The 57,671-nt window shown below is 43.2% G+C and carries 57 protein-coding genes (2 of these 57 running past the window's edge); 10 read left to right on the top strand and 47 right to left on the bottom strand.

The features are described 5' to 3' along the window. The 3 genes from AC503W_RS19475 to AC503W_RS19485 form a co-directional block, all read left to right on the top strand. Positions 1-2,183, top strand: partial view of a YhgE/Pip family protein gene (locus AC503W_RS19475; protein WP_427685890.1) — the 3' portion only. Its footprint begins 1,327 nt before the window's first position; 2,183 of the gene's 3,510 nt are visible here — the last part of the coding sequence; its start codon lies off the left edge, out of view; the stop codon is at positions 2,181-2,183. Between the two features lie 92 nt (positions 2,184-2,275). Continuing rightward, on the top strand, positions 2,276-3,694 hold the full coding sequence (locus AC503W_RS19480; RefSeq protein WP_427685891.1) for an alkaline phosphatase: 1,419 nt from the start codon (positions 2,276-2,278) through the stop codon (positions 3,692-3,694). A 115-nt stretch (positions 3,695-3,809) separates the two neighbouring features. Next, positions 3,810-4,385, top strand: a complete 576-nt coding sequence (locus AC503W_RS19485) for an undecaprenyl-diphosphatase (RefSeq protein ID WP_427685893.1) — start codon at positions 3,810-3,812, stop codon at positions 4,383-4,385. 49 nt (positions 4,386-4,434) lie between these two features. Here the strand turns inward: AC503W_RS19485 and AC503W_RS19490 are convergent, their stop codons facing one another. Together AC503W_RS19490 and AC503W_RS19495 are read right to left on the bottom strand one after the other, a co-directional pair. Next, positions 4,435-5,649 (bottom strand): right-handed parallel beta-helix repeat-containing protein, encoded by a 1,215-nt coding sequence (locus AC503W_RS19490; RefSeq protein ID WP_427685895.1) that lies wholly within the window; start codon positions 5,647-5,649, stop codon positions 4,435-4,437. Positions 5,650-5,836: 187 nt separating this feature from the next. Next, positions 5,837-5,989 (bottom strand): SH3 domain-containing protein, encoded by a 153-nt coding sequence (locus tag AC503W_RS19495; protein WP_427686048.1) that lies wholly within the window; start codon positions 5,987-5,989, stop codon positions 5,837-5,839. On the opposite strand from AC503W_RS19495, the gene AC503W_RS19500 reads away from it, so the two are divergent. Further along, entirely contained in the window at positions 5,922-6,119 is a 198-nt protein-coding gene (locus tag AC503W_RS19500; RefSeq protein ID WP_427686059.1) for a hypothetical protein, read from the top strand. The two genes, AC503W_RS19495 and AC503W_RS19500, sit on opposite strands and share 68 nt — an antisense overlap. Before the next feature lie 95 nt (positions 6,120-6,214). On the opposite strand, the gene AC503W_RS19505 is transcribed toward AC503W_RS19500, so the two are convergent. Together AC503W_RS19505 and AC503W_RS19510 are read right to left on the bottom strand one after the other, a co-directional pair. After that, the gene (locus tag AC503W_RS19505; RefSeq protein WP_427685897.1) at positions 6,215-8,227 is read right to left on the bottom strand and encodes a penicillin-binding transpeptidase domain-containing protein; all 2,013 of its coding nucleotides are present in this window, start codon (positions 8,225-8,227) and stop codon (positions 6,215-6,217) included. Between the two features lie 152 nt (positions 8,228-8,379). Continuing rightward, the gene (locus tag AC503W_RS19510) at positions 8,380-9,819 is read right to left on the bottom strand and encodes a magnesium transporter CorA family protein (protein WP_427685899.1); all 1,440 of its coding nucleotides are present in this window, start codon (positions 9,817-9,819) and stop codon (positions 8,380-8,382) included. 223 nt (positions 9,820-10,042) lie between these two features. Between AC503W_RS19510 and AC503W_RS19515 the strand changes: the two genes are divergently transcribed. Next, complete coding sequence (locus AC503W_RS19515; protein WP_402954797.1) at positions 10,043-10,189, top strand: hypothetical protein; 147 nt, start codon at positions 10,043-10,045, stop codon at positions 10,187-10,189. Between the two features lie 31 nt (positions 10,190-10,220). On the opposite strand, the gene AC503W_RS19520 is transcribed toward AC503W_RS19515, so the two are convergent. Together AC503W_RS19520 and AC503W_RS19525 are read right to left on the bottom strand one after the other, a co-directional pair. Then, a complete protein-coding gene (locus tag AC503W_RS19520; protein WP_494915507.1) occupies positions 10,221-10,556 on the bottom strand; it encodes a hypothetical protein in 336 nt (111 codons plus the stop codon). Positions 10,557-10,771: 215 nt separating this feature from the next. Next, entirely contained in the window at positions 10,772-10,900 is a 129-nt protein-coding gene (locus AC503W_RS19525; RefSeq protein ID WP_427685901.1) for a hypothetical protein, read from the bottom strand. 196 nt (positions 10,901-11,096) lie between these two features. Between AC503W_RS19525 and AC503W_RS19530 the strand changes: the two genes are divergently transcribed. Further along, a complete protein-coding gene (locus AC503W_RS19530) occupies positions 11,097-11,990 on the top strand; it encodes a helix-turn-helix domain-containing protein (protein WP_427685903.1) in 894 nt (297 codons plus the stop codon). Positions 11,991-12,190: 200 nt separating this feature from the next. Here the strand turns inward: AC503W_RS19530 and AC503W_RS19535 are convergent, their stop codons facing one another. Further along, positions 12,191-12,739 (bottom strand): REP-associated tyrosine transposase, encoded by a 549-nt coding sequence (locus AC503W_RS19535; RefSeq protein ID WP_427685905.1) that lies wholly within the window; start codon positions 12,737-12,739, stop codon positions 12,191-12,193. Between the two features lie 145 nt (positions 12,740-12,884). Here AC503W_RS19535 and AC503W_RS19540 point away from each other — a divergent pair, with 145 nt between their 5' ends. Beyond that, the gene (locus AC503W_RS19540) at positions 12,885-14,507 is read left to right on the top strand and encodes a hypothetical protein (RefSeq protein ID WP_427685906.1); all 1,623 of its coding nucleotides are present in this window, start codon (positions 12,885-12,887) and stop codon (positions 14,505-14,507) included. Then, on the top strand, positions 14,500-17,472 hold the full coding sequence (locus AC503W_RS19545; RefSeq protein ID WP_427685908.1) for a DEAD/DEAH box helicase: 2,973 nt from the start codon (positions 14,500-14,502) through the stop codon (positions 17,470-17,472). Before AC503W_RS19540 ends, AC503W_RS19545 begins: the two co-directional genes overlap by 8 nt. Before the next feature lie 35 nt (positions 17,473-17,507). Here AC503W_RS19545 and AC503W_RS19550 read toward each other — a convergent pair whose 3' ends face one another. The 9 genes from AC503W_RS19550 to ssb all read right to left on the bottom strand — a co-directional run bounded on the left by AC503W_RS19550 (position 17,508) and on the right by ssb (position 28,721). Beyond that, positions 17,508-17,930 carry a hypothetical protein gene (locus AC503W_RS19550; RefSeq protein WP_402954813.1) on the bottom strand — a complete coding sequence of 141 codons (423 nt, stop codon included), beginning with the start codon at positions 17,928-17,930 and terminating at the stop codon, positions 17,508-17,510. A 199-nt stretch (positions 17,931-18,129) separates the two neighbouring features. Continuing rightward, positions 18,130-21,870, bottom strand: a complete 3,741-nt coding sequence (locus tag AC503W_RS19555; protein ID WP_427685910.1) for a S8 family serine peptidase — start codon at positions 21,868-21,870, stop codon at positions 18,130-18,132. A 221-nt stretch (positions 21,871-22,091) separates the two neighbouring features. Further along, the gene (locus AC503W_RS19560) at positions 22,092-22,994 is read right to left on the bottom strand and encodes an ABC transporter permease (protein ID WP_402870427.1); all 903 of its coding nucleotides are present in this window, start codon (positions 22,992-22,994) and stop codon (positions 22,092-22,094) included. A 12-nt stretch (positions 22,995-23,006) separates the two neighbouring features. Continuing rightward, positions 23,007-24,011, bottom strand: coding sequence for an ABC transporter permease (locus tag AC503W_RS19565; protein ID WP_427686050.1), 1,005 nt, complete (start codon positions 24,009-24,011; stop codon positions 23,007-23,009). Between the two features lie 116 nt (positions 24,012-24,127). Beyond that, positions 24,128-25,747: an ABC transporter substrate-binding protein gene (locus AC503W_RS19570; RefSeq protein ID WP_427685912.1), complete on the bottom strand. Its 1,620-nt coding sequence runs from the start codon at positions 25,745-25,747 to the stop codon at positions 24,128-24,130. Between the two features lie 41 nt (positions 25,748-25,788). Next, the gene (locus AC503W_RS19575) at positions 25,789-26,757 is read right to left on the bottom strand and encodes an ABC transporter ATP-binding protein (protein WP_402954822.1); all 969 of its coding nucleotides are present in this window, start codon (positions 26,755-26,757) and stop codon (positions 25,789-25,791) included. Then, the gene (locus AC503W_RS19580) at positions 26,738-27,742 is read right to left on the bottom strand and encodes an ABC transporter ATP-binding protein (protein ID WP_427685914.1); all 1,005 of its coding nucleotides are present in this window, start codon (positions 27,740-27,742) and stop codon (positions 26,738-26,740) included. The genes AC503W_RS19575 and AC503W_RS19580 overlap by 20 nt, the downstream gene beginning before the upstream one ends. A gap of 322 nt (positions 27,743-28,064) precedes the next feature. After that, a complete protein-coding gene (locus AC503W_RS19585) occupies positions 28,065-28,337 on the bottom strand; it encodes a hypothetical protein (RefSeq protein ID WP_402954828.1) in 273 nt (90 codons plus the stop codon). A gap of 18 nt (positions 28,338-28,355) precedes the next feature. Further along, positions 28,356-28,721: a single-stranded DNA-binding protein gene (ssb, locus tag AC503W_RS19590; protein WP_427685916.1), complete on the bottom strand. Its 366-nt coding sequence runs from the start codon at positions 28,719-28,721 to the stop codon at positions 28,356-28,358. A gap of 320 nt (positions 28,722-29,041) precedes the next feature. On the opposite strand from ssb, the gene AC503W_RS19595 reads away from it, so the two are divergent. After that, entirely contained in the window at positions 29,042-29,488 is a 447-nt protein-coding gene (locus AC503W_RS19595; protein ID WP_402870411.1) for a YwpF family protein, read from the top strand. 64 nt (positions 29,489-29,552) lie between these two features. Here AC503W_RS19595 and AC503W_RS19600 read toward each other — a convergent pair whose 3' ends face one another. The 8 genes from AC503W_RS19600 to spoIIQ form a co-directional block, all read right to left on the bottom strand. Then, the gene (locus tag AC503W_RS19600; RefSeq protein WP_402954837.1) at positions 29,553-29,867 is read right to left on the bottom strand and encodes a hypothetical protein; all 315 of its coding nucleotides are present in this window, start codon (positions 29,865-29,867) and stop codon (positions 29,553-29,555) included. Positions 29,868-30,141: 274 nt separating this feature from the next. Next, the gene (gene fabZ, locus AC503W_RS19605; RefSeq protein ID WP_402870407.1) at positions 30,142-30,570 is read right to left on the bottom strand and encodes a 3-hydroxyacyl-ACP dehydratase FabZ; all 429 of its coding nucleotides are present in this window, start codon (positions 30,568-30,570) and stop codon (positions 30,142-30,144) included. A gap of 129 nt (positions 30,571-30,699) precedes the next feature. Further along, positions 30,700-30,963, bottom strand: coding sequence for a DNA-directed RNA polymerase subunit beta (locus AC503W_RS19610; protein WP_402870404.1), 264 nt, complete (start codon positions 30,961-30,963; stop codon positions 30,700-30,702). A 180-nt stretch (positions 30,964-31,143) separates the two neighbouring features. Further along, positions 31,144-31,992 (bottom strand): flagellar hook-basal body protein, encoded by an 849-nt coding sequence (locus AC503W_RS19615; protein ID WP_427591717.1) that lies wholly within the window; start codon positions 31,990-31,992, stop codon positions 31,144-31,146. A gap of 54 nt (positions 31,993-32,046) precedes the next feature. Beyond that, positions 32,047-32,883, bottom strand: coding sequence for a flagellar hook-basal body protein (locus AC503W_RS19620; RefSeq protein ID WP_427650258.1), 837 nt, complete (start codon positions 32,881-32,883; stop codon positions 32,047-32,049). A 285-nt stretch (positions 32,884-33,168) separates the two neighbouring features. Further along, a complete protein-coding gene (locus AC503W_RS19625; protein WP_402870397.1) occupies positions 33,169-34,170 on the bottom strand; it encodes a rod shape-determining protein in 1,002 nt (333 codons plus the stop codon). 298 nt (positions 34,171-34,468) lie between these two features. Next, positions 34,469-34,741: a sporulation transcriptional regulator SpoIIID gene (spoIIID, locus tag AC503W_RS19630; protein ID WP_402870395.1), complete on the bottom strand. Its 273-nt coding sequence runs from the start codon at positions 34,739-34,741 to the stop codon at positions 34,469-34,471. Positions 34,742-35,179: 438 nt separating this feature from the next. Beyond that, positions 35,180-36,079 (bottom strand): stage II sporulation protein SpoIIQ, encoded by a 900-nt coding sequence (gene spoIIQ / locus AC503W_RS19635; RefSeq protein WP_402954846.1) that lies wholly within the window; start codon positions 36,077-36,079, stop codon positions 35,180-35,182. Between the two features lie 152 nt (positions 36,080-36,231). Between spoIIQ and AC503W_RS19640 the strand changes: the two genes are divergently transcribed. After that, a complete protein-coding gene (locus AC503W_RS19640; protein ID WP_407408704.1) occupies positions 36,232-36,657 on the top strand; it encodes a VanZ family protein in 426 nt (141 codons plus the stop codon). Positions 36,658-36,678: 21 nt separating this feature from the next. Here AC503W_RS19640 and spoIID read toward each other — a convergent pair whose 3' ends face one another. From spoIID to atpB, 23 genes are all read right to left on the bottom strand, one after another. Next, on the bottom strand, positions 36,679-37,713 hold the full coding sequence (gene spoIID, locus AC503W_RS19645) for a stage II sporulation protein D (protein WP_402954852.1): 1,035 nt from the start codon (positions 37,711-37,713) through the stop codon (positions 36,679-36,681). Between the two features lie 207 nt (positions 37,714-37,920). Further along, positions 37,921-39,219, bottom strand: a complete 1,299-nt coding sequence (gene murA, locus AC503W_RS19650) for a UDP-N-acetylglucosamine 1-carboxyvinyltransferase (protein ID WP_407408705.1) — start codon at positions 39,217-39,219, stop codon at positions 37,921-37,923. A 32-nt stretch (positions 39,220-39,251) separates the two neighbouring features. Continuing rightward, a complete protein-coding gene (locus AC503W_RS19655; RefSeq protein WP_402954858.1) occupies positions 39,252-40,001 on the bottom strand; it encodes a YwmB family TATA-box binding protein in 750 nt (249 codons plus the stop codon). 164 nt (positions 40,002-40,165) lie between these two features. Beyond that, entirely contained in the window at positions 40,166-40,408 is a 243-nt protein-coding gene (locus AC503W_RS19660; RefSeq protein ID WP_403079706.1) for a DUF1146 family protein, read from the bottom strand. A gap of 149 nt (positions 40,409-40,557) precedes the next feature. Next, positions 40,558-42,084, bottom strand: coding sequence for an NADH-quinone oxidoreductase subunit NuoN (nuoN, locus tag AC503W_RS19665; protein WP_407408706.1), 1,527 nt, complete (start codon positions 42,082-42,084; stop codon positions 40,558-40,560). A gap of 2 nt (positions 42,085-42,086) precedes the next feature. Then, entirely contained in the window at positions 42,087-43,610 is a 1,524-nt protein-coding gene (locus AC503W_RS19670; protein ID WP_427685920.1) for an NADH-quinone oxidoreductase subunit M, read from the bottom strand. Beyond that, positions 43,607-45,478, bottom strand: coding sequence for an NADH-quinone oxidoreductase subunit L (nuoL, locus tag AC503W_RS19675; protein WP_427685922.1), 1,872 nt, complete (start codon positions 45,476-45,478; stop codon positions 43,607-43,609). The genes AC503W_RS19670 and nuoL overlap by 4 nt, the downstream gene beginning before the upstream one ends. 42 nt (positions 45,479-45,520) lie before the next feature. Beyond that, the gene (nuoK, locus tag AC503W_RS19680; RefSeq protein ID WP_402870369.1) at positions 45,521-45,835 is read right to left on the bottom strand and encodes an NADH-quinone oxidoreductase subunit NuoK; all 315 of its coding nucleotides are present in this window, start codon (positions 45,833-45,835) and stop codon (positions 45,521-45,523) included. Further along, positions 45,832-46,356 (bottom strand): NADH-quinone oxidoreductase subunit J, encoded by a 525-nt coding sequence (locus AC503W_RS19685; RefSeq protein WP_402870366.1) that lies wholly within the window; start codon positions 46,354-46,356, stop codon positions 45,832-45,834. Before AC503W_RS19685 ends, nuoK begins: the two co-directional genes overlap by 4 nt. Further along, entirely contained in the window at positions 46,353-46,772 is a 420-nt protein-coding gene (gene nuoI, locus AC503W_RS19690) for an NADH-quinone oxidoreductase subunit NuoI (RefSeq protein ID WP_402870364.1), read from the bottom strand. Before nuoI ends, AC503W_RS19685 begins: the two co-directional genes overlap by 4 nt. A gap of 33 nt (positions 46,773-46,805) precedes the next feature. After that, complete coding sequence (nuoH, locus tag AC503W_RS19695; protein WP_427685924.1) at positions 46,806-47,813, bottom strand: NADH-quinone oxidoreductase subunit NuoH; 1,008 nt, start codon at positions 47,811-47,813, stop codon at positions 46,806-46,808. Next, on the bottom strand, positions 47,814-48,914 hold the full coding sequence (locus AC503W_RS19700; RefSeq protein ID WP_427685926.1) for an NADH-quinone oxidoreductase subunit D: 1,101 nt from the start codon (positions 48,912-48,914) through the stop codon (positions 47,814-47,816). Between the two features lie 4 nt (positions 48,915-48,918). Further along, positions 48,919-49,932: an NADH-quinone oxidoreductase subunit C gene (locus AC503W_RS19705; protein WP_427591711.1), complete on the bottom strand. Its 1,014-nt coding sequence runs from the start codon at positions 49,930-49,932 to the stop codon at positions 48,919-48,921. Then, positions 49,933-50,409, bottom strand: a complete 477-nt coding sequence (locus AC503W_RS19710; protein ID WP_402871312.1) for a NuoB/complex I 20 kDa subunit family protein — start codon at positions 50,407-50,409, stop codon at positions 49,933-49,935. A gap of 26 nt (positions 50,410-50,435) precedes the next feature. Next, the gene (locus tag AC503W_RS19715) at positions 50,436-50,810 is read right to left on the bottom strand and encodes an NADH-quinone oxidoreductase subunit A (RefSeq protein ID WP_402870349.1); all 375 of its coding nucleotides are present in this window, start codon (positions 50,808-50,810) and stop codon (positions 50,436-50,438) included. A 355-nt stretch (positions 50,811-51,165) separates the two neighbouring features. Further along, the gene (locus tag AC503W_RS19720) at positions 51,166-51,567 is read right to left on the bottom strand and encodes a F0F1 ATP synthase subunit epsilon (RefSeq protein WP_402870346.1); all 402 of its coding nucleotides are present in this window, start codon (positions 51,565-51,567) and stop codon (positions 51,166-51,168) included. A gap of 24 nt (positions 51,568-51,591) precedes the next feature. Further along, positions 51,592-52,989: a F0F1 ATP synthase subunit beta gene (gene atpD, locus AC503W_RS19725; protein WP_402870343.1), complete on the bottom strand. Its 1,398-nt coding sequence runs from the start codon at positions 52,987-52,989 to the stop codon at positions 51,592-51,594. A gap of 87 nt (positions 52,990-53,076) precedes the next feature. Further along, the gene (locus AC503W_RS19730; protein WP_427685929.1) at positions 53,077-53,937 is read right to left on the bottom strand and encodes a F0F1 ATP synthase subunit gamma; all 861 of its coding nucleotides are present in this window, start codon (positions 53,935-53,937) and stop codon (positions 53,077-53,079) included. Between the two features lie 37 nt (positions 53,938-53,974). Beyond that, positions 53,975-55,483: a F0F1 ATP synthase subunit alpha gene (atpA, locus tag AC503W_RS19735; protein WP_402870337.1), complete on the bottom strand. Its 1,509-nt coding sequence runs from the start codon at positions 55,481-55,483 to the stop codon at positions 53,975-53,977. A gap of 24 nt (positions 55,484-55,507) precedes the next feature. Next, positions 55,508-56,044: a F0F1 ATP synthase subunit delta gene (locus AC503W_RS19740; protein WP_402954879.1), complete on the bottom strand. Its 537-nt coding sequence runs from the start codon at positions 56,042-56,044 to the stop codon at positions 55,508-55,510. Continuing rightward, positions 56,041-56,562, bottom strand: coding sequence for a F0F1 ATP synthase subunit B (gene atpF, locus AC503W_RS19745; protein ID WP_402870335.1), 522 nt, complete (start codon positions 56,560-56,562; stop codon positions 56,041-56,043). Before atpF ends, AC503W_RS19740 begins: the two co-directional genes overlap by 4 nt. A gap of 168 nt (positions 56,563-56,730) precedes the next feature. Further along, a complete protein-coding gene (gene atpE, locus AC503W_RS19750; protein ID WP_402870332.1) occupies positions 56,731-56,955 on the bottom strand; it encodes a F0F1 ATP synthase subunit C in 225 nt (74 codons plus the stop codon). Positions 56,956-57,018: 63 nt separating this feature from the next. Beyond that, positions 57,019-57,671, bottom strand: partial view of a F0F1 ATP synthase subunit A gene (gene atpB / locus AC503W_RS19755; RefSeq protein WP_402870331.1) — the 3' portion only. 43 nt of this gene lie beyond the right edge of the window; the window shows 653 of its 696 coding nt (coding positions 44-696); its start codon lies beyond the right edge, outside the window; the stop codon is at positions 57,019-57,021.

Consider the following 57,671-nt stretch of genomic DNA (forward strand, 5'->3'; position numbering starts at 1 on the left):
ATGGAGCCCAAAAATTAAATGAAGGAGCCAGTTCGGTATACGCTGGTGCTACTTCATTGCAGGGCGGGGTAAGCCAAGTGAACGATGGAGCCCAAAAATTGAATAGTGGTACAAAAGAATTAGCCACGGGTGCCACTACTTTACAAGATGGTGCCAAGCAAGTATTAGATGGTTTAACAAGTGCCGAGACAGGAAGTAATACGTTGAAAGCCGGCATTGCCACACTTGCTGAAGGCAGCAAAGGGCTTTCCACAGGTGCTGAAGGCGTGAACTCTGCGGTGAAACAATTATCTCCAGCCGCTAGTAGTGTAGCAACAGGCTTGGCCCAACTTGCTGAGCAAGTACCTGAACTTAAGGCAAGTCCGGACTTCCAAAAGCTATTAGCAGGAAGTCAACAGGTCGCCGGCGGATTGGGGCAATTAGCCGACCAAACGCCTGGTTTAGTATCGGGAGCTTCTCAAATCAAAGGAGGTCTAGCCGATGCTTCAACAGGTGCCAACACTTTAGAAGCTGGGTTAAATACCTTAGTAGCAGGACAAAAACAAGTGTACGCAGGAACACAGAACTTAGCTAAAGGTGCAGGTGACCTTTCCGCCGGAGCTAGTCAACTCGTAACAGGAACTGGTTCATTGGCAGAAGGTACGAATACACTTGCCGCCGGTACTGCAGCTCTGGCAACCGGCAGTAAAGATTTGGTTGCCGGGACTGGATCACTCGCTTCTGGAAGCAAAGATCTTGTGGCGGGAACGACTACGCTTGCCAATGGAAGTAAAGATCTTGTAACGGGAACAGGTACCCTCGCTCAAGGTAGTAAGGACCTTGTCGTCGGTACAGATTCACTTGCCAAAGGCAGTCAAGACCTTGCTACTGGCGCAGGTACGCTTGCTAATGGCACGAAGACCCTTGCAGCCGGAACAAGTACACTTGCTAGTGGCAGTAAAGACCTTGCGGCTGGCGCAGGTACGCTTGCTAATGGCACGAAGACCCTCGCTGCCGGAACAAGTACGCTTGCCAAAGGTAGTAAAGACCTTGCAGCCGGAACAGGTTCACTTGCCAAAGGTAGTAAAGACCTTGCAGCCGGTGCAGGCACGCTTGCTAATGGTACGAAGACTCTTGCTGCTGGAACAAGTACACTTGCCAAAGGCAGTAAAGATCTTGCAGCCGGAACGGGAACACTTGCTAATGGCGCGAAGACTCTCGCCGCTGGAACGGGTACGCTCGCTAACGGCACGAAGACTCTCTCTGCTGGTGCTGGTACGCTTGCCGCTGGAACGGGCACGCTTGCTGCAGGTAACCAAACCGTGAAAGCGGGATGGAACGACCTTACAATTGGTGCAAACAAACTGGATAACGGAATGACGCAAGTGAGTGACGGCACGAAAACCGTGAAAACAGGTTGGGGCACTTTATCCGATGGTGTCCAACAAGTAGACGGTGGTGTCGGACAAATCAAAGATGGCAGTAAGACATTGACAACCGGCTTATCTGGCGGTGCTGATAAATTAAGTGCCATTAACAAGGATGAAAAGAACATTGCCATGTTTGCGGCACCAGTGGAATTGAGTGGAAAGTCCATCAATACATTCCCTGGATACCGTTATGCGAATGCTCCATATATCCTTTCGTTAGCATTATTCGTAGGTGTTTTGGTCATGGCTTGTCTCTTCAACTTACAATTGCCAGCGGTGACAGAGGGCTCCGCATTTAGATGGTACGCGATCCAATTCAGGAACATGGCAGTGCTTGCGATAGCCCAGGCGCTTATAGCATCTGTTTTCGCTTCCTTCTATTTAAAATCAACCTTTACAAATGGGATCATGTTAATCTTATTCTCGGTATTCATCAGCTTAACTTTCTTGGCCATCGTGTTCTTCCTAGTGGCTTTAGCTGGAAATATCGGGCGCTTCATCGCTTTTGCATTCTTGGTTTTACAGCTATCCACAACAGGTTCAAGCTTACCAGTTCATATGCTTCCAGAAGGATTGCAAACACTAAGTCAATTCCTACCACTTACGTATTCGATTAACGGCTTTAAATCAATCATCACTCTTAATAATTATGATTTATTCTGGTCAAGCGTCAGCGTTCTTGCCATATTCCTTGTCTTGTTCGCTGCCCTTTCCCTGGCTGTTATTTGGTTCAAGTCCGGTAGAAATTCAGAACGTGCAGATGTTGCCGCATAAAAGTTTTTACCTTCCTGATATTCAGGAAGGTTTTTTTTATGGATCTCTACTAATAATAGAAAGAAAGACATACATCTAATGGAGGATTCCACATGACTAAAAAAACAAGAAGCATTCCACTATTCATACGCCCGTATGATCTAGCATTCCTATCCCTCCTCATTTTCCTGGCCTACCCGATTCATGGACAAGCTCAAAAGCCTCCCAAAAATGTAATTCTGCTCATTGGCGATGGCATGGGTGTAGGAGCCATCGAAATTGCCCGCCAATTCGAATATGGTAAATCCGGGGTGCTTCATATGGAAAAGTTAGAACATGTCGCCCTGATGCGTACCTACTCCACTAATCATTATGTGACCGATTCAGCAGCCGGAGGGTCAGCCATCGCCACTGGCGTCAAGACCAATAACGAATCAATCGGGGTTGACCCGACCGGAGTGGAGGTCGACAGCATTCTTGATGCCTTTCAAGCACATGGAAAAAAAGTCGGGCTCATTTCCACTAATATGGTCGTCGATGCCACCCCTGCCGCTTTCGGTGCCAGCGTAAAGAACCGCTGGACAGGTGGTTCCCAGATTGCCCGGCAGCTCTTTGATCACCGGATAGATGTCATTCTTGGCGGAGGCGCTTCCTATTTCGAAGAGGAAAGGCAAAATGGCGTCAATCTGATTTCCAAATTCAAAGAAGCCGGTTATTCGTTTACTGCAAATAAGGAAGAACTTGCTTCCGTTCAACACCCTAAAAAACTGCTGGGGCTCTTCCACCCTACCTATATGAACTTCAAGCTGGATCGAGAAGTGGTCCACTCGCAGGAGCCCACACTCTCGGAAATGACGGCTAAAGCCCTTGATGTCTTATCTCAAAGTGATAACGGATTCTTTTTAATGGCGGAAGGGGCACGTATCGATTCAATGGAACATGCCGCAGACTTTACGGGAATTTGGAGGGAAACGATTGAATTGGACCAGACGGTAAAGAAGGCTGTGGAATGGGCTAAACAAAGGGAGGATACCTTGATTATCGTGTTGGCTGACCATGAAACGATGGGAATCTCCGCATCGGAAACGATGGACGTTGACGCATTGAAAAAGATCAAAGTATCTACTCAGTATATGGCCAAACAGCTTACCTTTGATAAAGACAATAAAATCGAGCCAAACAGCGTCATTGCTGTATTCAAGAACCATGCCCATATCTCCCTTACACCTGAAGAAGCTCAACAGTTCATTGATCATGTAAAAAGCAATAGAACGCTTGTCTACCCGCAGCATAGCATCGATTGGGAAATTGGCAGTACTATCGCCAAACATTATAAAGCTGGAGTAGCAGACAGAAGTATACGTGCAGCTAGTTCAACGGGAGGGCACACCGCCAATATGGTACCTGTCTTTGCAACCGGACCTGGAAGCGAGGCATTCGACGGCGTACTCGACAATACGGACATCTCACAAATCATTGCGAAAGTGGCCCGAGTACCCTTTACCCCAGGCCAACAAGTATCCCAAAACTAGGGCTGACACATAGTCATCCCTAGTTTTTTTATATTTCATGCTTTTAGCCAAAAAGGAATGGACATGTATTATAATGATTCATATATCAAGTTTACATAGAAAGGAAAAGACCATTTTGGAATTGAATATCACGTTATTTAGGATGATTAATGATTTAGGCAAAGAGCATGATTTCCTGAATCCTCTGTTCATATTTTTCGCAGAATACTCACTATACTTCTTAGCCATGGCCATTTTGATTTTCTTTTTTTCAAGAAACGGAAGAAATCGGGTCATGGTCGTTTGTGCAGGGCTTACTTTCATTCTTGCCGAGATAGTCGGCAAGTTAGTGAGCAAGCTTCATACGAATTACCAACCATTTGCCGTATTGGATGATGTAAATAAATTGATAGAGAAAGATATCAATAACTCTTTCCCTAGTGATCACACCATCCTCTTCTTTTCCTTTTGTATGACCTTCTGGTTATTCAGTAAGAGCCGATACCGTTTTCTATGGTTGGTCGTAGCCGTACTAGTCGCTCTTTCCCGGGTAGGAGTAGGTGTCCATTATCCTGCTGATATCACGGTCGGCGCATTGATTAGCATGGTCGTATCATTTATCGTTTACAAGACCGTGCCTCCCTTGGCGATAACAAAACGCCTGTTTCATTCACAAGCAAGCATAGAACGAACCAAATCAGGAGGATTGTAATCACCAAAAAAACCGCCAGTTCCCTTCACTGGCGATTTTTTTATAAGGTCTATTTGGTTACAAGGAAAATCCTTTCGGTGCGTAAAAGGAATTCATTATACTGGTAATTGATCCGGATAAATATTTCTGCTGTGTCTTTCGCTCTATTGTTCGTAAGGTCTAGTTTATTTTGAGTACTTAACTCATTATACGTCACCCCATACTTCGAACCGGGCCCCGAATTCTTCCAGGCCATCAACTGGACGGTCCTCCCTACCTTTTGAAACGTATTATTCTTAATGGTTGGATTGATCGCCCCACTGACTAAAATACCTCGGGTGTCCTCCTTGCCATTTTCCACATTCTTGATGGTATTATCCCTAATCTGGGCATTCGACCAATTCATCACGCGAATCGCATCGCTACGCGTTTTCTCAATTTTATTGTTTTGAATCACTACTTTATCATGGTATTTGGATTCGGAATATTTATGGGTTCCCACCGCACGATCCAGGTTCTTGAATGTATTGTGTTCAATGGTCACGTTCTTATTGGCCGTTTTATCAAACTTACTCCAAGTTTGGCTCCAGCCTTGTGTGCTTTTGTCAGGTGTATCAAGGTTGATGGCTTCTTTATTTACATTCTCGGAAGCCTTTGAATCCATGAACGTATTTTTACGGACGATGACATGATCCGAGGCATCCATCTCAATAAAGTGGCCGGAATACATATTCTTGAATTGGATATTCTCGACTTTGACGTTTTTGTTATGCCCCATGATGATGGCGATTCCATCTTTTATATACTTCATGTCGACCGTTACATGACCCTCCCCAATAAATGATATATTCTTCTCACCATCATGTTTACCATATACCCCCTTCTTGGGGGATTTTGATGGCCTTATCAACTGGAACATGGATTTGGCCGCAACGAACTGGCTCGTACCCGTTTTGCTTCCTTTAACCAGCTTCACACCATCCTTCATCTTGATCGTCACATTCGAAGGAACATAAAGCGTATTACTGATCGTATATGTCCCTTTTTTCAGGACTAGCGTTCCGCCGCCCTTTTTCTCTAGCTGTTCAAGATAGGAACGCAATAAGTAATAATGCTTTGTATGCGTGTTATATGTAGAAAAATTCATCATCTTATTCTTATAGGTTTTACTGGCCGGCGATATGGTATAGGTCGGTTTGGAAGCCGCCACTGCCGAATGCCTGGGCAATCCTCCACTGATCAATAACATAACGGCGATACACAACAATCTAACTTTCTTCCTCATGATGCTAACTCCCCTTTTTATATGCTTTTCCCTAAAAATCCCTTTGAGTAACAAAGGGTTTTTTTAACACTTCACCTATACTATCATTTTTCTCGACGAATTAAGCATATGTGACCACTAATATTCCATTTAATTCTATAAAAACGAATAAAAAGACACCATCCAGTTTTATGAATGGTGTCACATCTTATGTTTTTTTTATATAGGCCTTGGAAACATACCCACTTTTGTTTCCTTGTTTCACCTTATACCAGTTCCCTTGTTGGGCTAGTATGGTAACATTTTGGTTTTTCTTAAGCTGGCCGACGACTTTAGAAGTTGTGCTCGTCTTCTCCCGCATGTTCAAAACCGTAGCTGTCACGTTTCTTGTTGTTTTCTTGACGGTGATTTTTGTAGAGACGGACTTCTTGTTATTACTTCCATCAATCGCGGTTTATTATTTAATTTATACACTCATTCAAAAACATTGATGAATTTCATAATACAACTGTTCAACGCAGAGCCTAAAAGTAATGGGTACTGGTCTTATTTAACTGAAGAGACTTATATTTTTAAAGCATTTGTGTCACTTCAAATATTTCTTCAGAACCGGCTTCATTTTATCACTTACCAAATGGCTGCCGCCTCGTCCTTTTACGTCTTCCATCATCCAGGCCATAATCAGCTCTGGGTCTTCAGTATCCATGGCAACTAACCAACCATTTTCGGTTCCGCTGGAATTCTTGGATGCTTTGGTCTCGGCTGTGCCTGTTTTCGTAGCCAGCTTCACGCCAAGATCGTTTAAGTCATGTGCGGTTCCTTTAGGATGCTCCACGACTTGTGTGAGCATCTTGGTGATCGTAGTTGCTTGATCTGCAGAAATGATGTTTTCTTTCAACGGTTTCTTTTCCGTTTTATCGCCTGTCACTAAGGAAGGGGCCATGATGTTTCCTTCATTTAAGAAAGCCGAGTAGGTCATTGCCAAGTGAAGGGTGCTCATTTGGACTTGGGCTTGCCCATAGCTAGCGTCAGCCAGGCGTCCTTCGCTATCGAGCTTTCCGATGCTTGATGCTTTAATCGGGTAGTCAAAGTTCAGGGATTCATCAAAGCCGAAGTCTTGGAGCCCTTTTGAGAATTTATCTTTGCCAAGCTTCAATGCTTGTTGGGCAAAGTAAATATTATCGGAATAGATGAGGGCCTTTTCCATATCGATCGGCACTCCAGGGTTGGAGACCCGTGTGATGGAATGGTCTTTCCAGTTCGATTTCGCCCATTTTGTTCCTTGAATGCTGAGTGCAGCTTTAGGGTCGATTCCATTTTTCAATTCAATCGCCGCAGTTAATGCTTTAATTGTCGATCCCGGTGCAAAGGTTGAACTGAACCGGTTCAGTAGCGGCTTGTCCGGGTCATCTTCTAATGCCTTCTGTTCCGCATTCGTGATGCCCAGTACATATTTGTTCGGATCAAAAGAAGGACTGGATACGAGCGCCAGTGTCTCGCCGGTATTCGGATCAAGTGCTGCCGCCGATCCCGCTTCGTTATCATATTGTTTGAAAATATCCTTTTGAAGCTCGGCATCGATTGTCAACGTGATCGTTTCACCTTCTTCAGCCGGTTTCTCGGCGATGATTTTTTCCTCGCCTTCTTCTGTCTTGATGAAGATCTTGCCGCCTGGTTTCCCTTTTAGACGTTCTTCTAGAATTTGCTCAAGGCCACGTTTTCCGATGACGTCATTCGCGGTGTACCCCTTGCCTTTTAATTTCTCCAGGTCTTCCGCCGACGCCTCTCCCACATAACCGATTAAATGCGCAGTGGCCTTTTTATAAGGATAGATCCGTTCCTCTGAACTGTTGGCAGAGACCCCTGGGATGCTTAACAGCTTATCCAAGGTTGCTGTCTCATCAGAAGAAATTTGCTTGATGGGCACGAAGTAACTAGGCTGTACCCACGATTGGTTCAATTTCTTTTCAACTTCATCCGTTGTCATGTTAAGAGTACCGGCCACCTGTTTGACGGTGGCTTTTTTGTCACCCATTTTCTCTGGTACGATTCCGATTTCCGAAACCGTTCCATTCATCGCCAGGCCACGTTCATTCCGGTCGACAATTTCGCCACGGATGGCCGGGTAGGACTCGACTGATATCTTTTCACCAGCTTTGAGATCCGGGAAGATATAGCTTTCATCCCATTTAATGTACCAATTTTCTTCCTTGTCTCTCTCTTCTTTGACAAGGGTCGCCTTATGGTCGGAACTGACAGCTCCCGCTAGCGTGTTCATGTCAACGGTATAAGCCAATTTCACCTTTTCATCATCTTTATGTTCTTTTGCTTCTTCTTCTTTTGGCTGAGTATAGCCCACCTTGATTTGGTTGGCTTCAATTCCTTTATAGATCTTTTTATATCGCTCTGCAAATTCATCTGCACTGACTTGTTTCTTCGTATCAGCTGACAGATAATCATACATCTTCGCAAAATCCTGTTTATTCCATAGTTTCGTATAGGCCGCAAAGCGTTCTTCTGGACTAGGTTCTTCCGAGCACCCCGCCAAAAACAATACACTCATCAACAAACAGCCGAAAACTAATGCTAATCTTTTCATAATCTCCTCCTAGTGAACAGTAAGAATGATATCTATAGTTTATCAAAGGTTGGGAGGAAAAGGGGAAATTTGTAATGACACTTTCCCTCTTTTTACTATTTAGGATCATGAACACAAACAAAAGTCCTGCGCATGTGCGCAGGACTTGATTTTTATAGCACTTTCTTTTTCCGGCTCTTTTGTTCTTGAAGCCATTTTTTCAAGAATAAGAAGCCCATGACAAAGGAAATGATCAGGCCGGATGATGTTACCAATACAGCCACCCATTCATAGAGTGTGTAATTCATATAATCTTCCAACGTCAATTTCTTTTGCCAATCCTCTATATACAGGTTCATCCCGAATATGCCGGAGATGACCGTATAGATGGTAAGGATTTGCAGCAGGTAATTACTGCTTTTCCCGGATAGCTTATCTTGGTTTTGGTACAAGTAGGAAAGCGTTTCTTTCACTTCTTGATAGAGCGGTTCGATCCTGAATACTTCTTTCGTCATTTTGAAGAGCTCTTTCCCTGTGAAGGTGCTGTTCACTTCAGCAAATAAGTACTTCGCCGAAAACTCGGTGATCATGAAGATTAACAATTCCGTATCCGACTGGTCTTTTTCCACATCGATTTGGGAATGGTCATGAGCCAGTTTCAACAGGACTATTTTATAATAGAAGTAAAGCAGCATGGAATAGAAGTGTTGCCCGTACATTTCACTCGCAAGTTGGTTCTCTAGCTTGCCTGTCGCTTTTGTGACACAGGCAAAATGCCCCTCGCTCGTGACATAATACGTTTCCTCCCCCCAACGATCGTACACCCTCTCCTTGTAATACTTGTCAATATAGTTCGGGTTCAGGGCGCCGACATAGGGTTCTCCATCATTATCATATCCATTTAACTGACTCGTTCGGTATAAATCCGATTTGGTAATTTCCCGATCCTTCGGGAGATTCGTATAACTGAGGACAAACATGCGTTCATCCACGAAGAAAGGCAAACTTCCGAAGTAGGATGTGTGGTCTTCTTCGTCATCAATATATTTCTCAGCAGGAGGGATTAACTCCTCAAAGATGAAATCTTTCACGTATCCATACTCATTATTCCTACAGCCGACCTTCATCTCGATTTCGTCTTCCGCAATGGGTTCGAGAATCCGGAACGTATCCGTGAAATAAAGGACATCATCATAAGGAAGGTTCTCAGGCAATGTAACCCGGATATTAATCATCCCTATATGAAACGGGCAAACATAGATATCAATGGAGTTGATTATAAAAGCCGTTTTTAAGAATGGCGAACGGAACGTACATCCCAGATCCATTTTCTTCGAGAAACGGCGTATGCCCTCTTTCTGTTTTGAACTGCTCGGAAACAAAATGGGGACAATATTCGGCATAAAGTATTGCTCCAAGTTACGATGGGAAACTTTATGATTGCCATAAAAATCGTCCTGCAGGTCCATATTATCCAGGTCCAAAAAGACAAAGTCATCCTTAAGCAAGCGTTTGACAAACCCTTCGATTTTATTTCCTTCTAGCATGAACGGAAAAATAAATTGTTGGAAGGAGCGCTTCGTACGGTCGTTTTTTTCATTACTCATAGCCATAATTTTTGCCTCCGCCTTGACCGGGGTTCTCCGGTTCTCATTCACGTGCTCTTATTCACTTACCCCAGTTCTATCAAACAAAAACGAAGCATAATATGGTAAGAAAACGGACAAGCTTTTATTTTCCACCCTCCCCTCCTTATTGACGGAAGGTAATTTCTGGTTTAAACAACCACAAAACGGGTACAAAATAATAAGAAGAATTTGGTAAGGGGGCGACAACGTGAAATCTGATACGAAAAAATACCATTTCGAGTTATTAGAACGGGTAAAACCTACGGAATCAAACGACCGGAAGCGGATGAGCGAATTCATAAAAAAAATGAAAAACAATGCACAAAACTCCCAATTAACAAGCAAAAACTCATGACATATGAGATGTCATGAGCTTCTTTACGTTCTTAATATGCAACTTTTTTCTGATGATCTTGCCCCACGCAATTTTGAATGCCAATTACGTCCAAAAAGTGTTGAATTTTTTTCATAGAGCTCGCCTGGTATTCATCCACGATGGAAAACTCTTTTATATAAGCGATTTTTTCTTGACTACTCGGGTCAAGGAGTTCATCTGTATCTATATCATCCTGGTTGTATTTTTTCTCATTTGATTTCTTGCATGTGTAAACCACAGCTTCCCCAACCTTCTTGGCAGCCCTATCAAAGTAAAAAGAAAATACAATGGCACATTCGTCATCATAAAAAGAGGGTTGAACTTTCATATTAATATCAATCATCATTCTTCCACCTCTCTCTGTTTTGTTACTCTTACTATAACAAACTTTCTACATGCATCCATGTGTTCATATAGCCCCTCACGTTTCTTCCACATCTTCCTATGCCCCCTTATATTGACAAATCATGGATAAATATAACTAAAGGCATATGCGTGAAAGAATATTTTAGATGAAGGCAAAAAAAAGACACCCCTACTAAGAGGTGTAAAAATTATAATTTATAGGGATTTGAATACTGAAGGTAATTCAAAAACACTTGGTAATTCCGATGGTGTGACACCGCCGACAACGACTACAGCAGCTACTAGAAGAAAGGATACCGCCATCCCTTTAAGACTTTTTTTCATGGGTAATTCCTCCTTATTTTCATAAAAAATATTGGATTTAATAGAAATAAATTCTATAGTTGTATTTAACCATAGTTTTATCAAATGCGTTTTCGTTGTGGTCATACACATTACATAAAGAAAATAAACCATTCTTATTTATTCTTCTATTTTTCACTATAAATATAACTCTAGGCATATTTTAAGGAGAGTTAACATGGATTTTTCAGCGGTTGGGAAGAAAATAAAAGAACTAAGAAAACAAATTGGTCTTTCACAAGAGGAACTTGCAGAAGGAATTTGCACGCAAGCACAGATTAGCAAAATTGAAAAAGGCGTGGTCTATCCCTATGCCACTACTCTATATTTAATTTCTAAAAGACTAGGGGTTGATGTCAATTACTTCTTCGACATCGGTATGACACCCCGCTTAGATTATGTACAGGAAGTTTCTCATCAATTAAAAATAGCTCGACGAACAATGAACTACCAAGAGATGAAGGAAATTGTAAAGGCAGAGGAAAATAACCCCCTATTCACGCAAAACAAGCAAAATCATCAATTGCTCGTGTGGCATAAAGGGATTTATGAGTATATGGTAAACCATGACATAGATAAAGCGATACAGTACCTAGAGGAAGCCATCTCTTTATCCGATATAACGGATAAGATGTATTCCGAACGGGAAATCGAATATTTGCTAAGTATGGGTGTGATCTATTTCGAAGAACGACTCTATGAAAAAGCTTTATGTACATACAAACTGGCTCTTACTCATATGAACCACTTGCCTTATTTAAATGATAAAACGATAAAGACCAGGCTTTTCTACAATTCCTCAAGGGTTTCCACCCGCTTAGAGGATTATGAAGCTTCCATTATATATTGTACAAAAGCAATCAAATGGTGCTTGGAGGAAGACCACCTATACCTTTTAGCTGAACTCCATTACCACCTGGGATATAACTACGAATTGCAAAATAACTATAAACAAGCGAAAAAATATATGGAACGAGCCCGCCTCATATTCGATTTACAAAAACAAAACCGTTTTGTCACCTTTATCGATGAGAAATTCAAAGTGTGGGAAGCTCTCGTAGAAACAAATTAACACCAAGCCATTCCCCATTCAGGGAATGGCTTTTCACATTCCGACCACAACATATTCCAAAACCTGTATACAACATTTCAAATTCCAAGCCCAAATGAAGTATAATAAAGAGATGACCTCGAAATGGTGCCGGGAAATGGGGTCTGACCCCTTACCGAATGTTCCATACCCCTTGACTGGCAAAGGTTTTTGGATTTTTGTTAAGTTTGGGAAATAGGGTCTGACCCCCGCATGACGTAGGTTTCATAGTTCTGTGGGGTTTGGAAGTAATGAAGGATTCGTGTGGGGTTGACGTGTTTGCTTGGTTTTCCTGTTTGGAAGACTTTGTAGCTGCTCCACTTATATTCGGCGGGGTTTTTGACGATATTGGCTTGTACAGGGTTTAAATGGATATAACGGCTCGTGGCAGTGAATTGCTCGATCGATTCGATTAAGACGGAATGGTAACGACCTTGGAAGAGGTGACCATCATGGTCATGCCGTTTATTGAAGGAGATGGCATAGCGGGAATTCAGCTTATGCATAATATCACTAATCGGGTGTTGTTTCGTTTCGAGGAGTAGATGCACGTGGTTCGTCATGAGGCAGTAGCTATGGAGTTCGAAGTAATACCTTTCTTTCGTTTCCTCTACATAACGCAGGTAACGAAGGCGATCCTTGTCGTCTAAAAAAATATCACTGCGGCGGTTGCCGCGGCTAGTAATATGGTACATCGCACCAGGGTACCATATCCTCGGTCTACGAGGCATGAACATCATCCTTTCCTATGCCGGGAAATAGGGTCTGACCCCCATCCGGTGTTGTTAAAGTACTGATAGATCAATGATAATACAAAAATATAATTTTGGGAAATGGGGTCTGACCCCTAAAGGTGACCCCAAAAAGGAGGAGAGTATGGAGCGGGAGTTGTTGTTTGTTGGGGATCGGCTGGCGGAGTTGTTGGAGCCCGGTGATCCGGATGATTTGGCTGTTGTGAATGAGGGTCTTCAGTTATATCGCCAGGGGCTCGTTGATCTGAAAGAGGAAGCGGAAGACTTGATTACCGCGGAGGTGCAGGATGGCACGCGCTATAAGGCAAGGCTGAATTTACTTTTCCCTCAGGATGGAAGCTGCACCTGCGATTCCAGGTTTATTTGCCGACACCAAATGGCCGTATTCTTCTCCGGATATTCCGAGCACGCCAGTGTGTCCGATTGGGTTAGCGAATGGAACGCGCCAAAATCCACACCTACCCAGGCTTTGCAGCAGGTAAAGCGGGCAAGTGAAATATTTAAACATACAAAGGAGAAATCCATCATTTTAGAAAAAAGCTATCCATCATGGAAGCAATTCGTGCACGATACCTTCACTGAGCAAGTGGAGCCTTATATAGAGGAACCGCCTTACATGATTGAGAATCATATACAGACTTTCTTTAAACGTCTCAGCTCCAAAACCCCGATGGAACGGGAATGGAAGCTGCTTTATCATTTTGTGACCCATTTTTGTACATTGCAGCTGACTATGAGAATGATCCAGCTACATAAAAGCAACACCCAAGCGGTCCGTGTCTTTTATGCGCTCGCCGCCGATTTGGCCGAAGAGCTTCATGAAACGGTGCAGCCACTTAGCAGACAGGCCCGTCCCTTTGCTTTTGACCCCTTCGTCTTTAGCATTAAGGAAGATGTAGCGAAGCTACTGGATGGCAGCGAAGGGCTGGAGTATGAAAAAATCGACCTCTACCGGGAAATCTGGAGCTACCTGTTCACCACATCTTCGTGGCGTAAAGAGGAGCTAAACCGAGTTCAGGAGGAACTGCCCAAGCAATATGCAGGCACGACGGAGCGCATTTCCTATACCCTGGCTACGATTCACCTATCTCTGATGGAGAATCAGGACCGACAAGCGATCGAGCTTCTCCACGAATTGAAGAAGGAAGCCTGTCCGTATATTTTTTATTGGCTGGAGTTCCTTTCCGATTCAGAGGACCGTACCCGGGCCATTCCTTTCATTGAATTCATCAACGCCCATGTTCAGGAATTCTTGATTGACCTATCCGATTATTATCAGCGGGTCGATTTTGTCCGGACCTTCACGACCCTGATCACAAGCTGTTGCTTTAAGTTGAAGCGGAATGACTTGCTTGAGAAATTCTTTCGGGCTACCCTTCCCCATAGCTATTGGAACTATGCGAACTTTCTTTTTGAACAGGGCCAATATAAAAAATGGGTGGAGATGCATATCTACTCCGAAATCAGCATTGACTTAATAAGCACTGAATCCATCAAGGAAGTCGTCTCAAAGGATCCGGAAGTGATGCTTCCCCTCTATTATCATGCGGTACAGGAAAAAGTGTCCTTGAAAAACAGGCCAGCCTATAAACAGGCAGTCCGTTATTTGAAAAAGATGCGTACCATCTATAAAAAGATGAAAAAGGAAGAGGTATTCGAACGGTATATGCAATATGTAGTCGATTCGACGAAACGACTGCGCGCTTTTCAAGAAGAATTAAAAAGGGGAAAGCTAATCGATGTTTAATACAGGAAAATTAAAAATCAAAATAGCGGCTCTCGAAAATGGATCCTACGTCCTTGGTGTCGTCAATGAAGAGAATAGCTTCCTCAATACAAGTTACATTCGAAGACTGCTGTTCAACTGGGATGACGCCAGTTTTTATGGCACAAAAATGACGACAGATACAATAAACGAAAACCCTGTTTTCATTCTTGATGCCTGGGGACTGCTGAACTTTTTCGCGAAGGAAAGCTTTAACTCCTTTATAGAATGGGAATGGTCCGAGCTCTCATCCTTATGCCTATCCGCAGCCCCCGTACTTCATGAATCGATTGAAGCGGGGATTCCTGTGCCCGATTTCACGAATTTACAGTTGGACTCCATCGGTTGGAAACTGCCGGAAGAGGTCGAAGAAGAATTCCTTCCTTCCTTTTGGGAAGAGGAGATTCCTTTGGACCTCCCTTCACCTGAAGTGGAAACCAATCGGACCTTTATCGAGAAATGGTATAATGGCGCCGCTAATATGTATTTGAAGACCTACTCGCCGATGCACAATAAATGGAGCGAAGCAGTTGGGGCCTTAAAGGATTCAAGGCTTTCTCCGGAAGAGTTGCAGGCCTTTTTCGATCAGGACAGCTGGCAGGAATGGCTTGGCGTTAACTCGGATCCTAAACCCTTCACCATTGGCCTACGCTTAACCGAACCACCTGAAGGAAATGGCCCATGGAAGCTAGCCGTCACGCTTCGCTCTAAAAAAGATGAAAGCATCATCGAAACGTATACTGGCAAGAAATTGCCGCGTGGCTGGAATAAGTACGCAAGTGAAGTCGTACGGGCGACGAAACGCTGGCAGCTTGTCGTCCCATGGATCGGGGAAAAGGGCCGGTTAAAAAGCGAGCTTTCCGAAATCGATGCCTGGGAGTTTTTGACCGATGCAAGCGAAAAGCTGCTATTTCTCGGTGTCGAAATCCTCCTTCCATCCTGGTGGGTCGCTTTGAAGGAATCCTCCCTCAAAGTGAAGGCAAAAGTGAAGAGCCAATCGAATCGCGGCCCTTCCTACGTTGGGCTGAAAGCATTGATGGACTTCGACTGGAGATTCTCCCTGAACGGTAAGGAGCTCACTGAGTCCGAGTTCGCGGAGCTCGTCGATGAGAAGCGCAGGCTTGTCTATATCCGTGGCCAATGGGTCAAGCTCGACCCCGCTTTCATCAAGCAAATCCAGAGTCTGATGGAAACTGCCAATGAAAAAGGCATCCAACTGACCGATTTGCTGCAACAGGAGCTTTTAAATAGTGAAGGGGAAGAAATCGAGGATGACCCTGAAAACGGCGAAATGCTCCGAATTCAATTCGAATTGAATCAGGAGCTTAGAAAAATGGTCGGACGACTGCGGGAAACCAAGAACATTTCGATCATGCCAGTCCCTGGGACACTGCAAGGTGATTTACGTCCCTATCAAAAACTGGGCATGAGCTGGCTTCTGTTCTTAAGGGAATATGGTTTTGGCGCGTGTCTCGCCGACGATATGGGACTTGGGAAAACTGTCCAGATGATTGCCTACCTCCTTTATGTCAAGAATGCCGAAGCGACTGACAAGGAGCTACCTACCCATGAGGAAAAGGTGCAAACGAGCGAACCCATCATTGTCGATGAGGAAAGTGAAACGGAAAGCGCCGATGAGGTCGAAGTAATCACCAACCCGCCTGATCATGTTCCTGTTCAGGCCGCGTTGATTGTCTGCCCTACATCGGTACTCGGCAACTGGCAGAAGGAACTGGAAAAATTCGCTCCATCACTCAAGGTTCACCTTCATTACGGTTCGAGTCGGTCCAAGGGTGATGCGTTCATTAAAAAAGCTGCTACCCACGACATCATCCTGACTTCGTATGGCCTGACCCACCAAGATGTGGAGGAATTGTCCTCCATCCATTGGAGCAGCGTCATCCTTGATGAAGCACAGAATATCAAAAACGCCCAAACGAAGCAATCCAGGGCGGTCCGCAAGCTTGATGGACGTCATCATATTGCCTTAACGGGTACACCGATGGAAAACCGCTTAAGCGAGTTATGGGCCATCTTTGATTTCATTAACAAAGGCTACCTGGGAACGCTTGGTCAATTCCAGGAAAAATACGTGACCACCATCGAGCGGGAAGAACAAAAAGATAAAATCAAAGAGCTGCAACGCTTAATTCAGCCCTTCCTGCTTCGTCGGACAAAACGGGATAAAGAGGTCGCATTGAACCTGCCTGATAAGCAGGAACAAAAAGAATTCGTGCCGCTCACCACCGAGCAGGCTTCATTATATGAACAGCTAATCAAGGATACCTTTGCAGACATCGAGCAGTTGTCCACCTTTGAACGCAAAGGGATCATTCTGCAGATGCTGAATAAACTGAAACAGCTCTGCAATCACCCTGCCCTTTATCTAAAGGAAACTGAAAAGGAAAACATCATGATGGCAGCTAGCCGATCCGGGAAGCTTGAGAAGCTAACGGAAATCGTGGATGCTGTCCGCGAGCAGGAGGAAAGCTGCCTCATTTTCACCCAATACATCGGTATGGGGAACATGATGAAAAAACTGCTCGAAAAACGCTATGGCTTTGAAGTTCCCTTCCTGAACGGAAGTGCGAACAAGAAACAGCGTGATGATATGATCACCCGCTTCCAAAATGGCGATTTCCCAATCTTCATCCTTTCGTTGAAGGCTGGGGGCACAGGCCTGAATTTAACGGCGGCAAACCATGTCATTCACTATGATCGCTGGTGGAATCCTGCGGTTGAAAATCAAGCCACTGACCGTGCCTACCGCATCGGGCAACAGCGGTTCGTTCACGTTCATAAATTGATATGTACCGGGACGCTTGAAGAAAAGATCGATCAGATGCTCGACAAAAAACAGGCGCTGAACGATGAAATCATCAGTAGTGATAACTGGATCACAGAACTTTCCACTGATGAAATCAAGGACCTCGTCTCTCTTCACTAAGTTTTGCTAGTTAGACCACTCAATAGCTTTCCTGATTAATCGGGTTTCAAGCTATGGGTGGTTTTTCTTTTTGTGTTCCAATCTTTCGGATTGACTATAAAAAAAGATTGGTAATTTCCATGACTGATCATGATATGCTCCAATGCTGTTGTAAGCGCTTCACCTTTATTGGGCAAATATCTCTCTGAGCGTTCTTCAATGATGACCTTTTCTCTATGGGGATCATATGTGATCGAAGTCTTAGCCATATCCTTTTCAAAAAGCGAAAGGGTTACATCCGGAATAAGCGGATATTCTTGATAAGACGAATCGTGCCGGGGTTCCTTTTCAAATGGAGAATTAGCAAGTTGAAGTGCATCAAAGAAACTCGTTTTTGCTAGTGACCTATCATAATTTTCATATTTAACTGTAACACCACGACCATATTCCTTCGTAGTCAGACCTTTTTTAAAATTCATCGATTTCCTCCTCTTGTTTAGTTCCATATACCTATTTCGGTATCATCATTTTATTTTCCTTCTCTATTTCAAAAAAAGAATGCTTCTCATGGATTACGTTATAAGCAACGTAATAATCCATAAAACGTGTGAAAGGGTGTATACGCAGCCTAAACATAAGAAAAGCAGCCCCCTCTGTAAAAAGGGAACTGCCATTCTATTATCGTTTCGCTTTATAGATGTAGGTCGTTTTCTTCGTCTCATTTCCGGCAATATCCGTGACCTTCCATTCGAATGTATTGTTGCCCACTTCAAGTGGCAACTCAACATCCTCTATCGTTTCTTTAAAAGAACGCATTTTGTACGGTTCCTTAAATTCATGATAGAATACTTCACTTCCGTTCAAGTAAAGGCGGATTTCATCGAAGTTGTCCTCGACGGTCACATCCACTTTCGGGTTCGGTTTTTTGGCCCCTACCATCAGGGGTGCTCCTTTGACCTTCAAGCTTGGTTTCTTTGTGTCCACCATGAACATCCGTTTGAAGGAAATTGTATTACCGACTATGTCCGTTGCTTTAACCACGAAGCTTTGGACGCCGTCATTGTATTTCTTTTTATACGAGAATTCGTATTGTTTCTTCTCTTCATTATATTTCACTGGGACATTTTTATCGTCGATCTTGAATTCATTGATGCCAGATGCTTCTTTAATGTACCCCGTAATCGTCACATTCTTCGTATTGGTCACGCTCATCACTTCAGGACTCGTGATAAAGACGGATGGGGCCGCTTTATCTTTTTCTACCGGCTCCGTATCCTGAGTCAAGTCCGCTTCAGCTGTCTTTTCATTACCTGCGAAGTCAATGGCAACAACCTGTACTTTCTCACCCTTCACATCCGGCAAAGTATATTCCTTTGTATCCGCAGCTAGCGGTTCCGTTATGATTGATTTCCCGTCTATCTGCACATCGTAATACGCCAAGCCTGATCCATTGGCATTATCCGATCCTTCAATGGCGACCACCTTGCCACTTTTTGAAATCTTGACCATAGGCGCCACTGTATCGACTTTGACAGGGATCTTATACGTCTGCCATTTAGCTCCCTCGTAATCGATCACTGCTTTGACTTCATAGATATATTCGCCGTCTGCAACGAGCTTATTATTGATTTTGCCATCCCATTTACGGGCGGGGTCTAACGTATAGGCCGTCCCGCTTCCGCCGTCATAATAGTCCTTCCGCACCTGATTCTCCGTAAGGATTGTCCGGACCGATTTTTTCGAGTCATCCATGATATTAAATTCTACTTTTTTCGCATTTCTCAAGAATGATAGAATCGGGATAAAATCATCCTGCGCTCCATCGCCATTCGGGGAGATCGCGATATATTTCCGGTCAAATATCTTTCCAACCGGCTCATAACCCAGGTAGGTAAAGTCTTCACCTGCAGTTGATACCGCCCCAGCCATGCCGTAGTATGATTCCTCATCATATTTCGTCCCGTCCAAGATAGGTGCCTTGTCCCATTCTCCTTTGAACCCTACATATGGAACGTTCAGTTCTGGATTATTGTCTGCCGGGTCTTTCAGTGTCACGAACCCTTCAACAAAGTACCCATTTGGAAAGACCTTATCGATTGCGACTGGCGTTTGGAGGTCGTCCCCAAGCACCTTAGCCTTGGATAGGTCCACCTTCACTTCAATGTTGACCGATTTCTTTGCAGGTATAGTGATTTCTTCTTGTTCACGGTTATTGATTTTTATCGTAGCATCCTGAATTTCCTGTGCTTCTAATTGATTGGCTGCATAACCAAGCTGTCCCTGAATCGAATAGTCTGTTTGGATATTCCCCAATACATCATATTTGACCGCTTCGTCACTTATATTTTCAACCTTCAAAGTAAAAGCGAACGTATTTCCAACTTCTTTCAATGCAACCTTCGCAACATTCGTAAATGCCTCGGTCACGACCACCGGCGTAGCCAACGCGGAATTCAATTGCATGATCCCGGCTCCCTGCCTGCGCGGCGAGTAGGGAATATCCCATCCAAATGCAGCATTGACCATGCCTTGATCGGTTACAGGTCGAGAGGTATTCATCATTAGGTTTTTGGCCAGATTTGCCCGATCGAAACCTTTTGCATTCAAGTCTTTATCGACTCTTTCCAATACGAGGGCAGAGCCTCCCGCTACGTGAGGAGCCGCCATCGATGTACCGCTCATCATGCCGTATTCATCATTGTTCAATGTCGAATAGATTTGTCCGCCCGGCGCTGTGATTTCCGGTTTGAAATCAAGGTTCGGCGCGACGCCCCATGAAGTAAAAGCACTCATTTTCCCAGCCTCGGGATTAGCTGATTTCACCTTATCCCCCTTGAAAGTGAGCGTCACTTTTTCACCTTCCGATAAGGCGGCTTGCAGCTTCGCACCATCCGATTTAAGCATGAATAGCTGTGGAATCGTTATGCTAGGCTCTGTTGCCATGGATACGTATCCATCGGCATTGTTATAGATGATGACACCTGTTGCTCCTGCATTCTGAGCATTTTGCGCTTTTTCGATAAAAGTGATTCCCCCACGCTCGATAAGGGCAAACTTGCCTTTGACATCCACCTTGGCTAGTTCCTCAGGGGTTCCAAGGCCTGCATCGACTAGTTCGTGCGTCTTTTCCTTTAAAGCGTTAGGATGCACACTGGAAGCCGACATGAACGGTGCTTTCCCTTCCTGCCCGTTCAACTGATAGGTAGCAGCATCTAAATCAAGATAGTTGTTTTCAATCGATGCCACTTGAAGCGAATCATAGGCAAGTCCCGGAGAACCCGCTATGCCGATGTCTGGATTCGTTGCCCATGGATTCGCGAACCCATTTCCGAAGTGGGCAGAGTTTCCTGCGGAAATCGACATCACGATTCCATTTTCCACGGCCCTTGATACGGCCTGTTGCTCAGGATCTTCCTCTGAGACGAAGCCTGCCGTCGAACCAAGACTCATGTTCAAGACATCTGCCCCAAGAATAATGGCATCATCAATGGCCTTGATGTAAATATCCCCCCAGGTCGTCTTCACAGCAGGGTCATTCCCGAACACCTTCAAAGCTAAAAGCTGGGCTTCAGGGGCCACCCCTTTAATGCCGCCATTCTCTTCATCCCCATTAGCCGCTGCGGTCCCGGCAACGTGCATCCCATGCATCGAAGCTCCCTCAGCAAGATCGAGGATTTCTTGATTGTCATCCATATAGTTATATCCGTAAGGGACCTTTTCCGTATAATACTTTCCAAGTAACTGGTTTGCTTGTATCATTTCACTGACTTCCGTTTTCGTCAGTTCCGCCTTTGAAGCATCACTGAGGATCATGTCACGGTGAGATGGGTCAATCCCGGTATCAATGATTCCGACGACCATCCCTTCCCCCGTATAGCCGTACTCCCTCCAAGCTTCCTGGGCTTGGACCAGTTCCTTGCTATATACCATATCCGGTTTTTCAACAGGTCGTTTATATTCATTCGCAATATGTACTTCAGCCACTTCAGGCAAAGCTGCCACTTCTTTGACTTCTCCATATTGTAGCTCTGCACTGAACCCATTCAAGACTGTCGTGAAACTTTCAAATTCCTTTAAAGCTATCTTCTTCTCTTTTACTTTATTTTTCACTTTTTTCTGGCCTGATAGTTTTTTAGACTTTAATTCTTCCCTTTTGCTTTTAGAAAGGTCTTTAAATCGTTTACCTTCCTTAGAGGCATATTCAATGGCCGGGGCTTCCTTCATCTGTACGATAACCCTGACCTTTTCATCGGTTTTGTACTTCTTATCTGTCTCTTCTTTCTTCAACTTCAGGATACTTTCCTGATTTTTCTGTCCCGCATTCTTTCCAATCGAAGGATCAGGAAGATTGGCAGCGGAAACCGTTGCTGTAAATACTAATAGAAAGATTGCTAGAATGGGCAAAATGCGTTTAATCAATGAATGATTCCTCCTATAAAATTAGAATTTTCTATATTTTTCCTTATAGGTATAAAAGTATCACACCCTTTATCATGAATTTAAGAGATAATAGTCACTATTTTCCTAGAAGACTCTAGTATAATATGTTTATTTTTCAATACCTGTCATCATTAAGAGATTATGGAAAATATCAAGGCGCAAAAAAGGCGGTGATTATGAAAATCACCGCCTCTTCCTCTTTAGTTTTTCATTCTTGGATCCAATGCATCACGTAGGCCATCGCCCATCAGGTTGAAGCCAAGTACGGTCAACATGATGGCGATCCCTGGGAATAGAACGGTCCAAGGCGCCTGAATGATGAACTGTCTCGAATCAGCAAGCATTTTTCCCCATTCAGGTGAAGGTGGTTGTGCACCCAGCCCAAGGAATCCAAGCGCTGCACACTCAATGATGGCGGTCGCGATCGCTAAAGTCCCTTGAACGATGATGGGCGCAAGGCTATTCGGCAGGACGTGGTGAATCAAAATCCGACCATCCCCCATACCAATCGCCTTAGCGGCCGTTACATACTCCTCTTCTTTTACAGTCAGAACCCGTGATCGCAAAAGTCTACCGAACGTAGGCACATTGACGATTGCAATCGCGATGAGTGCATTGCGCAGAGATGGTCCCAATACGGCAACAACCGCTATGGCTAGCAGGATGCTCGGAAACGCCAGTACAATGTCAAACAGCCTCGAAATGATCGTGTCGATCCACTTGCCATAATACCCGGCAATGATACCGAGGAAAGATCCGACCACTACAGAACCGGCCACCGATAAAAAGCCGACCCATAGAGATAAGCGAGAGCCATAGATGATTCGGCTCAAGATATCGCGGCCAAACTCATCCGTGCCAAACCAATGCTCTGACGAAGGGGACAAATGTTTATCGCTGAGCTTCTGCCCTTCGTAGGAATAGGGTGCAATAAGCGGGGCGAAAATAGCCAGTATAATGAAAAATAGGACAATGCCGAGGCCAACCAGGGCAACCTTATTTTTCTTGAAGCTTTTCCAACCTTCCTTCCAGGGAGAAATGGCTTTTTCCTCTACCTCTTGAGGGGGAATGATCGGCGGTGTATTCGTAACAATTTCAGCCATGAGATATCCTCCCTATTTATATTTAATCCTAGGATCAATCGCTGCATACAAAAGGTCCACAATCAAGTTAATCATGACGAACAAAAAGGCGATGACGAGAATTCCCGATTGAATAACCGGATAATCCCGGTAAAGGATAGCTTCATAGATATATGTTCCAATACCCGGCCATCCAAAGATGGTTTCCGTTAAAATCGCGCCACCCAATAGTAGACCCGTTTGCAGACCGATAACGGTGACCACTGGAATTAAAGCATTTTTCAGGGAGTGCTTATAAACCACCCAGAACATTTTCATGCCCTTCGCGCGAGCCGTCCGGATGAAATCGGACCTCATGATTTCTAGCATGGATGAGCGTGTCATTCTCGCAATGATCGCCATCGGGATGGTTGCAAGTGCAATTCCCGGTAAGATAAGATGTTTCACCACTTCAATAAATTGATCGAATCTACCGGAAACAAGAGTATCTATTAAATAAAAGCCCGTTATCGCTTCCACAGGGTCTCTTATATTGTCCCGTCCAGTTGTTGGAAGCAAGTCCCACTGAATCGCAATGAGATACTGTTCCATAAGACCAAGCCAGAATATCGGCATCGATACGCCAATTAAGGCGACGATCATGGCCGTATAATCAAACCAGGAATTTTGGAACCATGCCGATATGATTCCGGCATTTACGCCGATGATAACCGCTATGATCATCGCAATCAGGGCCAATTCCATCGTGGCCGTCAAGTAAGGCCAAATTTCCTCTGAAACAGGGGTATTCGTTTTTAGAGAAACCCCTAGATTGCCTGTTAACAGGCCAATTAAGTAATCCCAGAACTGAATGAACCATGGTTGGTCCAAACCAAGCTCCTTTGTCATGGCAGCGACGGCTTCTTTCGTTGCCTGCTGCCCTAATATTACCTGGGCGGGGTTTCCCGGTATCGCCCGAATCATCATGAATACAATAAACGCCATTCCGAGAAGCACCGGAATGAGAGAACCCAAACGTCTTATGGTATAGGAAAACAAAACATTCACCTGCCTTTTTTTACACATGGGCTTTTAATCGCCCTTCATTCTTTACCTCTTTAAACTTCGCATGACAAAACCGGGGAGCATACATTCATACCCCCCGGTCCGTACAATTAATTTTCGATTGACACGTTAATTAGAGACTGAGAACCTGTAGGATGCGGAACGAATCCTTTGATTGTCTTAGTACCAGCTAATTGTGGCAACGAATGTACAAGTGGTACCCAAGGTGCTTCTTCATGTATGATTTCCTGTGCTTTTCCATATAACTCATTACGCTTCGCTTCATCTGCAGTAGATTGAGCTTCAATCAATAATTTATGCACTTCTTCGTTTGCATAGCGAGAGTAGTTGTTTGAACCGATTGTATCTTTATCCAATAATGTATAAAGGAAGTTATCGGCATCTCCATTATCGCCAGTCCAGCCAAGCATGAATGATGGAGCTTCACCGGCTTGTACTTTTTCCAAGTATGCAGCCCACTCATACGTCTTGATATTGGCTTCAATATTGACTTCTTTCAGACTTGCTTGAATGGCTTCAGCGACTTTTTGACCATCAGGCATATATGGACGTGGTACCGGCATGGCCCATAGATCCATTTTGAATCCATCTTCAAGTCCAGCCTTTTTCAAAAGTTCTTTTGCCTTTTCTACATTGTAATCGTAGTCTTCAATTTCATCATTGTATCCAGAAACGGATGGTGGCATCGGGTTCTTCGCAGGCTCAGCCGTTCCTTCAAAGAAGTTATCGATGATTTCCTGTTTGTTGATCAAATGGGAAATGGCTTGACGCACTTCTTTTTTATCAAATGGCGCTTTTTCAACGTTAAATCCAAAGTAGCCAACGTTCATGGATGGACGTTCAAAGATTTGAAGATTTTTGTCCCCTGTCACTTTGCTGATATCACTTGGGTTCAATCCGTCCATTAGGTCGACTTCACCTTTGATTGCTGCATTCAAACGAGCCGAGTTATCTTTGATGACTTTAAACGTGATGCCATCAAGTTTTGGCAATCCTTCTTGCCAATAGTCTTCATTTTTCACGACTTCAATCGTGTCGCCTGGTTTCCATGATTTGAACTTGAAAGGACCCGTTCCAGACGGATTCTTGCCGAAATTGTCTCCATCTTTCTCAACTGCCGTTGGACTTGCAATGGCAAATGGTGACATCGCAACGTTTTTCAAGAATGGTGCTTGTGGGCGTACTAGTGTGAATTCCACTGTGCTATCATCAAGAGCTTTTACTTCTTTAATCACGTGGCCTTCGTCACCTTCAAAGCCACCGAACATGGAAGCATAGTAAGCAAATTTCGCTTCATCCTTACTTGTTGCCCAGCGCTGAAAGTTCTTAACGACCGCTTCCGCGTTGAAATCCGTGCCATCGTGGAACTTAATGCCTGTTTTCAGCTTGAACGTATAAGTTTTCGCATCTTCGGAAACTTCCCATGACTCTGCAAGACCCGGTTCGATTTCCGTATTGTCTTCTCCGTATTTCACAAGTGTTTCATAGATTTGCTGTGTGACGATATAAGACTCGCCATCCGTTACGATAGCAGGATCAAGTGAAACCGCATCTCCGCCTTTACCGTATATTAAAACCCCGCCGCCCTTTGCCTCGCTTGAGCCGCCTTTTTCGTCATCCTTATCTTTCGATGTTGATGATGAACAGCCAGCAAGCGCAAGTGAAATGGCTAAAATACTGGTTAACAATAAAGCTAATGTCTTCTTCATATTCTTCCCCCTATTTTCTATAAATTTATGTATACGTCCTATCAATTATATAAATGACAAGAGACGTAGTGACCTGGTTTGTGTTCCTGTAAAATTGGTTTTACAGTCTTGCATTCTGGCATCGCTTTCGGGCACCTTGTATGGAATGTGCATCCGCTAGGCGGGTTGGATGGACTCGGGACATCGCCTTGCAATATGACCCTATCGCCCTTATACTCTACATCCGGAATCGGAACCGCCGATAGTAAGGCTTGTGTATACGGATGTAGCGGATCTTCATAAAGCCCTTCACTTTCCGTCAATTCAACAATATGTCCTAGATACATCACGCCTACCCGATCCGAGATATGCCTAACGACTCCTAGATCATGGGCAATGAAAAGATAAGTGAGGTCAAAATCCCTCTGCAAATCTTGTAGGAGATTTAACACCTGTGCTTGAATGGAAACATCCAAAGCCGAAACAGGCTCATCCGCGATAATCAGCTTCGGATTGACGGCTAGAGCCCTGGCGATGCCAATACGTTGCCTCTGACCACCACTGAACTGATGTGGGTATCGTTTGGCATGGTAACTGCTTAACCCAACAACCTTAAGTAGCTCCTGCACACGCTTTTTCCGTTCTTTCTTATCTTTGACACCATGGACGATGAGTGGTTCTTCCAATATCTTTTCAACCGTGTGCCTAGGATTGAGCGAGGCGAATGGATCTTGAAAGACCATTTGCATTTCGCGGCGCATCTTCCTCATTTCACGGGTGGATAGTGTCGTCAGGTCCTTACCCTCAAAGTAGACATTACCTTCACTTGGCTCGAGTAATCGAAGCAAAAGTCTGCCCGTCGTCGATTTACCGCATCCGCTTTCACCGACAAGGCCAAGCGTCTCCCCTTTGTTTATGGAGAATGACAAGCCATCGACGGCTTTCACCTCGCCGATCGTTTTACCGAGCACTCCCCCTTTGATTGGGAAATGCTTCTTCAGGTTTTCTACCTTAACTAATGGTTGAGTCATGCAATGGTGCTCCTTTCGCATCTTCGTACAGCCAACAACGCACTTGTTGCCCTCCATCAAACGCCAGAAGAGACGGGGTTTCATTCAGGCATTGCTCCATCGCATGAGAACAGCGAGGGGCAAACTGGCAGCCAAGTTTGCTCGTTCCCGGTTTTGGCACATTTCCAGGAATTGAATAAAGCCGTTCCTTCTTTACGCGCATATCAGGAATCGATTGCAGGAGGCCAATCGTATACGGATGCTTCGGGTTTTGAAAAACCGTTTGCACTTTTCCCTCCTCGACCACCCTTCCGGCATACATGACTATGACACGCTCACACATTTGTGCCACTACACCAAGGTCATGGGTGATCATCATGATTGCTGTATCTGTCTCCTTGTTCAGGTTCTTCATCAATTCTAAAATCTGGGCTTGAATCGTGACATCCAAGGCCGTGGTAGGCTCGTCCGCTATAAGTAGCTTTGGCTCACAAATCATGGCCATGGCAATCATGACACGCTGTCTCATCCCGCCCGAAAGCTGATGAGGGTATTCATCTATCAGTTCTTCGGCTCGTCCAAGCCCAACCAACTTCAACATTTCGACCGCTCTTTGGCGGGCCTGTTTTTTATTCCATTTTCTATGTATCCGAAGTGTCTCCACCAATTGTTCTCCAATTGTGAAGACAGGGTTCAAGCTTGTCATTGGTTCCTGGAAGATCATAGCGATTTCATTTCCCCGAATCTTTCTCATTTTAGCTTCAGATGCGTTGGCAATGTTACTTCCCTTAAACAATATTTCCCCTTCTACCTTACCGGTAGGCGAAGGCACAAGCCCCATGATAGACAAAGAGGTTACGCTTTTCCCACAGCCCGATTCCCCGACAATTCCTAACACCTCACCAGGATTGATATGAAAATCGATGGAGTTCACGACAGGAATCTCTCCATCGTCAGTACGAAAACTCGTTCGTAACCCGTTGACTTCAATAATTGGAATACTCATAATATCACTTCCTTTATATCCATATTTTACATTTTTAATATTATTTGGTTTATTATTACATCAAACTTAACATTTTACAATATATTTTCTTAAAATTCTAACTTAACAGAATAATATTTTTTATTTAGTTCTATAGTATTAGCTTCATAAAAAGAATGACTGTACAAGTACAGTCATTCCAAAAAGGGGAAGAATCAAGCTTTTGATTCTTTTTATGAGGGGATTCGGGGACACTTGCGGGGAAAAGCCAAGTCGGCTTGGGGAAATAGGAAAATAACAGGGACTTGCCACTATTAGTATACTTTTCGAAGGGTATCGCTTTTTATAATTCACCAACTTTCTCTAAATTTGTAACCCTTTTGTCTAATTTTTCATTATGTTCATGTAAATACTTGTTATACGATTCTAATTGGGCTACTTTTAACCTGAGGTGTTTCAACTCATCTTCATTCTCTTTTGTTTGGACATGGGTCTTGGCCACATGCCCAATTAAGTCACCAATGAGTTGTTCTACTCGTTGCTTATCCTGCATCGAACTGAACAGGAGTCGGTTTCGCTTCTGCCCGTTGGAAAGCATTCCACTTTTTTCACTCATGCTTCACCTCCAAGTAAGCTATAAACCAATATGTTCGAATTCCTTTGCCTTGCCATCATTCTGTTGCTTAGTCCCTATGAATTGAACCAGCTCGGCAATAACTTCGGTGACATATACTTTTTTACCCTCTTGGTTGTCATATCTCCTCGTTTGAATTCTGCCCGTAATCCCGACAATCGAACCTTTTTTACAATATTGTGCTGTATTTTCGGCTGTTCTTTTCCAAAGGGTACAGTGTACAAAGTCAGCCTCGTAATCCCCTGCATTACTACGAAAATTACGGTTCACAGCTAAAGTAATATTGGAAACCGCCTTGCCATCTGGCGTATACCTTAATTCGGGATCCTTCGTCAATCGTCCGACAAGAGTTACCTGATTTATCATCTTCTTCCTCCTTTCCTTTCATGATTTAATCATAAGATTTTCTTTTAAAAAGGGGAAATCGACAAAATGGACGAATGCCACTCATTTTAGCTTTAAAAAACGTTATATTACACCCATAACTCTTTTTTGCAGAAAACTTGTTTACTAAAAAGCTTAAACCTATCAATTTGGACTTTTTTTTACTTTTAGCGTATTTTTAGGTTTATCATTTTAAAAAATCAAAATATTCTAGTATGATATAATTACCTTTAAAAGGAATTAACAGGGATAAATGGGCATTTGACTGTCTTCTTCATAAAGGCAAGGAATGGAGGTATTTAATGAAATCTTTCAAATTAATCTATCTACAGATTGTTACAGAGGATTCACGATTAATTGATATACCCTTAGCCGATGGACTCATCATTAATAAAGAAAATGATATCAGCTCGTGGCTCCTAGAGGCCTTTGTGGCAGAAAAACATTTTCATGAGTTTGCATCCTCACTTCCTGATATTGATGGAGAAGTGACCATTCAGGCTGTTATAACGAAAAAAGACAATGAACCCGCTTTATTCGATACCGTCCTGCGCACCATTAAAAAAGTCGATGGTCACTATAGCCTTTTATTTGTCGGCCATATCAAAAAAAACCACACAAAATATGCAGAACTTCTTCTTGAGGATTTAGTCTATAAAGGCTTGGAGGGCGAGGATTTAATCAGGGAATTCAAGAAAAAAATTAAATCCAGACCTAAACTGGCCACCTATAAATCGTCCATAAAATAAAAAACTGGCTTAGCTGAAGGGAATTACACCCGCCATTGCTAAGCCAGTCCTCTTTATATGCCTTTTATTTGTTATCTTTGCCTTTTTTCTCAGCATCTTCAATTAAATCATCGGAATCATTGTTGTTGTTCGTTGTATTGTTATTGTCATCGCCATTCATCGTATCATCATTTTCGATCATACCGTCGTTATCCGTATCAAGATTGTTATTATCGTTTCCAGTGCCTCCGTTATCATCGACACCATCATTTTGATTTTCTTCGATCATGTTGTCATTCTCGGGTGCAGGATTGTTGTCATCATCATTTCCACATCCAGCAAGGAACATGGCAGACATCAAAGATCCCCCGATTAGCGCATAAAGTCTTTTCTTCATCATGAGTAGGTAACCTCCCTTCATTCTTTATCATTTAGTATTTTGCCCGAATGTAAAAATAACTTGCGCCTTATTTTTAATTAGTAAAATATGCTTGAACTTCTGCATATAAAAGATGCCGGACATAAATGTCCGGCATCAAAGGGAGAAAAAATGGTTGTACACAACTAACTGCAATCATTGTAGCTATCAGCTGCATCGTATATGTATTATGTACACCTAATTCGTTCTTCTTAAACATTCTTGCTCAAAATGTCCATATTTAGCCCTTTTAAGCTTATTTATCTCCAAAAGCGAACATGATTTCCGTTTCACAGGCAACTTCGCCATCTACTGTTGCGACCGCTTTTCCTTTACCAACCGATCCCCTTAACCGAATAATTTCTACTTCGAGGCGGAGTTGATCTCCCGGTTTTACCTGGCGCTTGAAACGACAGTTATCGATTCCTGCAAAAAAGGCCAGCCGCCCTTTAAATTCTTCTTGTTTCAATACAGCTACAGCACCTACTTGCGCTAACGCCTCCACAATCAATACACCCGGCATAACAGGGTAATCCGGAAAGTGGCCATTGAAAAATTCTTCATTGGCTGATACATTTTTTAATCCTACAGCTCTTTTCCCATCTTCCACTTCAATAATCCGGTCAACTAATAAAAAAGGGTAACGATGGGGGATGATGTCCTTTATCTGCGTAATATCTAACATGGCTTTTCCTCCTAATAATGATATTGCCTACTTTTAACGAAAACTCGCCCCTCCCTTACATAGGGAAGAGGCATGTTGTTGCCAATTGAAATTTTCTAAAACGGTGGCAACTGCGTCGACAGACTATTTCTATGCATCTTCATTTACAATATCGATGATATGGGTCCATGTGGATTTCTTGAAAACATCCGTTGCCTGCCCTCCGCCAATCACACTATAGCCTATTAGTGAACCGGCAAGTAAAGCGATGAATATCAATCCGATGATCATAAGTAAACGCAGCCAGATCGGCAAAAGCCGGACCTTGATTCTTCGGTTCGGTTGCGTTGTTTTTGCTTCCTTGACCTCTTCACTCACTTCTTGTCTCATTACACTTTTTTGTTCCATACCCATACAAAAGCTCCTTTTTTCAGAAAACTCGCCGAATAAAAGCGTCTTGGCTTATACATAAATAGAAGCATCAAATCACATGCCATGTCAAAATGAATGAGCGTCAACGGTCCTCTTTGCTAAAGTATAATGAAAAACGCTTCAATATGAAACCTAAAGCCATGATTTTATACCCTATCGCGCTTACCGAATCCCATTAATCAGTCCACCCATTTGATCGGCCATCGTTATCGCCCGGGATTGAAATTGATATTGACGTTGGGCATTGATCAAATCCGTCATCTCTTTTGATAGATCGACGTTTGATGATTCAAGTGAACCTTGTTTCACTGCGATTTCCGTACGGTCATCCCCCGTCAATAGCGTCATGATGTCGTCTTCCGCAACACCCAATTCACCGAGGTTGCCCGGGAGCCCCAACAGATTCCCCCCCAATTGTTCCAGGAATTGCGGTTTTTTTACAGAAACGATACCAAGACCGAAGCTTCGCTCTCCATATTCTTCTGTATCCACATTCAATAAACCTTCTTCCGAAACCTTAATATCTTTGATGCTGCCATCAATTAGAATCGGATTCCCATATTCATCAAGGACTTGATGTCCAGCTGAGTTAACGAGCATCATTTGATCTGGGTTCGCCTCGTTAGGAGAAAGATAAAAAGCGCCATCTCTCGTTAAACGAGTGTTGGTCCCTCCGTCATCCTGTACGTTTACCGTGAAAAATAGATCTTCCTTCGTCAATGCCACATCCAGGTTGCGATCGGTATTCTTTAGCGAACCTTGTGTCAGCACGATTTGGGATGGATTTAATTTGGCACCCGTTCCCTGACGAATGCCCGGTGTGGTCAGTCTTCCGATTTCCTTCGTCTCACTCGGCTGATTATTAAAACTTTGGGTTAACATATCACTAAAGCTGGTTTGCGTCTTTTTATAAGCCGTGGTATCCACATTAGCAATATTATTGCTGATCTGATCAATTTGACTTTGAATTTGGTTGAGTGTATTCGTCGCGGATAACATCGTTCGATTCATAGACATTCCCCTTACTGTTCAAATTTCCTAAAGATTCCTTCTACAAATCCGTAATTAGAGTTTCCCCACTTCATTAACCGCTTTATCGAGACTCTTATCATAAGCTTGAAGTACTTTTTGATTCGCTTCAAAAGATCGGTACGCCGACATCATTTCCGTCATCGTCCTCGATTGATCGACATTAGATCCCTCAAGGAAACCTTGTTTCGTGGAGAAGGTCAATCCTTCTGCTGCATACGCATTGGGCAATTCATTATCGACAGCCCTATATAACCCTTCGCCATCTTTCACGAGCTGTTTAGTGGGGTCGTCTGCATAACCGATGCCAAGGCGGGCCGCTTGATTATTGCCTTCAAAGATCATTCCCTTTTCGGTCACGGTGAAGCGATCATTCTCAAGCTGTATCCGTTCATGGTTCTCGTCCAAAACATAATAGCCTTTAGAATTCGTCAAATAGCCTTGACCATCCAGAGTGAAACTGCCGTCCCTTGTATAACGCATTTGCCCGTCTTTATCTTGGACGGTATAAAGGACCGACCCGGCCTTCCCCGTTTCCTCATTGATGGGAAGATTTTCATCTGCTAAGGCAATATCGGTACTAAGCTCCGTTTCTTCAAGGGTCCCTTGCGTGAACAATGGACTCGCTTCTTGTACATAAACGCCTGTACTAAGACTGCCCACTTGCGATAACTTGGGCACGCTTAAATTATTTTCGGTAGGTATTGCATTACGCTGCATATTGCCAAGTAACATTTCCGGAAAAGACCGTACACTGGTTTGATCGGCTTTAAACCCGGTTGTATTCGCATTGGAGATATTATTCGTTAGCATTTCTGTGCGTCTTTGCTGTGTAAGCATTCCAGAAGCGGCTGTATAAAAACCTCTTAACATTTTATTTCACTCCTCATTCCACAAAAGTATTCCGTTCATTTCCTATATGTATCTTATCGGATATAATCGTCTGTATTTAAGGGGAAAATAAATGCTTGGTCCAGAATCATTCATTTCTTGTTTTAGGATAGGTCAAATTTAAAGGAATAGTGTTAAAGTTCCAAACTAAAAGAATAGGGTCTATTGCTCATCAGTACTAGAACTGCACGGACTTTCACTATGCTTCATGTGTGTCTGAACCTTAGACCCTTATCTTATAATGCAGCTTTTTACGGCCGCTTTTTTTTAATTGAATTTGCGCCTTGGCAATTTATCCATATTATCTAACATGATTCCCGTTCCAATCGCTACGCAATCCATTGGATGCTCTGCAACGAGTACAGGGACTTTAAGTTCTTCTGCTAAAAGCAGGTCGATGCCATGAAGCAATGCTCCACCACCTGTTAATATCACGCCACGGTCAATAATATCAGCAGAAAGTTCTGGTGGTGTCCGTTCAAGCACGGCTTTGGCAGCTTGTACGATAACGGAGACTTGTTCACGCAGCGCCTCCTCGATTTCTTCCGAGTTAACGGAGATGGTCCTAGGTAAGCCTGAAACCATATCACGTCCGCGTATATCAATTTCTTCATTGCGTGAACCTGGGAATACCGTCGCAACCTGCATTTTGATATTTTCAGCTGTACGTTCACCGATTAGGAGCTTATACTTACGTTTAACGTAGTGTAAGATTTCATTATCGAATTTATCACCGGCCATTTTGATCGAAGAAGACGTAACGATATCTCCCATTGAAAGAACCGCGATATCCGTTGTACCACCGCCAATATCCACGACCATGTTACCGCTTGGTTGGAAAATATCCATGCCAGCACCGATTGCAGCCACTTTAGGTTCTTCTTCAAGGAATACTTTTTTCCCGCCACTTTTTTCAGCAGCCTCTTTGATTGCCTTTTGTTCAACACTCGTGATGTTTGTTGGACAGCAAATCAAAATCCGTGGCTTAGAAAGAAAGCCTTTCACATTTAACTTATTTATAAAATGCTTAAGCATCATTTCCGTTACATCGAAGTCAGCAATGACACCGTCTTTTAGAGGGCGAATTGCAACAATGTTTCCTGGTGTCCGGCCTACCATTTTACGAGCCTCATCACCAACAGCAAGAACACGGTTCGTATTCTTATCAATGGCTACTACCGAAGGCTCATTTAACACTATTCCTTTACCTTTGACATGTATTAGAACATTGGCTGTTCCAAGATCTATCCCAATATCTCTAGCAAACATTTCTTAAATCCTCCTTGAATATCCTCACATAAAACCTAATTCTGTCCTAATTGTTTATTTTACCATATCGTCTTGTCAAGAAGAAGTATGAAATACAAATAAAAACGAAACCTGCCCCGGATTATCCTATTTAACATAGATATATAAAGGATTTCCATATTAACAAAATTAATCCATAAAAAAATTCCGGGTTGGAGGTTCCTGACTTAGGTGTAGAAAAGGACATGTTTATATGCCATCCTTTGTCTTTACCCTAATTCCTTGGAATCATTTCCAATTTCCGGAATGCATTTGTGATTTACTTAGCGATTTCTTCTTCTTTTTCTGACCGTTTATATTTGAGCTTGGTCGCTTCTCCACCCCGAAGGTGACGAATGGATTTATGGTAATCCAATATATCCTTCACTTCGTTAGCCAATTCAGGATTAATTTCCGGAAGCCTCTCCGTTAAATCTTTATGGACTGTACTTTTAGAGACACCGAATTCTTTTGCAATGACGCGGACCGTTTTTCTAGTTTCCACGATATACTTGCCTATCTTGATAGTTCTTTCTTTGATGTAATCGTGCACACCACTCGACCTCCCCAAATTGGATGTGAGAAGTGTGAAATGAGATTCGTATTTTTCGAATCGAATACCCCTGTCTTATAAACAATGAAAGATAGAATGATCAACTATTAGATTATTTGTAATAAACGACCCCTCACCTCAAACACTCTCTTTGCATGGTTTATAACATCTTATTAGCTTGGTTAAGAATATATGCCTAATGGACAGGGCGTTTCGTTTTATTTATCAATATTCTGCCGTTCCTTTTCCAGTAACTGCATTATTTCCCGAGAAATATGTCAGATACTCAGACTTTTTCTCACATATTCCACTTTTTCCCTGAAATTAAAAAAGGGAGCCGTTCAAATTGAACGGCCCTCTTTTTACCAAATTTTCAGTTGTTGTACTTCTTAACGCTCATGGTTTATGTTTTGATTGTATTTGAATTTTTTATTGTGATTAATTTGCTTCCTTTAATGAATCTTCCAAAGAATCGCTTTTCTCGGTAGAATCTTCAGCTGGGGTGGAGTTATCATCTTCAGTGCCACTTTCTAGCTCAGTGCCTGCATCAGATTCGCCCGTTGCTGGTGATTCCTCTGTCCCTTTTTCAGAACCCTCGGAAGCAGGTGCTTCTTCTTTGCCTGCTGAATCATCCTTGTTACCTTCTGTTTCTTCAGTTGCTGTTTGTATAGCGGATGCTTGCTTTTCAATAAAATCAACTGGATTCAACGCGATGTCGTCTTTTCTGATTTCGAAGTGAACGTGAACGCCTGCCTCTTCATTGATTTGGCTTTTGCCTGAAGTTGCGATAGCTTGTCCTTGTTTCACTTTGTCCCCAACGGCAACCTTGATATCCTTAACAGATTGATAACGAGTAACGACGCCATCTTCATGCTCAACTTCAATCAAATTGCCAAGTAGAGCGTCTTCCTGTACTTTCGATACATTACCGCTCAATGATGCTTTCACATCGAAAGATTTTCCATCTTCCATTGCAATGTCGATCCCTTTATTCTGCTCATATCTATTGTTGTAGAAGACCAACGCATCTTCTTGTGCCTTCTCATCTGCATTCACGTCATAGAATTGTTTTTTGATGACCGTTTTATCGGCATTGGCTACAGGCATCTTAACGGTTTCCAGATCACTATTCACTTCGACTGAAGGCTGATCATAGTTTTTTCCTGTTTCAGCTGAATCCTTTTTCTCGTCCTTAGCTGAATCATCAAAACTATTTTGTAATAAAAAGGCCGCGGCTAAGATTAAGGCTGCACTTGCGATATAGATTGCTGATAATGCCCAACGCTTTTTGAGTATTCGTTGGATTTTGGAAGTTGGTCTTTTTTCTTCCTCTCTCATATTAATCACCTCAGCAACCATTCTGAACATTTTGCCAAGATTATATACATTCGAGTGAAAAAAATTTTAGATTTATTTTATGAAAAAGAATCCGATTTTATTCGTAGAATGGTAAAATGTTTGGTATCTTGCTATTGAAGGATGTTTAATTGATGAAAAAGACCATTAAAATCTTAGTAACGATTCTACCTTTTCTTTACATGATTGCTATTTGGATAATGTCGAGTAAACCTGACGACATCATCCTTGACCTCCCGTCCTCAACAGTGGATCGATTCATTAAAGAGGCGCTCCATTTAGTCGAATTTGCGATTTTGTACATATTATTCGTTTCTGCACTTGCTGTTCATCATAAGTTGAAGCCTGGATTTAGTTTGGTAGCTGCATTCGTTGCCGGTCTATACGGTATCGTTGATGAATATCACCAGTCATTCATCCCATACCGCTCTGCATCCTTGATTGATGTGGCGAAGGACATCATTGGCGTGCTCGCTGTCTATTTTCATGTGCAGTATCACTACTTCAAGCATAAACGAGGCTTTCTGACCCTACTAGAAAAATTCGGCGCAAAAAAATGAGAGCTGGGAAAACCCCTACTCTCATTTTTTTGCTGTCATGGTATTGATCCACTTACTTGAGGACTGTACTTTGACGCCTTTGTAATAATACTTCACGATGTCTTCATAGTTTTTCCCTTCCCGGGCCATCCCATTGGCACCATACTGACTCATTCCCACTCCATGACCATATCCTTTTGTCGTAATGACGATTTGATTCCCTTGACGCTCCCAATCAAAGTCGGAGGAATTCAACCCGAGTTTTTCCCGGATTTGCATACCCGTCAATTTCTTCCCTCCAATTTCAACTAGAGCCACTCGATTTCCGGTTGTCCTTTGAACGACTGTACCGATTGTCGTCCCCGATGATAAACTCACTCCTAACTTTCTCTCGAAATCTCCCGCATCGACCACCATCTTATTATAGAATTTCGGCGATTCTTTATCCCATGGGCTAGACACGCTTTTCAAGTAGGGAAACTCTGCTTGCCAATATTCCTCGGAGTTCTCCGTATACCCATTGCTTGTCGAAAAGAAAGTGGCGGTGATCGGTTTTCCATCATAGGTCAATATCTTGCCTTCCGTTGCCTTAATGGCTTTATCTATCTTTTTCATTTTCCATTTATAATCAGAGCCCCACTGCTTCTTCAGCTCGTTATCATTCTTATACACTTGATGCATTACCGTATCCCCTACATCAGCTCCTTTTGGCAACCCCCGGCGATTATTGCTCATCAACTGATTCACGATGTAGGTCCTTGCCGTCAATGCTTGCGCCTTCAACGCTTCTTCCTCAAAGTCCGCAGGCATCTCTGCTGCCACAACACCAGATAGATATGTTTCAAGTGGAAGCTTTTGAATCTTTTGGGTAGCCGTCCGGTACACGGCCACATCAATGGAACTCATTTTATTTGCAGCCACTTCTTTTCCTTCTTCCTTCTCTTTTTTCTCTAATTGTTCAGCTAACTCCCCACTTGTTACATCATTGGAAAACGGAAGCACAAGCACTGCTGGAATCATGATAATGACGAATGCTACAGCTATGGATAGTACAATCACAGGTTTCATTGCTTTCAAATTCCTGGGCCTCCCTACACTTGTTCTCTGCTTTTTTACAAACTAAATCCAGCAGGTTTCTCTACATGATAAATGTATGTCGAAGGACAAGCTTTTATGAATAGAAAAGTGTCAGGTGCCCAGGTTAGCTTTCTTTATCCCAGCACACAACAAAAAACCCATTCGGGCTTCAAGGAATGAAGCCCGAATGGGTTTTAATAAGTACTCTTAAGCGTTCAAATCCGCTATTTTCGTTTCTGCTGGAACCTCTTCATTAATACGTTCCACATCAGCACCCAATGATGCTAATTTACCATGGAAATTCACGTATCCTCTGTCAAGATGCTTTAATTCTGTAACACGGGTAATGCCCTCTGCAACCAATCCAGTCAGGATAAGCGCAGCAGCAGCACGCAAGTCAGTGGCAGAAACTTCTGCACCTTGAAGGTTGGTTGGCCCGTTAACAATAACCGAACGACCTTCTATTTTAACATTGGCATTCATGCGACGGAATTCTTCAACATGCATGAAACGGTTCTCGAAGACGGTCTCCGTGATCATACTTGTTCCTTCAGCACGCAATAATAATGCCATCATCTGTGATTGCATATCAGTCGGGAAACCAGGATGGGGCATTGTTTTAATATCAATGGCCTTCAAGGTTTTAGGACCGATTACACGCAATCCATCTTGTTCTTCGATGATCGTAACACCCATCTCTTCCATTTTGGCAATGAGGGACGTAAGATGTTCAGGAACGGCACCTTGAACAAGAACGTTACCACCAGTAAGTGCAGCAGCAGTCATAAATGTTCCAGCCTCGATGCGGTCAGGTATAATTGAATGTTCAGCACCATATAATTTATGGACACCTTCGATTTTCAATGTACCCGTACCAGCGCCTTTAACTTTGGCACCCATTTTATTAAGGAAATTAGCTAGGTCCACGATTTCAGGCTCTTTCGCCACGTTTTCCAGAATAGTCGTACCTTCAGCAAGTGTCGCTGCCATCATGATATTTTCAGTGGCACCTACGCTTGGGAAATCAAGATACACTCTTGCTCCCTTAAGTCTTCCATCTACCTCAGCGTCAATGAAACCATTGCCGACCTTCACTTTTGCTCCCATCGCTTCAAAGCCTTTTAAATGCTGATCGATAGGACGGGAACCGATGGCACAACCACCCGGTAAAGCAACGCGGGCCCGGCCATTCCTTGCTAATAATGATCCCATTACTAAAACGGAAGCTCTCATTTTACGTACATATTCAAATGGTGCTTCGTCTAATAACTCTCTTGATGCATCTACAGTTACTTGATTATCTTGAAAGGCAACATCTGTGTTTAAGTTGCGCAATACTTCGTTGATTGTATATACATCGGAGAGCGTAGGAACGTCTTTAATGATACTTTTCCCATCACTTGCTAATAATGTTGCAGCGATAACTGGCAAAACGGCGTTTTTAGCACCTTCTACTTTAACTGTCCCGCTAAGCCTGTTGCCGCCGCGGACGATGATTTTTTCCAAAAGTATTCCCCTCCGCGTCCATTTTCTCTATATTAATATTCAAACGTTATGATTGGTGTGCCAATTACAAAGTTCGTCCGGTCACCCAATCCTTCTGTCCGTAGCCCAAACTGCAAATTTAATTTTTCTTTAGTCAAAGGTTGTTTAAACAAAGTTGAATGTGCAGATATAGATGTAAAGTTTGTTTCATGCACACTCTCAATTTCCCTCGCTTGGAACTTATCTAACAGGCTTTCGGTTTTAGAGTTTAAAATCGAATCCATATTATCATTGATAGACCCCGTAATACAAGAAAAAATTGAAGGAGTTCCCTTAAATATGTCATTCACTCTATTTTGGTACGTACTGGTAAAGTAAGCAGGGTAGCCTTCCTTCCATTCTTGTCCCTTGACTTCGTAAATGACATAGGTAACTTTATCAGATTCATCCTCGGTTGTCATCAATTTAATAGACTCCGTCAGGCCCGAATCGGCATGGTAAAGTAACGCCTCAGCCTTCTGTGCGGAAGCGCCGTCTTCCCGGTTCCAATCAAATTGAGGATATTTTCGTTTTAATGCGATCACTTCTCTTTCAAACTCTTGTTTAGTTGTGATCTCTTTATTTTTCTCGCGCGCGTACACAGACCAATCTCCTATGTTTACCGCTTTATCTTGTTGCAGTAGCTCCACCAATTTCACTATATCGGCTTTGCCTTTTGCCACAATTGTACTATTCCCAATTAAAAACACCGTCAAACCAAGAATTACTATGTATAATAACATTTTTTTACTCTCTGCAAACATGTTAAATCCCTCCCCTTTAAAGCATTATTTCCAAAAAAGGAGAGTTCATACTTTTCATTTCCTGACATTTGATGATGCTTTCTGCTAATGCTATAAAAATCAGTAGAATAATGGCGAATACAAGAAGAATCATATTTTGCTATACATGAAATCTTATAGCTTATTTAATCATCGCTAAACATATATGGAAGTTGGTTAGCAAGTCCTAGGTAGTCAAGGAAGAAATCACTCACAACAGAACCAATGGCCACCGTCAATAAAATATAAAGTACCCTAGCCTTAATGACCGAATTGGATCTTAATATCTTATCAAAATGTAAAGCCTGCAGAGCCCACCATGTAACTGCGATGAAGAACAAGTGGGAAATGATACCCAGCAAGGCCTGCTGTCCCATTGTTGAAAACATGTACATACCTCCTAAAAGACACCCATCTTTCATTCTATCACAAATCCCCTTTAAATTTGGAATTTAAAAGGAAAAATCGTGAAAAATCTTTCAGAATTGAAAGACAGAGACTGTATCCATTGGAACCAGCCTCTGATAAAGGCATTATATCACTCACTTGAAATAAAGTCTTTAAAATCCCCAAAATGGTTATGCAGGAAATCAAAGGCAAGATTAGGAGCTAATCCAAATAGGATCGTGCCGCCTATACAAACCATTATAACGATGGACAAACCCGAACGCACCTTTATTAACTTACCGGAATGGTCCGGCCGGAAAAAGACTTGGACCAATAATCCAAAGTAATAGACATAGGACACGATTGTTGCCGCAATCATGATTCCTGCAAGGACATAATATCCCGGTTCCGTAATGAAAGCGCCGAGAAAGATATTCAGTTTGCCAATAAAGCCTGCCGTTCCCGGAATGCCTGCCAATGAGAGGATAAACACAGTAAAGGCTATGGCCAGATATGGTGACTTCTTCCCTAGCCCCGCAAGGATACTGATGTCCTCTGAACCGCTTCGGATCGAGAGCACTTGAATAATTGCAAAAGCACCAATGTTCATCAGTGTATAAGCAAGTAAGTAAAACCAGACTGTATCCATCAAGAAGTACCCGCCGCCCAATGTGGTTACGGCTACAAGAAGGTATCCTGCATGGGCGATACTCGAATAAGCGAATAACCGTTTTAAATTTTGCTGTCTTAATGCAATCACATTCCCTACGATCATCGTCACCGCTGACACTAAAGCGATATATCCACTGTTTTTCTCGAAAAAGTCGAATGCCCCGAGAGTATCCCCAGGTGCAGTCAAGAATAAGGAGAGAAAAATACGCAGAAGGATTACAAATCCAGCTGTTTTCGAGATGACGCTTAAAAAGGCGGTGACGGGCGTAGGCGCCCCTTCGTAAACATCCGGAGCCCACATGTGAAAGGGGGTAGCGGCAATTTTAAAAGATAAACCGATGAAAACCATGAAGAAAGCGAGCCCCGTAATGTAGAGCAGTTGACCATCTGTCATGCCTGCCATCGTTCGGCTCATTTCCCCCAGATTCACCGATCCCGTCACACCATACAAATAACTCATGCCAAACAGAGTGATGGCTGTAGAGATTCCTCCATTAATTACGTATTTCATGGCCGCTTCATTGGACTTCGTATTTTGTTTACGTATGCCCGATAATATATAGGAAGAAAGTGATAGCAACTCCAGGCCAACAAATAACGTGATCAAGTCCCCACTTGATGTCATGATCATTGCTCCAAGCAACGCCGCCAGGAACAGATAATAAAATTCCCCGCGATGCTCCTTCAACCCTTCCTTGGGCTCATAGCTCTCTGCAAGCAGGATGATTAACCCCGCTCCTAACAGTAAGATTAGCTTAAACGCTTTTGCAAAAGAATCTAACCGAAAAGTATCGGATAAGATACTTACCGTTTCAAAAGAAAACAAACTTATCAAGGAGAAAAAGGCCAGTATGATACCGGTAAGGGCCAACCAGGCCAGCTTTCTCCGATTAAAATGCTTCGGCCAGAATAAGTCCAATATGGAAAGGGCCATCGCCGTTCCAAGGATGACGAATTCCGGCATCATCGCTCCCCAATGATATGAAAGCATCGTATTCCAATCCATCTTCATCGCCCCCCTACGGCTAGCATGATTGCGTCAATCGTTCCTTGAAGAGGCCTGCCGAGTAGATTCGGATATATACCGATTGCTATAATTAAGCCGAGAAGCACTGCCGTCGGTACCATTTCCTTACCCTTAAGATCATATATCTCTTTCTCTATTAAGCTATTATCCTTGCCGAATGTCATCGTCAGGACAGCCCTCAAGACGTAGATAGCTGTTAAGATGAGACCGATGGCGCCAATTGCAGCAAGCACCGGCTGGCTCTTAAATAGGCCCAGGAAGGCCATGAATTCACTGATGAACCCTGACATGCCCGGCAAACCAAGAGAAGCCATCCCCCCGGCCAGCAGAAATCCGGAAAAGAGCGGCATCGACTTGGCTAGGCCTCCAAGCCGGTTAAGCACCGTCGTACCTGTCCGTTCATACAACACAGCAACCAAAAAGAATAGGAAAGCGGCAATCAACCCGTGTGATACCACTTGAAAAATAGCCCCCTGCAAACCCGCTTCATTCAAGGCACCAAGCCCCATCATCACGATTCCCATATGTGAAACGGACGAATAGGCTAAAACAAGCTTGAAATCTGTCTGCACTAACGCTAAGAAGGCACCATACAACAAGCTGATGACCCCAAAGAGAACAATGATGGAGGCAAGCGTTTGATATTGGTCTGGAAAGATTCCCATTCCAAACCGGATGATTCCGTAAGCGCCTATCTTCAAGAGAATCCCTGCATGGATCATGACAATCGATGGTGGCGCCTCGGCATGAACCCGCACCATCCAAGTATGGAAGGGAAACATGGGCAGTTTAATGGCAAAAGCAATCAGGAGGGCCAAGCATAGTCCATATTTCATCGAGTCGGAAACCGGTGCGAATAGAGATACACCACCCATTGTCATCATCTGTGTCAAAGCCGCGATATTCGTCGTACCTGTCCGGGCGAACAATATCAGAATCACCACCAATAAAATGGCCGATCCTATTCCGTTATAGATCAAAAACTGATAAGAAGCTTTTTCTTTCTCAAGATATCCCCACTTGCCAATCAAGAAGAACGTCGGGACCAAGGTCATTTCAAAGAAGATGAAAAACAAGATGAGGTTTTCCGCCGTAAAGACGCCAAGCATCCCAATCTCTAAAAGTAAAAATAATAGGTAATACCCTTTCCACTCCCTCTTTATGGAAAAGGATGCCAGGGCCGCCAAAGAGGAAATGATTGTCGTCAACAATAGAAAGACGAGGGTTAAACCATCCAGACCCAATTCAAAATTCACCGCGAATAAATTTGGGTCATACATCGAAAGATTCCCAAATCGAATCCAGTTCACCTTGATGTCAAAAGAAGAGAGTGCTATCCCTGAATAGTACTGTACAAGTAAAAATAACGTCAGTATAAGGGGCGGCAGTGTCCCAAAGAAACCAAATTGCTTAATGGTCCTTTCCTCGGTCCTAGGCATGAGGGCCACCATCACCATACCAAGCAGCGGGGAAGCCACCAACAATGTGAGTAAGTATCCGTTCATCTTAAATACCCCCCAGTGAACGCAAAGATGACCATCAGAACCGCAAGTCCGAGAAAGGCTATAACGCCATATTGCTGTACCTGTCCCGTTTGAAGTTTAGCCCCCATTTTCCCTAAACCTTCTATGGAGTTACTCACTGTGGACACCAATCCTCCGATAATGAACTTTTCCATATAAGATAGAAACAAGCTAAGGCCTCTGGTAAGATAGCCTACGGTAAAGTAGTACATCTCATCTATGAAGTACTTATTATCTAAAACTCTATATATCATGGAGTCCTCTCCCACCAGCCAACTCCGTGATAGCGCCCTTTTTACGTAGATGAGATACGCCAGGAATATACCAGCAATTGAAACGAGAATGGCTAACAACATGATCCAAACCGGTCCCTCATGATGACTGACGCCTAACAGCGATTCATTTCCATCGATGAGCCAGTCTCCAAGAAAGGCCCCAAACCATGGAGTTTGTATATATCCGCTGAGCACGGCAAGCACCGCAAGGACCATCATTGGAACCAACATGAAAGAAGAAGGATCTTCGACTTGATTGGCAGGACCTCTTGATTCTCCGGCGAAAATCATGAAAAACAAACGGAACATATAAAAGGCCGTCAAAAAGGAGGCAATCAAAGCGAGCGTGAATAGAAAGTAGCTCCCATTCCCCCAGGCCGACATCAAGATTTCATCCTTACTGAAAAATCCTGATAAAAGGGGAAACCCCGATATCGAGAGCGTACCAATTAGGAACAACGGACCCGTTACCTTCAACTTCTTCCATATCCCACCCATTTTTTCTACATCTTGTGTATGTAAAGCATGAATAACACTACCTGCTGCCAAGAACAGCAAAGCTTTAAAGAAAGCATGGGTCATTAAATGAAACACCCCTGCGACATACCCCGCCGTGCCCAACGCCAGCATCATGAATCCAAGCTGGCTGATGGTTGAGTAGGCCAGCACTCGCTTCACGTCTTTTTGGACGAGAGCAATGCTAGCGGCGAAGATCGCGGTAAAGCCACCCGTCACGGCTACGACCTGCATAGCTGCCGAACTTGCAAGAAACAGAGGAAACATCGTGGCTACCAAGTAAACGCCTGCCGCTACCATAGTTGCCGCATGGATCAAAGCGGAGACCGGTGTGGGCCCTTCCATCGCGTCAGGAAGCCATGTGTGAAGTGGAAACTGTCCGGATTTTCCGACAGCCCCGATAAAAATCAGAATGGCGATTAGCGTCAACCTTCCCATCGAGATTTCCCCCGTTTGAACAGCTGAGAAAATATCCCCATATTCGAAGCTTCCAGTTTCCCAGAATAATAGAATAATTCCAATGAGAAGCCCCACATCGCCAATCCTGGTCATGATAAATGCCTTTTTTGCAGCGAGCTTTGCTTCCTGTTTATGAAAATAAAATCCGATTAATAGGAATGAGCCAACTCCAACAAGCTCCCAGAAGATATATAGCTGCAGTAAATTCGGTGCTATGACAAGCCCAAGCATGGAAAAGGTAAAGAAACCAAGGTAAGCATAGAAAGTGGAAAACCGCTCTTCCCCTTTCATGTATTCCACCGAATAAATTTGAACAAGCAGACTCACCAGAGATACGACCACAAGCATCAAGGCATTCAGCTGATTGATTTCAAATCCTGCCGTGAGTTGCGTCCCACTGATAGAAAGCCAATCCATCGCCATCTTATAAGTAGGTCCCTGCAGCCGTTCCACCAAAACGATTACAGATAAAATGAACGATGTGAGTGTGAACAGTATTCCAATATAGGCGCCTTTTTCCCGCCACCGTCTACCGTATAAAAGCAGTAACACGAACGAGACGAGTGGAAGGATCGGTATGACCCAAGCATTCTCCATCATCGTATCAAATCCCCTTCTTCATACCTTCATTTGTATGAACCGTCAATGCTTCATCGTATCCATTTCATCCACATTGACTGTTTTTCGATTTCGGTACAGAGCCATTAAAATGGCTAGCCCCACAGCCGCTTCGGCTGCAGCGATTGTAATCGTAAATAATGAAAACACCTGACCCGTAATAGACGGAGTTACCCCAAATTTACTGAAGGCAACCAGATTGACATTCGCGGCATTCAGCATCAGTTCAATCGATATCAAAACAATAACTGCATTTCTTTTCGTCAAGGCACCGTATAGCCCGATGCAAAATAAAACGAGTGCCAAGACGAGGTAAGCAGACAAGGGAACACCTGTCATAACTTTCCTCCCTCCTCTTCCTCATCATCTTTTTTTGCCAAGACTATGGCACCGACCAAAGCGACGAGCAGGAGCACGGAAAGCACTTCAAATGGAATCACATACTTTGAGAACAGCTCGATTCCGATTTGTTTCGTATTTTCCTCATGCAGGGTCGATGGCTGAACCGGTATATCCAGGTTGTAAATGCCTAGATAAACCACTAAGGCAAAGCCGGCAATTCCTAAGATCAAAAAGAACTTTCGCCAACCGTCCTTTGCCGGTTCCTCCTTTTCATGATGGCGCGTCAGCATGATTCCAAACAGCATCACGATCGTAATCGCCCCGGAATAGATGAGGATTTGTACGACAGCGACAAATTCCGCCGATAAAAGCAAGTAAATGCCTGCAATGCTTAGGAATGTAAAGACCAGTGCAACCACCATGTGCACCACTTTCGTTAACGTAATCAGCAGTACCCCGCCCACTATCGCGACGGTTGCCAAGCCGATAAAAGCAAGTAATTCACCAGACACACTCATACCTTATTCACCTTTCGAATATTCTCATCATTCTCATCCAACCACTCCAGATTTTTAAATAACTGATCCCGGCTATACTCAGCCAGTTCAAATTCGTTCGTCATCACGATTGCTTCGGTCGGACAAACCTCCGTGCATAAATCGCATAAAATGCATATTTCAAAATTGATGTCATAGGTATCGATGATCTTTCCTTTTTTCGTAGGATCTGGATGTCTTTTTCCCGTTAACTGAATGCAATCCGTCGGACAAATCGTCACGCACTGATTACAAACAATACACTTTTCAGGATAAAATTTTTGAATTCCCCGGAACCGATCAGGGAGTGGCAGTGGCTCATTCGGATAGTCATACGTCACCTTTTTCCGGGTCAGGTTCTTCAGCGTGTACGTTAGACCTTTTGCTAACCCCAGCATATGGATCCCCCACTTTCTGAAAATCTTTAACGTCTAAAATAGTTTGAATAGTTCTTTGAAAAGCGCAGTCAAAAATATATTGGCTAACGCTACGGGCAACAAGACCTTCCAACCAAACTCCATCAATTGGTCCACTCTTATCCGTGGAAACGTAACGCGAATCCAAACCAATACGTAAAAGACAAGACTAAACTTCAAGCCAAACCAGATGGCTCCTGGAATAAAATCCATAAACGGTATAGAATTCCATCCACCTAAAAATAATACAGTGGTTAACGTAGCCATTGCAAACATATAGACATATTCCGATAACATAAAGAAAGCCCAACGAAAGCCGGAATACTCGACATGGTAGCCTGAAACGAGCTCTGATTCCGCTTCTGGAAGATCAAAAGGTACCCGATTCAACTCGGCCACCGATGCGATAAAGAATACGAAGAATGCAATGGGCTGAAGGAAAATGAACCAAACTTTATCCTGAGCGGCAACTATTTCGTTCAGGTTTAGGCTCCCCGTCAAAAGGACGATTCCCACTACTGACATGACAAGCGGGATTTCATATGAAATCATTTGTGCCGCCGCGCGCATCCCGCCAATCAAAGAATACTTATTGTTGGATGCCCATCCAGCGGTCACGATGCCAATCGTCGATATGCCCGATACCGCCACATAATAAAGGAGGCCGACACCTATATCCGCAAATTGAAAAGCTTCTGTGAAAGGCAAGGTCGCCAGGACCATGAAAGCCGGAGCAAAGGCGATCACGGGAGCTAATATATACAGCGGTTTATCCGCTTTTTTCGGTATGGTGTCTTCCTTAATCAAAAGCTTTAAAACATCGGCAACGGTCTGTAAAAGCCCCCATTTACCCCCAAGTTGATTCGGACCCACCCGCATCTGCATGAACCCCATGATCTTCCGTTCCGAGAGGATGCCATAGGTGACAAACCCTAACACTACGAATAGGAGCAGGACCGCCAAGCCAAAGAAGATGCCAAAGTTGAGAAGGCTAGGAGCTGATTGAAGTAGATTGTGGATCATCTAGCCATCCACCTCCCCTAAAACGATGTCAATCGCCCCAAGTATCGTTATCAGATTCGCCATATTTTCCCCTTCAAGCAATTTGGGCAGGATTTGCAGATTATAAAAGGATGGTCGCCGGAATTTCAAACGGTACGGCTCCTTTTTCCCTTCACTCGCAATATAGCAGCCTATTTCCCCTCTTGGCGATTCGATTCGGACTAACGCCTCCCCTTTTGGGACCTTGATGATTTTCGGGACCTTGGCAAGGATCGGCCCCTCAGCAGGAAATTGCTTTACGGCCTGTTCCAGGATTTTCAAGGACTCTTCTATTTCTTCCATCCTGCAATGATAACGGGAAAAGGCATCACCTTCTTCACGGGTGGGTACATCGAATTGGAACCGGTCATAAATGGAGTAAGGCTCATCTTTTCTTAAATCAAATTTCACACCCGTACACCTTAAATTAGCGCCGCTCAATGAATAGGAAAGTGCATCTTCCTTTGAATAAACGCCCACACCCCTGACCCGGTTCATAAAAATCTCATTGCCTGTAACCAGTTGGTGGTACCCAGCCAGTTGCTCCCTCATGTAGGGGACAAACTCTGCCACCTTTTCTATCCAATCCTCCGGAGCGTCCCACTTCACGCCTCCAACCCTCATGTAATTAAACGTCAGCCGTGCCCCCGACAATTCGGTCAATAAATTGATGATCATTTCCCGTTCACGAAAGGCGTATAAAAAGGGACTTGTCGCTCCAATATCAAGTAAGTACGTTCCCCACCACACAAGGTGGCTGGCCACACGGCCCAACTCCATCGCGATAACACGCAAATATTCCGCGCGGTCAGGTACCTCCACCCCCATCATGGTTTCAACTGCATGGCAAAGTACATAATTATTAGTCATCGCCGCTAAGTAATCCAACCGATCGGTATAGGGGATGATCTGTGTATATTGCAGATTTTCAGCCAGCTTTTCCGTTCCCCGATGAAGATACCCAATGACTGGGGTGGCCTCTTTAATGATTTCACCGTCGATTTTGATGATAAGCCGGAACACGCCATGCGTACTGGGATGCTGTGGCCCGACATTAAGCAACATCTCTTCCGTCCGTAACATTGAGCTACACCTCCACGTCATAGGGCTGATAATCTTTACGAAGCGGATATCCAATCCAATCTTCTCCAAGCAAGATCCGCTTTAAATCCGGATGCCCTTGGAATACGATGCCGAGTAAGTCGTATGCCTCACACTCCGGCCAATTTGCTCCCGGCCATAAGGGCACCAACGACGGGACAGAAGGAGTATTCCTATCAAGTTTCACCTTCAGTGCAACTGAATGATTTATTAGAAAGGAGTACAGCTGTACATACATTTCCATATGGGTCTCAAAGTCGGTGCCATGCAACTCTGATAAGTACTGAAAACTTAACGTTTTATCATGGCGTAGAAAGTCTGCAATTTGGAAATATGTATCAGGTTTAGCTACCAAGGTGGGAATATCTTTGGAAAGGGTATTAATATAGTAATCTACTAGGACATCTTCTCCCAAATGCCGTTCAATGGCCTGAATAAGTTGATCGAGGATAGGTTGGTTGGGTGAAGGTGCTTCTGGGGTCGCTTCGGGACTTTCTTTTACAGTATTCTTTGCCTTTGCGGCCGCCGCTGCCTTTGCTTTTGCTGCAGCGATAGCTTTGGCCTTCGCCTTTTCGGGATCTTCTTCTTTATTGGTCGCTCCTTTCTTTTTGGCTAATGCAGCAGCCTTGGCCTTCGCTACGGCGGCTGCCTTCTGCTTTGCTATATCTAAGTTGTCTCCTCCCCCTTCTGTTCCGCTCTCTTTTGCCTGTTTTCGTGCCAGGGCTGCTGCTTTCGCTTTTGCCGCGGCGGCTGCCTTCTGCTTCGCTATATCTAGGTTGTCTTCTTCTCCTCCTTCTGTTCCGCTCTCTTTTGCCTGTTTTCGGGCTAGGGCGGCTGCTTTCGCTTTTGCTGCTGCGGCTGCCTTCTGCTTCGCTATATCTAGGTTGTCCTCTTCTGCTTCTGATTTACTCTCTTTTGCCTGCTTTCGGGCCTGGGCTGCTGCTTTCGCTTTTGCAGCGGCCTCCTTTTTCTGCTGAGCTAAGTCTTGCTCATCACTCATTTAAATCACCCGCTTTCCGGTTTTGGCTTCATATCTGATTTTTTCTTTCAATTTATTGATTCCGTAAATCAGTGCTGCCGGATTAGGAGGGCACCCAGGAATATAAACATCAACGGGCACAATCTGGTCTACCCCTTTAACGACTGAATAGGAATGGACATACGGGCCTCCAGCCGTTGCACAGGATCCCATTGCAATCACCCATTTCGGTTCTGGCATTTGGTCATATAGGCGCCTTAAAATAGGGGCCATTTTTTTCGTCACTGTGCCAGAAACGATCATGACATCCGATTGTCTCGGTGAAGTACGAAAAAAGGAACCAAATCGATCCAAATCATAATGGGAGGATCCCACCCCCATCATTTCAATGGCACAACATGCGAGCCCGAAAGTCATTGGCCATAATGAATTGCTTCTAGCCCACGCCTTTACTTGCTCAAGCGTGGATAAAAAGACACTTTGACGCATTTCTTCCATTTCTTCACGGGTGAGGTTATCTAATTTCAATTCCACTTTAACACCTTCTTTTTCCAAGCATAAATTAGGCCTAACAATAGGATAAGGACAAAAAATAGCATCTCAATCAGAGCAAACAATCCCAATTCATCATATGCAACCGCCCAAGGATAAAGAAAAACGGTTTCTACATCAAAGATGACGAACATCAATCCAAATAAATAATACCTGACATTGAACTGAACCCTGGAGTCCTGAAAAGGTTCCACTCCACTTTCGTAGGTCGTATATTTCATCTCATTCGGTTTATTTGGTCTAAGAAGCTTTCCAAGAAATAGTGCCACTAGTGGAAGTAAGATTCCTAAGCTGAGGAAAACGAATACAATTAAATAATTATTTTGGTAAATATGCAGCTGTCCCATGTCCATCACCCTTTATAGAAGAATCATGTTTAAATGGTACACTTGTCTTCATTTTAGGTAAGTAACCCCGTTTTAAAAAAGTATGCGGGTACACCTTTTTTTAGAAGCAATCTGATATTCCGAGACTACATCCAATAAATGTAAGTGTATACATTATAACATTCCGTAAAATGCAGTGTCATGGCTCAGCGAATCAAATAGGGAAATACTTTTCCTCCTAATCCGATAATATTTTATAATTGTCAACATCGTACTACATGATGTGACAACCGATTAATTCAATGTGGCCTTTTGCTAAAACATAAAAAAGCACCCCACTTTCCAAGTGGAAAGTGAGGTGCTTTTTCTTTGAAATTTATCGCATTTCTGCAATTTGAATCCGGTTTACAGCCCGTTTAAGTGCTAAATTAGCTCTTTTCGAGTCATTAGATCCATCATTGTTCTGCAATCTTTGTTCTGCACGTGTTTTTGCTGCTTGAGCACGTGCAAGATCGATAGTTTCAGCTCTTTCAGCAGATTGAGCTAAAATGGTTACCACATCAGGGCGAACTTCTAGGAAGCCACCATTTACAGCTACATAGTCTGTGTTGTTTCCATTTTTAAGACGAACAGCACCGATAGTAAGGGGAGCTACGGTTGGAACGTGTCCAGCCATAATTCCCAGCTCACCACTTTTAGCTTTCGTGCTTACCATTTCAACTTCTGCTTCATATACTGGGCCATCGGGAGTAACAACATTGACTTTAATGGTCTTCATTTCATTACCTCCTAGTTCCCTTAATTAAGCCATTTCTTTTGCTTTAGCAATAACTTCTTCGATACGGCCAACTAAACGGAATGCATCTTCAGGAAGCTCGTCATATTTTCCAGCTAGGATATCTTTGAATCCTTGAACTGTTTCTTTTACTGGTACGTAAGAACCTTTTTGACCAGTAAATTGTTCAGCCACGTGGAAGTTTTGTGACAAGAAGTTTTGGATTCTACGAGCACGAGCAACGATTACTTTCTCGTCTTCGCTTAATTCATCCATACCCAAGATTGCGATGATATCTTGAAGTTCTTTATATTTCTGTAATGTTGATTGTACTTGACGAGCAACATTATAGTGCTCTGCTCCAACAACCTCTGGGCTAAGCGCACGAGAAGAAGAAGCCAATGGATCAACCGCAGGGTAGATACCCATTTCAGAAAGTTTACGTTCAAGGTTAGTCGTTGCATCTAAGTGAGCGAAAGTTGTAGCTGGAGCCGGATCCGTATAGTCATCGGCAGGTACATAAATTGCTTGGATAGATGTAACAGAACCTTTATTAGTTGAAGTGATACGCTCTTGTAATTGACCCATTTCTGTAGCAAGGGTAGGTTGGTAACCAACCGCTGAAGGCATACGTCCTAGTAGGGCAGAAACCTCAGAACCTGCTTGAGTGAAACGGAAGATGTTATCGATGAAGAAAAGAACGTCTTGTCCTTGTTCGTCACGGAAATATTCAGCCATTGTCAAACCACTAAGAGCTACACGCATACGTGCACCTGGTGGCTCATTCATTTGTCCGAATACCATCGCTGTTTTCTTAATAACACCAGAGTCAGTCATCTCGTAGAAAAGGTCATTCCCTTCACGAGTACGCTCACCTACACCAGCGAATACGGAAATACCACCGTGTTCTTGGGCGATGTTGTTAATAAGTTCTTGGATAAGTACAGTTTTACCAACACCGGCTCCACCGAAGAGACCGATTTTACCACCTTTGATGTAAGGTGCAAGTAAATCTACTACTTTGATACCAGTTTCAAGGATTTCAACTTGTGTTGAAAGTTCCTCAAAAGTTGGTGCTTGTCTGTGAATTGGATCACGACGTACATCTGCTGTAAGTGGATCAAATAGATCGATATTTTCCCCTAATACGTTGAAAACGCGACCTAGAGTTACATCACCTACAGGAACGGAAATCGGTGCTCCTGTATCAAGTGCTTCTGCACCACGAGTTAAACCGTCCGTGGAAGACATTGCAACAGTACGAACTGTATTATCACCTAGTTGAAGGGCTACTTCGAGAGTTAGTCCTGTACCAGACGCTTTATTTTCGATTCTTAACGCGTTATAGATCTTAGGAAGTTGTCCGTCTTCGAATTTCACGTCAACAACCGGACCCATAACTTGAGTAACGCGTCCTATATTCATCGTTTTCCCTCCTTACGTTGCTTATAACGACTATCATATTTATGGAACGGCCAAGCATCGTCCGCCGGACCGCCCCCATCATTACATCTATTCTAAAGCAGCTGCGCCACCGACAATTTCAGTAATTTCTTGAGTGATTGCGGCTTGACGTGCACGGTTATATTGCAATGAAAGTGAATCGATCAATTCTTTCGCATTGTCGGTTGCATTTTTCATTGCTGTCATACGTGCAGAGTGCTCACTTGCTTTACCATCTAACAATGCACCATAAATTAAACTTTCAGCGTACTGAGGAAGTAAAACCTCAAGAATTTCTTCCGCATTCGGTTCAAATTCATAAGATGTCAATTTAGCATTGGAAGTATCAAAGTCCGATAACGGAAGGACTTGCTTTTCCGTTACGTCCTGTTGGATTGGGCTGACATAATGGTTATAGTACATATAAAGCTCATCACACAGTTCATTTAGATACAAATTCACTGTCGATTTAGCAAGTGTGTTGATGTCAGCGAAAGACGGCTGATCAGGAACACCTATTACTTCAAGCTCTACATGCATGCCACGGCTGACAAAGAAATCACGGCCAACCCTTCCGATTGCGATAATGACAAACTCATCATTGGATTTATGGCGTTCAAGAATTGTTTTATGAACTTGACGAAGGACGCTACTGTTGTATGCCCCTGCCAAACCACGGTCCGATGTGATCACCAGGTAACCGGTTTTCTTCACTGGACGCTTGGCAAGCATTGGATGAGATGCATCCGCGCTTCCGTTCGCAATACTAGATACTACTTCTTGAATTTTTTCCATATATGGAACATATGCTTTAGCATTAGCTTCCGCACGGTTCATTTTTGAAGCGGATACCATTTGCATCGCTTTTGTAATTTGACTCGTCTTTTTCGTTGAAGTTATCCGAGACTTAATATCGCGTAAAGAGGCCATTCATTCTCACCACCCTTTAAAAATTATTTAGACCTTATTATTCAGAAATAACGAAGTTCTTTTTGAATTCGTTAATAGCAGCAACCATAGCAGCGTCTTCAGGAAGACCTTTTGTTGTGCGAATGTGATCTAATAATTCTGGATGAGAACGATCTAGGAACACATAGTATTCTTCTTCGAAACGAAGGATATCCGAAACCGGAATATCATCTAGGAAGCCTTTTGTTAATGCGTAGAAAATCATAACTTGTTTTTCTACTTTAATTGGTTTATTCAAATCTTGTTTAAGAACTTCAACTGTACGAGCACCACGGTTAAGTTTAGCTTGAGTAGCAGCATCAAGGTCAGATCCGAATTGAGAGAATGCTTCTAATTCGCGATAAGAAGCCAAGTCAAGACGTAATGTACCGGCAACTTTTTTCATCGCTTTAATTTGCGCAGATCCACCAACACGTGATACGGAAAGACCAGCGTTAATCGCAGGACGTACACCTGAGAAGAACAAATCAGATTGTAAGAAGATTTGTCCATCAGTGATGGAAATAACGTTTGTTGGAATGTATGCAGAAATGTCGCCTGCTTGTGTTTCAACAAATGGTAGTGCAGTGATTGAACCAGCACCTAAAGTGTCGTTCAATTTAGCAGCACGTTCAAGTAAACGTGAATGCAAGTAGAATACATCCCCTGGGAATGCTTCACGACCTGGAGGACGGCGAAGCAGCAAGGAAAGTTCGCGGTATGCAGATGCTTGTTTAGAAAGATCATCGTAAACCACTAGAACGTGCTTGCCTGAGAACATGAATTCTTCAGCCATAGTTACACCAGCATAAGGAGCTAGGTATAATAGTGGAGCTGGTTGAGAAGCTGATGCAGATACAACGATTGTGTAATCTAGAGCACCATTCTTACGTAGTGTTTCAACTGTTCCACGAACTGTTGATTCTTTTTGACCGATAGCTACGTAGATACAAATCATATCTTGGTCAGCTTGGTTCAAGATTGTATCGATTGCAACTGATGTTTTACCAGTTTGACGGTCACCGATGATTAACTCACGTTGTCCACGTCCGATTGGAACAAGAGCATCGATTGCTTTAATACCTGTTTGTAGTGGTTCATGAACGGATTTACGGTCCATAACACCTGTAGCAGGACTTTCGATTGGGCGAGTTTTTGTAGTAGCGATTGGACCAAGACCATCAATAGGTTGTCCAAGCGGGTTTACAACACGTCCGATTAATTCTTCTCCAACTGGTACTTCCATGATTCTGCCCGTACGGCGTACTTCACTGCCTTCTTGAATATCTCTGAAAGGTCCAAGAATAACAACACCTACGTTATTTTGCTCAAGGTTTTGTGCTAATCCCATTGAACCATTAGAAAATTCTAAGAGCTCCCCAGCCATTGCATTATCTAAACCATGAACGCGAGCGATACCATCACCAACAGTGATAACTGTACCTACATCGCTTACTTTAATTTCCGACTGATAGTTTTCAATCTGCTTTTTAATCAGCGCACTGATTTCTTCAGCTTTGATGCTCATGAATTTCACCCCTATCTGTGAATATTAACCTAATAGTTGTTTGCTTAGGCGATCAAGCTTACCGCTAATCGTTCCGTCATAAATACGGTTACCGATTTGAAGTTTGATGCCGCCAAGAATATTGCTATCCGTAACATTAGTGATGCGTAAATGTTTTTTGCCGATTTTTGCAGCAAAAGATGAAGACACAGCTTCCATTTCGTTTTCAGTTAATGGACGTACTGTATAGACTGTAGCGTCTGCCACTGAATTTTCTTCATTCGCAAGTTCTATAAACTCTTGTGCCATGGCAGGTACTTCATCTGTACGATGACGTTCTACCATTAACAGTACAGTGTTTAGAATGGAAGGAGAAATGCTTGTAAAAGCATTGATAAGTACAGTACGCTTAGCATCTTTAGTCATTTTAGGATGAGCTAAAAAGCTTAATAGCTCATTATCGTTTGTAAAAACTTCATTCACTACGCGAAGTTCAGCTTCAAGTTGGTTAATGAGATTTTGCTCTTTCGCAATTTGGAAAAGGGCAACGGCATAACGTTTTGCTACTGTTATATCGCTCATTTACCTTCTCCTGCCTCTTGAATGTATTCATTAATCAATTGCTCTTGATCAGCTTCAGATAGTTCTTTTTCAATTACTTTAGAAGCAATAAGAACGGATAAAGATGCCACTTGCTCGCGTAATGCATTGATGGCTTTTTCTTTTTCCTGTACGATTTCACGCTTCGCTGATTCTTTCACACGATCAGCCTCAAGACGTGCTTGTTTCACGATATCTTCACGCTGCGCTTCACCTTGAAGTTTTGCATTTTCGATAAGTTGTCCAGCTTCAGTGCGAGATTGCTTAACGATCTCACGTTGTTCTTCTAAATATTTAAGTGCTTCTTGTCTGCTAGCTTCAGCTGCTTGAATTTCATTTGCAACGTGTTCTTCACGTTGAGTCATGATGCCCATTAGAGGACCCCATGCAAATTTCTTCAGCAACGCTAACAAAATAATAAACATAACTAATTGGAAAATCATATCTCCGCCATTGAAGCCGGCAGTTGATGACCCAAGTACAAAGCTGCTTGTTAACACGCTTGGTTCACTCCCTTCACGAGTTTCACTTCTTAAGCGTTCATTTATAAATGAACTTTTAGAAAACTGTGCTCTTAAAATGTATTAAAACAGGATTGTGGACATAAAGGAAAGGCGAAGGTTCACATGGAACGAACTTCGCCATTTTTGAACTTTTTAAAGGTTCTATTAACTACCGTATACCATGAATGCGATAACTACTGCGATGATAGGCATCGCCTCAACTAAACCTACCCCGATGAACATTGTAGTTTGAAGCATACCGCGAGCTTCTGGTTGACGAGCGATACCTTCTACTGTTCTTGAAACGATAAGACCATTACCAATACCAGCACCTAGTGCTGCTAAACCAATTGCGATTGCTGCTGCAAGAAGACCTACTGAACCTGTCATTATAAATATCCTCCTTAAAATTGTATCAAAATTTTATTATTTCAGTTCAAAATGAACTTATAATTAATGGTCGTCACTGACTTTATGAGACAGATAAACCATTGTTAACGTAACAAAGATAAATGCTTGGATACTGCCGACGAAAATACTATAGCCTTGCCATACTAAAGTAGGAACGATCGCTCCGACAAAACCTAGAGCTCCACTCATAGCTAAAGAACCAGCTAATAGACTTAATAAAACCTCACCAGCATAAATATTACCATACAGACGCAGACCAAGTGTCAAGGAATTGGTAAATTCCTCTACGAAAGTCATTGGGTTTTTATAAGCTTTGAAATAACCCTTCGCGCCTTTCATTTTTATAGCATAATAATGCGTTAAACCTAGGACCATGACTGCAAGAGTCAATGTGATAACTGGGTCGGCTGTTGGTGATTTCCACCAAAGGACACCATCGTAACTAATTGCAAATGGAAGACCGAGCATATTGGACACAAAAATGTACATCAGCAAAGTCATACCAAGCAGTTGAAACTGACCACCTGTTCTCCAGTCCATGTTACTATTGATAATACCCTTAACGAAATCCATAATCCATTCCATGAAATTCTGCATGCCAGTTGGCTTCATCGCAAGTTTGCGTGTGCTAATTACTGCAAGGATAAATACAACCAGGCTTGCTATCGTTATCATTAGGACATTACTTAAGTTAA

It is taken from the genome of Peribacillus suis, assembly GCF_059384845.1.

What these genes read in the sequence shown, in the direction of transcription:
- AC503W_RS19480 (WP_427685891.1), top strand. Translation starts at nt 2,276, where the DNA reads ATGACTAAAAAAACAAGAAGCATTCCACTATTCATACGCCCGTATGAT.
- AC503W_RS19490 (WP_427685895.1), bottom strand. Translation starts at nt 5,649, where the DNA reads ATGAGGAAGAAAGTTAGATTGTTGTGTATCGCCGTTATGTTATTGATC.
- AC503W_RS19500 (WP_427686059.1), top strand. Translation starts at nt 5,922, where the DNA reads ATGGTAACATTTTGGTTTTTCTTAAGCTGGCCGACGACTTTAGAAGTT.
- AC503W_RS19495 (WP_427686048.1), bottom strand. Translation starts at nt 5,989, where the DNA reads ATGCGGGAGAAGACGAGCACAACTTCTAAAGTCGTCGGCCAGCTTAAG.
- AC503W_RS19505 (WP_427685897.1), bottom strand. Translation starts at nt 8,227, where the DNA reads ATGAAAAGATTAGCATTAGTTTTCGGCTGTTTGTTGATGAGTGTATTG.
- AC503W_RS19510 (WP_427685899.1), bottom strand. Translation starts at nt 9,819, where the DNA reads ATGGCTATGAGTAATGAAAAAAACGACCGTACGAAGCGCTCCTTCCAA.
- AC503W_RS19520 (WP_494915507.1), bottom strand. Translation starts at nt 10,556, where the DNA reads ATGATGATTGATATTAATATGAAAGTTCAACCCTCTTTTTATGATGAC.
- AC503W_RS19525 (WP_427685901.1), bottom strand. Translation starts at nt 10,900, where the DNA reads ATGAAAAAAAGTCTTAAAGGGATGGCGGTATCCTTTCTTCTAGTAGCT.
- AC503W_RS19530 (WP_427685903.1), top strand. Translation starts at nt 11,097, where the DNA reads ATGGATTTTTCAGCGGTTGGGAAGAAAATAAAAGAACTAAGAAAACAA.
- AC503W_RS19535 (WP_427685905.1), bottom strand. Translation starts at nt 12,739, where the DNA reads ATGCCTCGTAGACCGAGGATATGGTACCCTGGTGCGATGTACCATATT.
- AC503W_RS19540 (WP_427685906.1), top strand. Translation starts at nt 12,885, where the DNA reads ATGGAGCGGGAGTTGTTGTTTGTTGGGGATCGGCTGGCGGAGTTGTTG.
- AC503W_RS19545 (WP_427685908.1), top strand. Translation starts at nt 14,500, where the DNA reads ATGTTTAATACAGGAAAATTAAAAATCAAAATAGCGGCTCTCGAAAAT.
- AC503W_RS19550 (WP_402954813.1), bottom strand. Translation starts at nt 17,930, where the DNA reads ATGAATTTTAAAAAAGGTCTGACTACGAAGGAATATGGTCGTGGTGTT.
- AC503W_RS19560 (WP_402870427.1), bottom strand. Translation starts at nt 22,994, where the DNA reads ATGGCTGAAATTGTTACGAATACACCGCCGATCATTCCCCCTCAAGAG.
- AC503W_RS19570 (WP_427685912.1), bottom strand. Translation starts at nt 25,747, where the DNA reads ATGAAGAAGACATTAGCTTTATTGTTAACCAGTATTTTAGCCATTTCA.
- AC503W_RS19575 (WP_402954822.1), bottom strand. Translation starts at nt 26,757, where the DNA reads ATGACTCAACCATTAGTTAAGGTAGAAAACCTGAAGAAGCATTTCCCA.
- AC503W_RS19580 (WP_427685914.1), bottom strand. Translation starts at nt 27,742, where the DNA reads ATGAGTATTCCAATTATTGAAGTCAACGGGTTACGAACGAGTTTTCGT.
- AC503W_RS19585 (WP_402954828.1), bottom strand. Translation starts at nt 28,337, where the DNA reads ATGAGTGAAAAAAGTGGAATGCTTTCCAACGGGCAGAAGCGAAACCGA.
- ssb (WP_427685916.1), bottom strand. Translation starts at nt 28,721, where the DNA reads ATGATAAATCAGGTAACTCTTGTCGGACGATTGACGAAGGATCCCGAA.
- AC503W_RS19595 (WP_402870411.1), top strand. Translation starts at nt 29,042, where the DNA reads ATGAAATCTTTCAAATTAATCTATCTACAGATTGTTACAGAGGATTCA.
- AC503W_RS19600 (WP_402954837.1), bottom strand. Translation starts at nt 29,867, where the DNA reads ATGATGAAGAAAAGACTTTATGCGCTAATCGGGGGATCTTTGATGTCT.
- fabZ (WP_402870407.1), bottom strand. Translation starts at nt 30,570, where the DNA reads ATGTTAGATATTACGCAGATAAAGGACATCATCCCCCATCGTTACCCT.
- AC503W_RS19610 (WP_402870404.1), bottom strand. Translation starts at nt 30,963, where the DNA reads ATGGGTATGGAACAAAAAAGTGTAATGAGACAAGAAGTGAGTGAAGAG.
- AC503W_RS19615 (WP_427591717.1), bottom strand. Translation starts at nt 31,992, where the DNA reads ATGAATCGAACGATGTTATCCGCGACGAATACACTCAACCAAATTCAA.
- AC503W_RS19620 (WP_427650258.1), bottom strand. Translation starts at nt 32,883, where the DNA reads ATGTTAAGAGGTTTTTATACAGCCGCTTCTGGAATGCTTACACAGCAA.
- AC503W_RS19625 (WP_402870397.1), bottom strand. Translation starts at nt 34,170, where the DNA reads ATGTTTGCTAGAGATATTGGGATAGATCTTGGAACAGCCAATGTTCTA.
- spoIIQ (WP_402954846.1), bottom strand. Translation starts at nt 36,079, where the DNA reads ATGAGAGAGGAAGAAAAAAGACCAACTTCCAAAATCCAACGAATACTC.
- AC503W_RS19640 (WP_407408704.1), top strand. Translation starts at nt 36,232, where the DNA reads ATGAAAAAGACCATTAAAATCTTAGTAACGATTCTACCTTTTCTTTAC.
- AC503W_RS19655 (WP_402954858.1), bottom strand. Translation starts at nt 40,001, where the DNA reads ATGTTTGCAGAGAGTAAAAAAATGTTATTATACATAGTAATTCTTGGT.
- AC503W_RS19660 (WP_403079706.1), bottom strand. Translation starts at nt 40,408, where the DNA reads ATGTTTTCAACAATGGGACAGCAGGCCTTGCTGGGTATCATTTCCCAC.
- nuoN (WP_407408706.1), bottom strand. Translation starts at nt 42,084, where the DNA reads ATGGATTGGAATACGATGCTTTCATATCATTGGGGAGCGATGATGCCG.
- AC503W_RS19670 (WP_427685920.1), bottom strand. Translation starts at nt 43,610, where the DNA reads ATGAACGGATACTTACTCACATTGTTGGTGGCTTCCCCGCTGCTTGGT.
- nuoL (WP_427685922.1), bottom strand. Translation starts at nt 45,478, where the DNA reads ATGATGGAGAATGCTTGGGTCATACCGATCCTTCCACTCGTCTCGTTC.
- nuoK (WP_402870369.1), bottom strand. Translation starts at nt 45,835, where the DNA reads ATGACAGGTGTTCCCTTGTCTGCTTACCTCGTCTTGGCACTCGTTTTA.
- AC503W_RS19685 (WP_402870366.1), bottom strand. Translation starts at nt 46,356, where the DNA reads ATGAGTGTGTCTGGTGAATTACTTGCTTTTATCGGCTTGGCAACCGTC.
- nuoI (WP_402870364.1), bottom strand. Translation starts at nt 46,772, where the DNA reads ATGCTGGGGTTAGCAAAAGGTCTAACGTACACGCTGAAGAACCTGACC.
- nuoH (WP_427685924.1), bottom strand. Translation starts at nt 47,813, where the DNA reads ATGATCCACAATCTACTTCAATCAGCTCCTAGCCTTCTCAACTTTGGC.
- AC503W_RS19700 (WP_427685926.1), bottom strand. Translation starts at nt 48,914, where the DNA reads ATGTTACGGACGGAAGAGATGTTGCTTAATGTCGGGCCACAGCATCCC.
- AC503W_RS19705 (WP_427591711.1), bottom strand. Translation starts at nt 49,932, where the DNA reads ATGAGTGATGAGCAAGACTTAGCTCAGCAGAAAAAGGAGGCCGCTGCA.
- AC503W_RS19710 (WP_402871312.1), bottom strand. Translation starts at nt 50,409, where the DNA reads ATGGAAGAAATGCGTCAAAGTGTCTTTTTATCCACGCTTGAGCAAGTA.
- AC503W_RS19715 (WP_402870349.1), bottom strand. Translation starts at nt 50,810, where the DNA reads ATGGGACAGCTGCATATTTACCAAAATAATTATTTAATTGTATTCGTT.
- AC503W_RS19720 (WP_402870346.1), bottom strand. Translation starts at nt 51,567, where the DNA reads ATGAAGACCATTAAAGTCAATGTTGTTACTCCCGATGGCCCAGTATAT.
- atpD (WP_402870343.1), bottom strand. Translation starts at nt 52,989, where the DNA reads ATGAATATAGGACGCGTTACTCAAGTTATGGGTCCGGTTGTTGACGTG.
- AC503W_RS19730 (WP_427685929.1), bottom strand. Translation starts at nt 53,937, where the DNA reads ATGGCCTCTTTACGCGATATTAAGTCTCGGATAACTTCAACGAAAAAG.
- atpA (WP_402870337.1), bottom strand. Translation starts at nt 55,483, where the DNA reads ATGAGCATCAAAGCTGAAGAAATCAGTGCGCTGATTAAAAAGCAGATT.
- AC503W_RS19740 (WP_402954879.1), bottom strand. Translation starts at nt 56,044, where the DNA reads ATGAGCGATATAACAGTAGCAAAACGTTATGCCGTTGCCCTTTTCCAA.
- atpE (WP_402870332.1), bottom strand. Translation starts at nt 56,955, where the DNA reads ATGACAGGTTCAGTAGGTCTTCTTGCAGCAGCAATCGCAATTGGTTTA.